This is a genomic window from Pseudomonas parasichuanensis (genome assembly GCF_021601385.1).
Classification (GTDB): domain Bacteria; phylum Pseudomonadota; class Gammaproteobacteria; order Pseudomonadales; family Pseudomonadaceae; genus Aquipseudomonas; species Aquipseudomonas parasichuanensis.
The window spans coordinates 57,261-114,931 of record NZ_BQHO01000013.1; the positions used below are offsets into that span (position 1 = coordinate 57,261).

Annotated in this window: 48 protein-coding genes, 1 tRNA gene and 1 pseudogene (1 of these 50 only partly in view); 29 read left to right on the plus strand and 21 right to left on the minus strand. The window is 65.2% G+C overall.

Features of this window, described 5'->3' with window-relative positions; translation table 11 throughout:
* The 14 genes and pseudogenes from L6D77_RS12670 to L6D77_RS12735 all read left to right on the plus strand — a co-directional run.
* On the plus strand, nucleotides 1-407 hold the end of the coding sequence (locus tag L6D77_RS12670) for a bifunctional diguanylate cyclase/phosphodiesterase (RefSeq protein ID WP_232883807.1). 3,337 nt of this gene lie to the left of the window's left edge; the window shows 407 of its 3,744 coding nt (coding positions 3,338-3,744); its start codon lies beyond the left edge, outside the window; it ends in the stop codon at nucleotides 405-407.
* Nucleotides 408-424: 17 nt separating this feature from the next.
* A tRNA-Ile gene (locus L6D77_RS12675) sits at nucleotides 425-501 on the plus strand.
* A gap of 132 nt (nucleotides 502-633) precedes the next feature.
* Nucleotides 634-1,095, plus strand: coding sequence for an Lrp/AsnC family transcriptional regulator (locus L6D77_RS12680; RefSeq protein ID WP_232883806.1), 462 nt, complete (start codon nucleotides 634-636; stop codon nucleotides 1,093-1,095).
* Between the two features lie 228 nt (nucleotides 1,096-1,323).
* A pseudogene (locus L6D77_RS12685) lies at nucleotides 1,324-1,685 on the plus strand (toxin).
* Complete coding sequence (locus L6D77_RS12690; RefSeq protein WP_232883805.1) at nucleotides 1,663-1,977, plus strand: helix-turn-helix domain-containing protein; 315 nt, start codon at nucleotides 1,663-1,665, stop codon at nucleotides 1,975-1,977. The pseudogene L6D77_RS12685 and the gene L6D77_RS12690 overlap by 23 nt, the downstream one beginning before the upstream one ends.
* Before the next feature lie 162 nt (nucleotides 1,978-2,139).
* Nucleotides 2,140-3,822 (plus strand): flavin monoamine oxidase family protein, encoded by a 1,683-nt coding sequence (locus tag L6D77_RS12695; protein ID WP_232883804.1) that lies wholly within the window; start codon nucleotides 2,140-2,142, stop codon nucleotides 3,820-3,822.
* A 16-nt stretch (nucleotides 3,823-3,838) separates the two neighbouring features.
* Nucleotides 3,839-4,621, plus strand: coding sequence for a carbon-nitrogen hydrolase family protein (locus tag L6D77_RS12700; RefSeq protein WP_232883803.1), 783 nt, complete (start codon nucleotides 3,839-3,841; stop codon nucleotides 4,619-4,621).
* A gap of 258 nt (nucleotides 4,622-4,879) precedes the next feature.
* Nucleotides 4,880-7,195: a pyrroloquinoline quinone biosynthesis protein PqqF gene (gene pqqF, locus L6D77_RS12705; RefSeq protein WP_232883802.1), complete on the plus strand. Its 2,316-nt coding sequence runs from the start codon at nucleotides 4,880-4,882 to the stop codon at nucleotides 7,193-7,195.
* Between the two features lie 167 nt (nucleotides 7,196-7,362).
* Nucleotides 7,363-7,434 carry a pyrroloquinoline quinone precursor peptide PqqA gene (pqqA, locus tag L6D77_RS12710; protein WP_008365141.1) on the plus strand — a complete coding sequence of 24 codons (72 nt, stop codon included), beginning with the start codon at nucleotides 7,363-7,365 and terminating at the stop codon, nucleotides 7,432-7,434.
* Nucleotides 7,435-7,511: 77 nt separating this feature from the next.
* A complete protein-coding gene (gene pqqB / locus L6D77_RS12715; RefSeq protein WP_232883801.1) occupies nucleotides 7,512-8,423 on the plus strand; it encodes a pyrroloquinoline quinone biosynthesis protein PqqB in 912 nt (303 codons plus the stop codon).
* 123 nt (nucleotides 8,424-8,546) lie between these two features.
* A complete protein-coding gene (gene pqqC / locus L6D77_RS12720; protein ID WP_232883800.1) occupies nucleotides 8,547-9,302 on the plus strand; it encodes a pyrroloquinoline-quinone synthase PqqC in 756 nt (251 codons plus the stop codon).
* Nucleotides 9,299-9,574: a pyrroloquinoline quinone biosynthesis peptide chaperone PqqD gene (gene pqqD, locus L6D77_RS12725; RefSeq protein WP_232883799.1), complete on the plus strand. Its 276-nt coding sequence runs from the start codon at nucleotides 9,299-9,301 to the stop codon at nucleotides 9,572-9,574. Before pqqC ends, pqqD begins: the two co-directional genes overlap by 4 nt.
* A complete protein-coding gene (pqqE, locus tag L6D77_RS12730; protein WP_236170060.1) occupies nucleotides 9,546-10,694 on the plus strand; it encodes a pyrroloquinoline quinone biosynthesis protein PqqE in 1,149 nt (382 codons plus the stop codon). Before pqqD ends, pqqE begins: the two co-directional genes overlap by 29 nt.
* Nucleotides 10,660-12,483 carry an alpha/beta hydrolase family protein gene (locus tag L6D77_RS12735; protein ID WP_232883797.1) on the plus strand — a complete coding sequence of 608 codons (1,824 nt, stop codon included), beginning with the start codon at nucleotides 10,660-10,662 and terminating at the stop codon, nucleotides 12,481-12,483. The genes pqqE and L6D77_RS12735 overlap by 35 nt, the downstream gene beginning before the upstream one ends.
* Nucleotides 12,484-12,523: 40 nt before the next feature.
* On the opposite strand, the gene L6D77_RS12740 is transcribed toward L6D77_RS12735, so the two are convergent.
* Together L6D77_RS12740 and L6D77_RS12745 are read right to left on the minus strand one after the other, a co-directional pair.
* Nucleotides 12,524-12,682, minus strand: coding sequence for a YqaE/Pmp3 family membrane protein (locus tag L6D77_RS12740; protein WP_009681539.1), 159 nt, complete (start codon nucleotides 12,680-12,682; stop codon nucleotides 12,524-12,526).
* A gap of 164 nt (nucleotides 12,683-12,846) precedes the next feature.
* Nucleotides 12,847-14,124: an aspartate aminotransferase family protein gene (locus L6D77_RS12745; RefSeq protein WP_232883796.1), complete on the minus strand. Its 1,278-nt coding sequence runs from the start codon at nucleotides 14,122-14,124 to the stop codon at nucleotides 12,847-12,849.
* Between the two features lie 210 nt (nucleotides 14,125-14,334).
* Between L6D77_RS12745 and L6D77_RS12750 the strand changes: the two genes are divergently transcribed.
* Nucleotides 14,335-15,258 carry a LysR family transcriptional regulator gene (locus L6D77_RS12750; RefSeq protein ID WP_232883795.1) on the plus strand — a complete coding sequence of 308 codons (924 nt, stop codon included), beginning with the start codon at nucleotides 14,335-14,337 and terminating at the stop codon, nucleotides 15,256-15,258.
* A 379-nt stretch (nucleotides 15,259-15,637) separates the two neighbouring features.
* Here the strand turns inward: L6D77_RS12750 and L6D77_RS12755 are convergent, their stop codons facing one another.
* The 9 genes from L6D77_RS12755 to bioB form a co-directional block, all read right to left on the minus strand.
* Nucleotides 15,638-17,416 (minus strand): acyl-CoA dehydrogenase C-terminal domain-containing protein, encoded by a 1,779-nt coding sequence (locus L6D77_RS12755; RefSeq protein ID WP_232883794.1) that lies wholly within the window; start codon nucleotides 17,414-17,416, stop codon nucleotides 15,638-15,640.
* A gap of 123 nt (nucleotides 17,417-17,539) precedes the next feature.
* Nucleotides 17,540-18,823, minus strand: coding sequence for a GGDEF domain-containing protein (locus L6D77_RS12760; RefSeq protein WP_232883793.1), 1,284 nt, complete (start codon nucleotides 18,821-18,823; stop codon nucleotides 17,540-17,542).
* A gap of 279 nt (nucleotides 18,824-19,102) precedes the next feature.
* On the minus strand, nucleotides 19,103-20,908 hold the full coding sequence (locus tag L6D77_RS12765; protein WP_232883792.1) for a phenylacyl-CoA dehydrogenase: 1,806 nt from the start codon (nucleotides 20,906-20,908) through the stop codon (nucleotides 19,103-19,105).
* Nucleotides 20,909-21,173: 265 nt separating this feature from the next.
* Nucleotides 21,174-21,470, minus strand: a complete 297-nt coding sequence (locus tag L6D77_RS12770) for a pyrroloquinoline quinone biosynthesis protein PqqE (RefSeq protein WP_232883791.1) — start codon at nucleotides 21,468-21,470, stop codon at nucleotides 21,174-21,176.
* Nucleotides 21,471-21,602: 132 nt separating this feature from the next.
* Entirely contained in the window at nucleotides 21,603-22,283 is a 681-nt protein-coding gene (gene bioD, locus L6D77_RS12775; protein WP_232883790.1) for a dethiobiotin synthase, read from the minus strand.
* A gap of 1 nt (nucleotide 22,284) precedes the next feature.
* Nucleotides 22,285-23,109: a malonyl-ACP O-methyltransferase BioC gene (gene bioC / locus L6D77_RS12780; RefSeq protein ID WP_232883789.1), complete on the minus strand. Its 825-nt coding sequence runs from the start codon at nucleotides 23,107-23,109 to the stop codon at nucleotides 22,285-22,287.
* On the minus strand, nucleotides 23,102-23,833 hold the full coding sequence (locus L6D77_RS12785; RefSeq protein ID WP_232883788.1) for an alpha/beta fold hydrolase: 732 nt from the start codon (nucleotides 23,831-23,833) through the stop codon (nucleotides 23,102-23,104). The genes bioC and L6D77_RS12785 overlap by 8 nt, the downstream gene beginning before the upstream one ends.
* Nucleotides 23,826-24,998: an 8-amino-7-oxononanoate synthase gene (gene bioF, locus L6D77_RS12790; RefSeq protein WP_232883787.1), complete on the minus strand. Its 1,173-nt coding sequence runs from the start codon at nucleotides 24,996-24,998 to the stop codon at nucleotides 23,826-23,828. The genes L6D77_RS12785 and bioF overlap by 8 nt, the downstream gene beginning before the upstream one ends.
* Nucleotides 24,999-25,000: 2 nt before the next feature.
* On the minus strand, nucleotides 25,001-26,059 hold the full coding sequence (gene bioB / locus L6D77_RS12795) for a biotin synthase BioB (RefSeq protein ID WP_232883786.1): 1,059 nt from the start codon (nucleotides 26,057-26,059) through the stop codon (nucleotides 25,001-25,003).
* A gap of 89 nt (nucleotides 26,060-26,148) precedes the next feature.
* Here bioB and L6D77_RS12800 point away from each other — a divergent pair, with 89 nt between their 5' ends.
* The 4 genes from L6D77_RS12800 to rarD all read left to right on the plus strand — a co-directional run bounded on the left by L6D77_RS12800 (nucleotide 26,149) and on the right by rarD (nucleotide 29,851).
* Complete coding sequence (locus L6D77_RS12800; protein WP_232883785.1) at nucleotides 26,149-26,886, plus strand: ComF family protein; 738 nt, start codon at nucleotides 26,149-26,151, stop codon at nucleotides 26,884-26,886.
* Between the two features lie 57 nt (nucleotides 26,887-26,943).
* A complete protein-coding gene (locus L6D77_RS12805; RefSeq protein ID WP_232883784.1) occupies nucleotides 26,944-27,708 on the plus strand; it encodes a TOBE domain-containing protein in 765 nt (254 codons plus the stop codon).
* Between the two features lie 216 nt (nucleotides 27,709-27,924).
* Nucleotides 27,925-28,899 (plus strand): serine/threonine protein kinase, encoded by a 975-nt coding sequence (locus L6D77_RS12810; protein ID WP_232883783.1) that lies wholly within the window; start codon nucleotides 27,925-27,927, stop codon nucleotides 28,897-28,899.
* A 64-nt stretch (nucleotides 28,900-28,963) separates the two neighbouring features.
* Nucleotides 28,964-29,851, plus strand: a complete 888-nt coding sequence (gene rarD, locus L6D77_RS12815; RefSeq protein ID WP_232883782.1) for an EamA family transporter RarD — start codon at nucleotides 28,964-28,966, stop codon at nucleotides 29,849-29,851.
* Between the two features lie 262 nt (nucleotides 29,852-30,113).
* On the opposite strand, the gene L6D77_RS12820 is transcribed toward rarD, so the two are convergent.
* The gene (locus tag L6D77_RS12820; RefSeq protein ID WP_232883781.1) at nucleotides 30,114-30,632 is read right to left on the minus strand and encodes a glycine cleavage system transcriptional repressor; all 519 of its coding nucleotides are present in this window, start codon (nucleotides 30,630-30,632) and stop codon (nucleotides 30,114-30,116) included.
* 459 nt (nucleotides 30,633-31,091) lie between these two features.
* Between L6D77_RS12820 and L6D77_RS12825 the strand changes: the two genes are divergently transcribed.
* Entirely contained in the window at nucleotides 31,092-33,269 is a 2,178-nt protein-coding gene (locus L6D77_RS12825; protein ID WP_232883780.1) for a malate synthase G, read from the plus strand.
* A 112-nt stretch (nucleotides 33,270-33,381) separates the two neighbouring features.
* Here the strand turns inward: L6D77_RS12825 and L6D77_RS12830 are convergent, their stop codons facing one another.
* On the minus strand, nucleotides 33,382-33,825 hold the full coding sequence (locus L6D77_RS12830; RefSeq protein WP_232883779.1) for a response regulator: 444 nt from the start codon (nucleotides 33,823-33,825) through the stop codon (nucleotides 33,382-33,384).
* Between the two features lie 211 nt (nucleotides 33,826-34,036).
* Between L6D77_RS12830 and L6D77_RS12835 the strand changes: the two genes are divergently transcribed.
* The 7 genes from L6D77_RS12835 (at nucleotide 34,037) to L6D77_RS12865 (ending at nucleotide 42,392) form a co-directional block, all read left to right on the plus strand.
* A complete protein-coding gene (locus L6D77_RS12835) occupies nucleotides 34,037-35,974 on the plus strand; it encodes a DUF294 nucleotidyltransferase-like domain-containing protein (RefSeq protein WP_232883778.1) in 1,938 nt (645 codons plus the stop codon).
* Nucleotides 35,971-36,681, plus strand: coding sequence for a 3'-5' exonuclease (locus L6D77_RS12840; protein WP_232883777.1), 711 nt, complete (start codon nucleotides 35,971-35,973; stop codon nucleotides 36,679-36,681). Before L6D77_RS12835 ends, L6D77_RS12840 begins: the two co-directional genes overlap by 4 nt.
* A gap of 225 nt (nucleotides 36,682-36,906) precedes the next feature.
* Nucleotides 36,907-37,425, plus strand: coding sequence for an RNA polymerase sigma factor (locus L6D77_RS12845; RefSeq protein ID WP_232883776.1), 519 nt, complete (start codon nucleotides 36,907-36,909; stop codon nucleotides 37,423-37,425).
* Nucleotides 37,422-38,366, plus strand: coding sequence for a FecR domain-containing protein (locus L6D77_RS12850; RefSeq protein ID WP_232883775.1), 945 nt, complete (start codon nucleotides 37,422-37,424; stop codon nucleotides 38,364-38,366). The genes L6D77_RS12845 and L6D77_RS12850 overlap by 4 nt, the downstream gene beginning before the upstream one ends.
* Nucleotides 38,367-38,530: 164 nt before the next feature.
* Entirely contained in the window at nucleotides 38,531-40,963 is a 2,433-nt protein-coding gene (locus tag L6D77_RS12855; RefSeq protein ID WP_232883774.1) for a TonB-dependent siderophore receptor, read from the plus strand.
* Nucleotides 40,964-41,100: 137 nt separating this feature from the next.
* Nucleotides 41,101-42,213: a PepSY-associated TM helix domain-containing protein gene (locus L6D77_RS12860; protein ID WP_232883773.1), complete on the plus strand. Its 1,113-nt coding sequence runs from the start codon at nucleotides 41,101-41,103 to the stop codon at nucleotides 42,211-42,213.
* Nucleotides 42,210-42,392, plus strand: coding sequence for a DUF4175 domain-containing protein (locus L6D77_RS12865; RefSeq protein WP_151030231.1), 183 nt, complete (start codon nucleotides 42,210-42,212; stop codon nucleotides 42,390-42,392). Before L6D77_RS12860 ends, L6D77_RS12865 begins: the two co-directional genes overlap by 4 nt.
* Nucleotides 42,393-42,531: 139 nt before the next feature.
* Here the strand turns inward: L6D77_RS12865 and L6D77_RS12870 are convergent, their stop codons facing one another.
* From L6D77_RS12870 to glnE, 8 genes are all read right to left on the minus strand, one after another.
* Nucleotides 42,532-43,974, minus strand: coding sequence for a lipopolysaccharide kinase InaA family protein (locus tag L6D77_RS12870; RefSeq protein ID WP_232883772.1), 1,443 nt, complete (start codon nucleotides 43,972-43,974; stop codon nucleotides 42,532-42,534).
* Entirely contained in the window at nucleotides 43,974-44,726 is a 753-nt protein-coding gene (locus tag L6D77_RS12875) for a lipopolysaccharide kinase InaA family protein (protein WP_232883771.1), read from the minus strand. Before L6D77_RS12875 ends, L6D77_RS12870 begins: the two co-directional genes overlap by 1 nt.
* Nucleotides 44,723-45,457 (minus strand): lipopolysaccharide kinase InaA family protein, encoded by a 735-nt coding sequence (locus L6D77_RS12880; protein WP_232883770.1) that lies wholly within the window; start codon nucleotides 45,455-45,457, stop codon nucleotides 44,723-44,725. Before L6D77_RS12880 ends, L6D77_RS12875 begins: the two co-directional genes overlap by 4 nt.
* Nucleotides 45,457-46,263: a lipopolysaccharide core heptose(I) kinase RfaP gene (gene rfaP / locus L6D77_RS12885; RefSeq protein ID WP_153786043.1), complete on the minus strand. Its 807-nt coding sequence runs from the start codon at nucleotides 46,261-46,263 to the stop codon at nucleotides 45,457-45,459. The genes L6D77_RS12880 and rfaP overlap by 1 nt, the downstream gene beginning before the upstream one ends.
* Entirely contained in the window at nucleotides 46,260-47,384 is a 1,125-nt protein-coding gene (locus tag L6D77_RS12890) for a glycosyltransferase family 4 protein (RefSeq protein WP_232883769.1), read from the minus strand. Before L6D77_RS12890 ends, rfaP begins: the two co-directional genes overlap by 4 nt.
* On the minus strand, nucleotides 47,384-48,442 hold the full coding sequence (waaC, locus tag L6D77_RS12895; RefSeq protein WP_232883768.1) for a lipopolysaccharide heptosyltransferase I: 1,059 nt from the start codon (nucleotides 48,440-48,442) through the stop codon (nucleotides 47,384-47,386). Before waaC ends, L6D77_RS12890 begins: the two co-directional genes overlap by 1 nt.
* On the minus strand, nucleotides 48,443-49,492 hold the full coding sequence (waaF, locus tag L6D77_RS12900) for a lipopolysaccharide heptosyltransferase II (RefSeq protein ID WP_232883767.1): 1,050 nt from the start codon (nucleotides 49,490-49,492) through the stop codon (nucleotides 48,443-48,445).
* A gap of 202 nt (nucleotides 49,493-49,694) precedes the next feature.
* Complete coding sequence (gene glnE / locus L6D77_RS12905; RefSeq protein WP_232883766.1) at nucleotides 49,695-52,628, minus strand: bifunctional [glutamate--ammonia ligase]-adenylyl-L-tyrosine phosphorylase/[glutamate--ammonia-ligase] adenylyltransferase; 2,934 nt, start codon at nucleotides 52,626-52,628, stop codon at nucleotides 49,695-49,697.
* Nucleotides 52,629-53,011: 383 nt separating this feature from the next.
* On the opposite strand from glnE, the gene aceE reads away from it, so the two are divergent.
* Together aceE and aceF are read left to right on the plus strand one after the other, a co-directional pair.
* Nucleotides 53,012-55,657: a pyruvate dehydrogenase (acetyl-transferring), homodimeric type gene (gene aceE / locus L6D77_RS12910; RefSeq protein ID WP_236170061.1), complete on the plus strand. Its 2,646-nt coding sequence runs from the start codon at nucleotides 53,012-53,014 to the stop codon at nucleotides 55,655-55,657.
* A 13-nt stretch (nucleotides 55,658-55,670) separates the two neighbouring features.
* The gene (aceF, locus tag L6D77_RS12915) at nucleotides 55,671-57,305 is read left to right on the plus strand and encodes a dihydrolipoyllysine-residue acetyltransferase (RefSeq protein ID WP_232883764.1); all 1,635 of its coding nucleotides are present in this window, start codon (nucleotides 55,671-55,673) and stop codon (nucleotides 57,303-57,305) included.
* The last annotated feature ends 366 nt before the right edge of the window (nucleotides 57,306-57,671 follow it).

Genomic DNA, 57,671 nt, shown 5'->3' on the forward strand with positions numbered 1-57,671 from the left:
GCCAGGCCGAAGAGGCCCTGGCCGTGCTCTACCAGCTCAAGCAGCTTGGCGTGCAGTTGGCCATCGACGACTTCGGCACCGGTTACTCGTCGCTCAGCTACCTCAAACGCCTGCCGCTGGACATCCTCAAGATCGACCAGTCGTTCATTCGCGGCCTGCCGGATGACCCCCACGACGCCGCCATTGCCCGTGCGATCATTGCGCTCGGGCGCAGCATGCAACTGACCATCATTGCCGAAGGTGTGGAAAACCATGCCCAACAGCGCTTCCTCGCCGCCGAGGGCTGCGAACAGATTCAGGGCTACATCGTCAGCCTGCCCCTGCCACCCGCAGAGTTCGCCGCTACGTTTCTTCGCATAGCACTATCGGATCTTTCGGATGGCACGGTATCGAAACCCTCGTTATAATCCGCCGTTCCTGCTGAGGGCCTATAGCTCAGTCGGTTAGAGCAGAGGACTCATAATCCTTTGGTCCACGGTTCGAGTCCGTGTGGGCCCACCAGACACACAAAAGCCGCGCTGATGCGCGGCTTTTTCGTATCTGCCTTCTCACAGTGACCGGGCCCCCGCCTCGCCCCCCTTCCGGCTGGTGCGTATCTGAGGCAGGCTAGCGAACCTACTGCCGAGACCCACCATGTCAGATCCCCGCGCCATCGCCCTCGACGAAATCGACCGCCAGCTGATCGCCCTGTTGCAGATCAATGCCCGCGAAAGCGTCGCCACCCTCGCCCGCCTGCTCGGCATCGCCCGCACCACGGTGAACTCGCGCCTGGCGCGGCTGGAGAAGAGCAAGGTGATCACCGGCTACGGCGTACGGCTCGGCCAGCGCCTGATCGGTGGCGGGCTGCAAGCCTACGTGGGCATCAAGGTGCAGCCACGCGCGGGCAAGGAGGTGGTGCGCCGGCTGTCGGCCATGGGCCAGGTGCAGCAGCTGTGTGCAGTGAGTGGCGAGTTCGACTATGTAGCCTGGCTGCACAGCGACTCGCCGGAGCAACTGGACCAGTTGCTCGACCAGATCGGCAGCCTCGACGGGGTCGAGAAGACCACTACGTCGATCATTCTCAGCAGCAAGGTGGACCGCGGGCAGCCAGGCTGACTGCCCCACGGCAGGCCTCCATCGCGTCGAGCAGGGCGTAGTCGTCGGCGATTTTTCCTGGATCGAGCGCGCCAGCATGCTGACGTGGACCAGGGCATCGGCGGACGCCGACATATCCAGCAATTCTCTCCCTCTCCTTCTCTCCTCCCCATTTAGGCTGACAGCAGTCCGCCCTATTGACGCTTTGGCGACCACACCACAAACTATACGCAGGATGCGTACAAAAGCATGGATGCGCTATTTGTCGAACTACCCGCCTTCGAGCGCTATCGCCCTCAACTTCTGGACGATGAGGATTTCCGCTTGCTGCAGCGACTGCTGCTGATTCACCCGCATGCCGGCGATGTGATCAAGGGCACCGGAGGCCTGAGAAGGTGCGCTTCGCGGACACTCAACGGCACAAAGGCAAACGCGGTGGAACGCGGATCATCTACTACTGGTGGTCTGCCGGGCAGCAGTTCTGGCTTTTCACGCTCTACGGCAAGGACGTACAGGACGACCTGACAGCCCAGCAACGCCAAGCGCTCAAGCACCTGCTGGAGCGCGAATACCTGATGAGGACAACCAATGCCACGCAACATCTTCACTGAACTCACAGAAGGCTTCGACGCCCTCGCCAGTGAACGTGCCGGCAAGCTGACCCTGCGCTCGCACAAGGTCGAATTCGAACAGCTGGCACCACTGGTACCCAACGAGCTGATCGAGCTGCGCCAGCACCTGAACATGTCACGCGCGGTGTTCGCCGCCTACCTGCGCACTAACGCGCGAACATTGGAGAACTGGGAACAAGGCCGCTCCCAGCCAAACGCCCAGGCCATCGCCCTGATCCGCCTGGTGCAGAAGTACCCCGAGACAGTCGAGCATCTGGCCTCCCTGAGCTGATTCGTCGATATGCCATCAAATAGCAACATAACGACGAAACAAACGACATAACGACGCCACTCTGCATCTTATTTACGAACGCCGCACTTCATAAAATGGCCGCCAGTCATTCTCTATACTCAGGCTCCGCCCCCTGCGCAGCCTCCCTGGCAAGGTCATTACATGAACAAGAACAACCGCCACCCCGCCGACGGCAAGAAACCCATCACCATCTTCGGCCCGGACTTCCCCTTCGGTTTCGATGACTGGCTCGAACACCCGGCCGGCCTGGGCAGCATCCCCGCAGCACGGCAGGGTGAGGAAGTGGCGATTGTCGGGGCGGGCATTGCCGGGCTGGTGGCGGCCTACGAGCTGATGAAACTGGGCCTCAAGCCGGTGGTGTACGAAGCCTCGAAGCTGGGTGGGCGCCTGCGTTCGCAGGCCTTCAATGGCACCGATGGCATCGTCGCCGAGCTGGGCGGCATGCGCTTCCCGGTGTCGTCCACTGCGTTCTATCACTACGTCGACAAGCTGGGCCTTGAAACCAAGCCGTTCCCCAACCCGCTCACCCCAGCCTCGGGCAGCACGGTCATCGACCTGGAAGGCCAGACCTACTACGCCGAGAACAAGGCCGACCTGCCGCAGCTGTTCCACGAAGTGGCCGATGCCTGGGCCGACGCCCTGGAAAGCGGCGCGCAGTTCAGCGATATCCAGCAGGCCATCCGCGACCGCGACGTGCCGCGCCTGAAAGACCTGTGGAACAAGCTGGTACCGCTGTGGGACGACCGCACCTTCTATGACTTCGTCGCCACCTCGCGCTCGTTCGCCAAGCTCAGCTTCCAGCACCGCGAAGTGTTCGGCCAGGTGGGCTTCGGCACCGGCGGCTGGGACTCCGACTTCCCCAACTCGATGCTGGAAATCTTCCGCGTGGTGATGACCAACTGCGACGATCACCAGCACCTGGTAGTCGGCGGCGTCGAACAGGTACCGCAAGGTATCTGGCGCCATGTGCCGGAACGTTGCGCCCATTGGCCGGCCGGCACCAGCCTGAGTTCGCTGCACGGCGGCGCACCGCGCACCGGGGTCAAGCGCATCGCCCGCGCCTCCGATGGCCTGCTGGCGGTTACCGACAACTATGGCGACGTGCGCCACTATGCGGCGGTGCTCACCACCTGCCAAAGCTGGCTGCTGACCACCCAGATCGACTGCGAAGAGTCGCTGTTCTCGCAAAAGATGTGGATGGCCCTGGACCGCACACGCTACATGCAGTCGTCGAAGACCTTCGTGATGGTCGACCGGCCGTTCTGGAAAGACAAAGACCCAGAGACCGGCCGCGACCTGATGAGCATGACCCTGACCGACCGCCTGACCCGCGGCACCTACCTGTTCGACAACGGTGACGACAAGCCGGGGGTGATCTGCCTGTCCTACGCCTGGATGAGCGATGCTCTGAAGATGCTGCCGCACCCGACCGAAAAGCGCGTGCAGCTGGCCCTGGATGCACTGAAGAAGATCTACCCGAAGACCGACATCGCCGGGCACATCATCGGCGACCCGATCACCATTTCCTGGGAAGCCGACCCGCACTTCCTCGGTGCCTTCAAGGGCGCGCTGCCAGGCCACTACCGCTACAACCAGCGCATGTACGCGCATTTCATGCAACAGGACATGCCCGCCGAGCAGCGTGGCATGTTCATCGCCGGTGACGACGTGTCGTGGACACCGGCCTGGGTGGAAGGCGCGGTGCAGACTTCGCTGAATGCGGTGTGGGGTATCATGAACCACTTCGGTGGCCAGACCCACCCGGACAACCCAGGCCCAGGCGATGTGTTCCATGAAATCGGCCCCATCGCCCTGGCCGACTGAACCAAGGAGTAGCGTGATGCGCATCGCCCTGTTCCAGGGCACACCAGGCCCCCTGGACGTGCCCGGCAACCTCGAACGCCTGCAGCACCAGGCCCAGCTGGCTGCCAGCCAAGGCGCCCAGCTGCTGGTGTGCCCGGAGATGTTCCTGAGTGGCTACAACATCGGCCTGGACCAGGTGGAGCGCCTGGCCGAGGCCGACGACGGCCCATCGGCGATGAGCGTGGTGGAAATCGCCCAGGCTCACCGTATCGCCATCGTCTACGGCTACCCCGAGCGAGCCGACGATGGCGCGATCTACAACAGCGTGCAATTGATTGACGCCCATGGCCGCAGCCTGTGCAACTACCGCAAGACCCACCTGTTCGGCGAGCTCGACCGTTCCATGTTCAGCCCAGGCGCCAATCACTTCCCGGTGGTCGAGCTGGACGGCTGGAAGGTCGGCCTGCTGATCTGCTATGACATCGAGTTCCCGGAAAACGCCCGACGCCTGGCACTGGCCGGCGCCGAGCTGATCCTGGTGCCAACGGCGAACATGGCGCCTTATGACTTCGTCTGCCAGGTGACCGTGCGCTCGCGGGCGCAGGAGAACCAGTGCTACCTGGTCTACGCCAACTACTGCGGGGCCGAGGGCGAAATCCAGTATTGCGGGCAGAGCAGCATCGTCGGGCCGGATGGCAGCCTGCTGGCAATGGCCGGGCACGAGGAGTGCCAGTTGCTGGCCGAGCTTGCCCATGAACAGGTGCTCAAGGGCCGGGAGGCATTCCCGTACCTGGCGGATCTGCGCCAGGACTTGCATTGATTGCGACTGCCATGCGGCCCTATCGCCGGCTCCCATGTAATGGGCTTGCTCGTCCGCTGCAGGAACGGCCTTGTGTCGCGAAAGGGCTGCGCAGCAGCCCCCCGATATTGGCGGCGTCACATAGCTCGTGGGGCCGCTGCGCGGCCCTTTCGCGACACAAGGCCGCTCCTACAGGGGCCGTCAGAAGCATGTGGGAGCCGGCTTGCCGGCGATAGGGCCAGCACAGACAACATCACCTCGGCGCGCTAGCATGACGCCATGCCTGACACCACCCGCCACCTGACCCTCGCCAACGGCCTGCAGCTCACGCTGCGCCATGCCCCGCGCCTCAAGCGCGCCGCTGCAGCCTTGCGGGTGCATGCCGGCAGCCATGACGCGCCAGCAAAGTGGCCGGGCCTGGCCCACTTCCTCGAACACCTGTTCTTCCTCGGCAGCGCGCGCTATCCGTTGCAAGACGGCCTGATGCGCTACGTCCAGGCCCTGGGCGGCCAGGTGAATGCGAGCACCCGCGAGCGCACCACCGATTTCTTCTTCGAGGTGCCACCGCAGGCCCTGGCCGGGGGCCTGGAGCGCCTGTGCCAGATGCTCGCCGAGCCGGACCTCAGCCTGCAACGCCAGTGCTCTGAGCGCGAGGTGATCCACGCCGAGTTCATCGCCTGGTCGCGCAGCCCGCAGTCACAGCACGCGTTCGCCCTGCTGCAGGCCGTGTCGCCGCGCCATCCGCTCAGTGGCTTCCACGCGGGCAACCGGCACAGCCTGCCGCTGCACAACCCGGCCTTCCAGCAAGCCCTGCGGCAGTTCCACCAGTGCTTCTATCAGGGCGGCCAGATCACCTTGAGCCTGGCCGGGCCGCAGCCGCTGGACGTGCTGGAGCGACTGGGCAAGCAGGTCGGTGCGCTGTTCCGTGCGGGCTCACGAGCACTGCAGCAACCCCCGCCTGCGCTGCTCGACGGGCCGCTACGGCCACCCGCAGCCGGCGGCACCCGCCACGACTTGCTGTTTGCCCATGAGGGCCTGCCGCCTGCCGCGGAGCAGGCACTGGACATGCTCCTGACCTTGCTGACCGACAGCCGACCGGGCGGCTGGCTGGCCGATGCGCGTCAGCGCGGCTGGCTGCTGGGGTGCAAGGCGCAGTTGCTGCATGCCCATGCGGGCCAACTGCTTTGGCACATCGAGCTGAACCTGCCACCCGCGGCATCCTTGCGCACATCACAGGCGTTGCTGTACCGCTGGCTGGGGTTCATTCGCCGCCAGCCACTGCGATGCCTGAACGATGGCTTCGCCCAACTGCAGCAATGCCGGGAACAGACTGCCAGCGCCCTCGAGCTCGCCCGTCGCGACAGCAGCGGCCAGCCGTTCCATGGGCTCGACGAACAAGGCCTGAGCGCATTCGCCCGGCTGCTGGACGACTTGCCGCACACCCCCGGCGGCCGCTGGCAGCTGCCCCCGGCAGAGCCGCTGCTGGACACCTCGGTGCCCGGCAACCGTGCAGCGCTCCCCACAGGCTTGAGCGTCGACAACAACCTGCCGCCTGCGCGTCAATTCGCCAGCCTGTACCTGCGCTGGCATATCCGCTCGCCGTTGCGCCAGCGCTTTCAAGCCATCCTCGAACGCGCCCTGCAACCCTTGCGCGAGCGCGCCGAACGGGTCGCCTTGCAACTGGCCTTCAACGCCAGTGGCGAGTATTGGCAGCTGCACGCGGCCGGCCAGCCGAGCGCCGTGATCAGGTGTATCGATGAGGCGCTCGCGCTCATGCGCACGCCGGCCGCGCAACACTGGCGTGCCGCAGCCCCCGCGCAATCCGCGCTGATCCCGATACGCGCCCTGCTCAAGGCGCTCCCTGAGACGCTGCTGCCCGCGCAAGCGCAGCCGCAGCCATCCTGCATCCTGGAGCAGCCGCTGCTCGACACGCTCTGGCAACAGGCCGATTGGCAAGGCCTGGCGGTGGGCTTCGACCCCGCGCAGCAGGGTGCCTTGGGCGCCGCGTTGCAGGGCGTCATGGGCCGCCCCGCGGCACGCCAGCCACTGCCGGCGATCATCGGCCGGCAGTGGCGCCAGGTCCCCACCCAGGGCAACGAACCCGCCCTGCTGCTGTTCTGCCCGCTGCCTGCCGCGCTGCAAGCCTGCGGCCGCCTGCTCGCGCAGTTGCTGCAGGGCCCGGTCTACCAGCGCCTGCGGGTTGAACTGCAACTAGGTTACGCCGTGTTCAGCGCCTTTCGTCAGGTCGAAGGCGTGGGCGGGCTGCTGTTCGGGGTGCAATCGCCTCACACCAGTCACACCCAGATCCTTGGGCATCTGCTGGCCCTGTTGAAGCAAGGCGTACCTGCAGACAACCGTGTTCGCCAACAACTTGCCGAGCAGTTCGACGAAGCCGCCATGGGCAATGCTGAAGTCGCGGAATGGGCCTGGCAGGCACATATGGCGACACAAAATCCGGATCTGTCCTACATGAGCAGGGCTATCCTCACTGTCGAGCAAGACCAACTGAACACGCTGCTCCAGCAATTGATCGACGCCGAACATGGCTGGTTGTGCCTGGCCAATGCCGCCGCCCCGGACGCTCAATGGCAGTGATTTCAATGGATTGTTACCCGGAATGTAACGGCGCTTTTCGAAGAATTAACCTTTCGGTACAAATTTTTCTTGTAAGATAGCGCAATCTCAGCCAATGGAACCTGCTGCCTCCAGCGGCACCCAAGGTATAGACCACTCACCCAAACCCATCCGAAAGGAGACATCCCATGTGGACCAAACCCGCTTACACCGACCTGCGTATCGGCTTCGAAGTCACCATGTACTTCGCCAGCCGCTAAGCATCAGCGCGGTTCGACGCCTCGGCCAGCCGGGGCGTTGTTGTTTTTCGGATACGCTTTTCGGCTAGAGGGCAGCCATGTACATCCAGATTCTCGGTTCCGCCGCCGGTGGTGGGTTCCCCCAATGGAACTGCAACTGCGCCAACTGCAAGGGCTACCGTGACGGCAGCTTGCGCGCGACGGCGCGTACCCAGTCGTCGATCGCCCTGTCCGACGACGGCGAGCACTGGATCCTGTGCAACGCCTCGCCGGACATCCGTGCCCAACTACAGGCCTTTGCGCCAATGCAGCCGGCCCGTGCCCTGCGCGACACCGGCATCGACGCGATCGTTTTGCTGGACAGCCAGATCGACCACACCACCGGCCTGCTCAGCCTGCGCGAAGGCTGCCCGCACAAGGTGTGGTGCACCGACATGGTCCACCAGGACCTGACCACCGGCTTCCCGCTGTTCACCATGCTCAGCCACTGGAACGGTGGCCTTCAGTGGAACCGCATCGAGCTCGAAGGCAGCTTCGTCATCGACGCCTGCCCGAACCTGCGCTTCACCCCCTTCCCCCTGCGCAGCGCCGCGCCACCCTACTCGCCGCACCGTTTCGACCCGCACCCGGGCGACAACCTGGGGCTGCTGGTGGAGGACACCCGCACCGGCGGCAAGCTGTTCTATGCCCCAGGCCTGGGCCAGGTCGACGACAAGCTGTTGCAGATGATGCACGGCGCCGATTGCCTGCTGGTGGACGGCACCCTGTGGGAGGATGATGAAATGCAGCGCCGCGGTGTCGGCACCCGCACCGGCCGTGAGATGGGCCACCTGGCGCAGAATGGCCCAGGCGGCATGCTCGAAGTGCTGGACGGCTTCCCGCGCCAGCGCAAGGTGCTTATCCACATCAACAACACCAACCCGATCCTCGACGAAGACTCGCCGGAACGGGCCGAGGTGCAGCGCCGGGGTGTGGAAGTGGCCTTCGACGGCATGAGTATCGAATTGTGAAGGCACCGCACGAGCCCTGTGGGAGTGGGTTCACCCGCGAATGCGGCAGTAATTGCACCGAAGCATTCGCGGGTAAACCCGCTCCCACAAGGGCCGATGGTTCATTCCAAGGGAGTGCGCTGAATGAATGACGCAACACCGATGTCCCCTGCCGAGTTCGAGCAGGCCCTGCGCGCCAAGGGCGCCTATTACCACATCCATCACCCCTATCACGTGGCGATGTACCAGGGCCGCGCCAGCCGCGAACAGATCCAGGGCTGGGTAGCCAACCGCTTCTACTACCAGGTCAACATCCCGATGAAGGATGCCGCGATCCTGGCCAACTGCCCGGACCGCGAAGTGCGCCGCGAGTGGATCCAGCGCCTGCTCGACCACGACGGCGCCCCTGGCGAGGACGGCGGCATCGAGGCCTGGCTACGCCTGGGCCAGGCCGTGGGCCTGGACCCGGACCAGCTGCGCAGCCAGGAACTGGTGCTGCCCGGCGTGCGCTTTGCCGTCGACGCCTACGTCAACTTCGCCCGCCGCGCCAGTTGGCAAGAGGCCGCCAGCAGCTCGCTGACCGAACTGTTCGCCCCGCAGATCCACCAGTCGCGGCTGGACAGCTGGCCGCAGCACTACCCGTGGATCGACCCGGCCGGCTATGAATACTTCCGCACCCGCCTGGGCCAGGCCCGCCGCGATGTGGAGCATGGCCTGGCGATCACCCTGCAGCACTACACCACCCGTGCCGGGCAGGAGCGCATGCTTCAGATCCTGCAGTTCAAGCTGGATATCCTCTGGAGCATGCTCGACGCCATGAGCATGGCCTATGAACTGAACCGCCCGCCCTATCACAGCGTCACGGCTGAACGGGTCTGGCACAAGGGGATCGCACTATGAGCTTCAATCGTGAACAGGTGCCCGCCTGGCGCCCCGGCTACCGTTTCCAGTACGAGCCGGCGCAGAAGGGCCATGTGCTGCTGTACCCCGAAGGCATGATCAAGCTCAACGACAGCGCCGGCCTGATCGGCGGGCTGGTCGATGGCCAACGCAGCGTTGCGGCGATCATCCGCGAGCTTGAACAGCAGTTCCCCGGTGTGCCCGAAGTCGCCGACGATATCGAGCAATTCATGGAGGTGGCCCGTGCCGAACACTGGATCACCCTCGCCTGAGGTACCGGTCGGCCTGCCCTTGTGGCTGCTGGCCGAGCTCACCTACCGCTGCCCGCTGCAGTGCCCGTACTGCTCCAACCCGCTGGACTTCGCCGAGCAGGGCAAGGAGCTGACCACCGAGCAGTGGTTCAAGGTGATGGCCGAAGCCCGCGAGCTGGGCGCTGCGCAGATCGGCTTTTCGGGTGGCGAGCCGCTGGTGCGCCAGGACCTTGCCGAACTGATCGGCGAAGCACGGCGCCTGGGTTACTACACCAACCTGATCACCTCCGGCATCGGCCTGACCGAACAGAAGATCGCTGCCTTCAAGCAGGCCGGGCTGGACCATATCCAGATCAGTTTCCAGGCCAGCGACGAGCAGGTGAACAACCTGCTGGCCGGCTCGAAGAAGGCCTTCGCGCAGAAGCTGGCGATGGCCCGGGCAGTGAAGGCCCACGGCTACCCGATGGTGCTCAACTTCGTCACCCATCGGCACAACATCGACAAGATCGACCGCATCATCGAGCTGTGCATCGCCCTGGAAGCCGACTTCGTCGAACTCGCCACCTGCCAGTTCTACGGCTGGGCGCAGCTCAACCGCCTGGGCCTGCTGCCCACCCGTGAGCAACTGGAGCGGGCCGAGCGCATCACCAACGAATACCGCGCCAAACTCAAGGCCGAAGGCCACCCCTGCAAGCTGATCTTCGTCACCCCGGACTACTACGAAGAGCGCCCCAAAGCCTGCATGAACGGCTGGGGCAGCCTGTTCCTGACCATCACCCCCGACGGTACCGCCCTGCCGTGCCATGGCGCGCGCCAGTTGCCGGTGCAGTTCCCCAATGTGCGCGAGCATGACCTGCGGCACATCTGGTACGACTCGTTCGGCTTCAACCGCTTCCGCGGTTATGACTGGATGCCCGAACCCTGCCGCTCGTGCGACGAGAAGGAAAAGGACTTCGGCGGCTGCCGCTGCCAGGCGTTCATGCTCACCGGCGATGCCAGCAAGGCCGACCCTGTGTGCGGCAAATCGCCGGACCACGGCATCATCCTCAAGGCCCGCGAGGAGGCCGAGCACGCCACCCTTGCCATCGAAGAGCTGACCTTCCGCAATGAGCGCAACTCCCATGTCATCGCCCGCGGCTGAGTTCAGCGCTGCGCAGGCGGTGGCCGCCGGTACCGATTTCGCCGAGCTCAAGGCCGGTGAGCAGGGGGTGTTCTGGAATGAGTACCGCCCGGCCGATGGCGCTTGCCGTATCTGGCACTGGCGCGATCAACAGGCGCACTGCCTCACCCCCGATGGATTCAGTGTGCGCAGCCGGGTGTACGAGTACGGTGGCGGCAGCTTCTGCCTCGCAGGGGATGGCCTGGCGTTCGTCAACGAGAACGATCAGCAGGTCTATCTCCAGGCGCTCGATGGCACGCCACCGCACAGGCTGACCCAGCACACCGATTGCCGTTATGGCGACCTGTTGTGGCACGAGGGCGAGGTGCTGGCGGTCGAGGAGCGCCAAGGCGCCCACGTCGAACACCGCTTGGTTGCCCTTGCCGAAGGCCGGCGCGATGTGCTCGCCGAAGGGGCCGACTTCTATGCCACACCGGCCATCAGCGCCGATGGCGGCCGCCTGGCCTGGATTGAATGGGACCGCCCGCATCAGCCCTGGACCGTCACCCGCTTGATGTGCCGCGAACGCGACGCAAACGGTGCGTGGGGGGTGCCACGCTGCATCGCCGGGGGAGGAGAGTCGCTGCAACAACCGCGCTTCGATGCCCAGGGCCGCTTGTATTGCCTGTCTGACCTCGACGGCTATTGGCAGCCCTGGGGCGAGGTCGATGGACGCTGGCAGCGCCTGCCCTCGGCAAGCGCCGACCACGCCGCGGCCCCCTGGCAACTGGGGCCCTGCACCTGGCTGGCGCTTGGCCCGCAAAGCTACCTGGCGAGCTGGTTCGAGGACGGTTTCGGCCAGCTCGGTCTACTTAGCGAAACGGGCGAGATGGCGCGTTACGCCAGCGCCTATACGCGCTTTCGCAGCCTGGCCATGGATGCCGGGCATGTCTACGCCATCGCCGCGTCGCCGATCAGCCCGCCGGCGGTGATTGCCATCGACCGCAGCAGCCATGAGGTCCGGGTACTGGCTGGCGGTGCCGAAGTACTGCCCGCCGTGCATATCAGCACCCCGCAGCCGATCCGCTATGCCAGCGGCGATGGCGTGGCCCACGGCTTCTTCTACCCCGCCATGGCCGGTGGCACACCGTCACCGCTGCTGGTGTTCATCCACGGCGGCCCGACCTCGGCCTGCTACCCGGTGCTCGACCCGCGCATCCAGTACTGGACCCAGCGCGGTTTCGCCGTCGCCGACCTCAACTACCGCGGCAGCAGCGGCTATGGCCGTGCCTACCGCCAGGCCTTGCACCTGCGCTGGGGCGAGAGCGACGTGGAGGATGCCTGCGCGGTGGTCGCCCACCTTGCATCGCGGGGCCTGATCGACCCGAGCCAGGCCTTTATCCGGGGCGGCAGCGCCGGTGGCTATACCACCTTGTGCGCCTTGGCGTTCCACGAGGTGTTCCGTGCAGGTGCCAGCCTGTATGGCGTCAGCGACCCCGAGGCCCTGGGCCGTGCGACCCACAAGTTCGAGGGCGACTACCTCGACTGGTTGATCGGCGACCCGCTGCGCGATGCCGAACGTTATCGCCAGCGCACACCGCTGCTGCACGCCGAGCGGATCAAAGTGCCGGTGATCTTCTTCCAGGGCGAGCTGGACGCGGTGGTGGTGCCGGAGCAGACCCGCAGCATGCTCGACGCCCTCAGGGCCAATGGCATCGAGGCCAAGGGGCATTTCTATCCCGGCGAGCGCCATGGGTTCCGCCAGGCGGCGAACCTGGCGCATGCGCTGGAGGAGGAGTGGAAGTTCTATTGCAGGGTTCTGGCGCAGTAGGGCACTGGAGCCGCTCGGTGCAGGAGCGGCCCCAAACGGCTCACCGCTTGGCGATGATGTACACCGCATGCACGATGCCCGGAATGTACCCCAGCAAGGTCAGCAGGATGTTCAGCCAGAACGCCCCACCGAAACCCACCTGGAGGAACACCCCCAGTGGCGGCAGGATGATGGCGATGATGATGCGGATGAAGTCCATGCGAAACGCTCCTTGATGGGTTTCAACAAAGACTAGCTACGCCGCGCAGTGGTTCCATCACTGAACGCCAGGCAAAAAAAACGCCCCGAGCCAAACACTACAGGCCAAGGGCGATGCGCAGAAACGCGAGACGGTTCGTTGAATTCGTTACGCCGGGTGGCCGGTCAGGCCGGCACCTCGCGGCGGTTGCTTTGCTGGGCGTGCAAACGGGCGAAGGCGCGGGCCAGGCGCAGGAGCATTTCGTCGATGTTGCCCTTGCTCACGGTCAATGCCGGGGACAGGCGCACCACATCGGCCTGCGGCGCGTTGAGCAGCAGCCCTTCATGCAGCGCGGCCTCCACCAGTGCTGCGGCGGTGTCTTCACGCAACTGCAGGCCCCACAGCAGGCCCTGGCCGCGCACTTCACCCTGGCCATAACGCCCTGCCAGCCGGCTGAGGCCGTCGCGCAGGTGCCGGCCGCTGTCCTGCACCTGCTCGAAGAAGCCCGGCTCCAGCACGGTCTGCAACACGGCAAGCCCGGCGGCAGTCATCAGCGCATTGCCGTGGTGGCTGCCTTCCAACTCGCCGGGTTCGGCGCAGCAGGCCGAGCCTCGGGCCAGCAGCGCCGCCAGTGGCACACCGCCGCCCAGGCCCTTGCCCAGGGTGACGATGTCGGCCCGCACGCCGTAGGTGTGTTCCGCCAGCAGCGCACCGCAACGCCCTACGCCGGTTTGTACCTCGTCGAGGATCAGCAGGATGCCCAGCTCTCGGCACAGCTGCTCGACGCCCTTGAGGTACTCACGAGTGGCGGGGATCACGCCGGCCTCGCCCTGGATCGGCTCGAGCATGATCGCCACGGTGCGCGAGTCCACCGCCGCATGCAGCGCGGCCAGGTCGTTGAACGGCACCTTGCTGAAGCCCGGCAGGCCCGGCTCGCAGCGGTTGCACGGCAGCGGGTCGGAGGCCGCCAGCGCCCCCAGGCTTCGCCCGTGGCAGCCTTGGCTGGCGGTAATGATGTGGTAGGCGCCGTTGCGGTGCAGTTGGCCCCACTTGCGTGCCAGCTTGATCGCGCCTTCGCAGGCCTCGGCACCGCTGTTGAGCAGGTAGGCCTGATCACTGCCGGTGCTCTGGCACAGGAGCTCGACCAGCTTGAGCAGGCTACGGCTATGGAAGCCCGCGCCCGGGTTGATCAATGCCTGGGCCTGGTTGCCCAACGCCTTGACCAGCACACTCGGGCTGTGGCCGAGGCTGTTGACCGCACTGCCTTGGGTGAAATCCAGGTAGGCGTGCCCTTCGCTGTCCCACAGCCAGGAGCCCTGGCCGCGCACGAAAACCTGCGGCGCACGCTCGCTGCCGGGCATCAGCCGTCCGCGGGAAAGCTGTGCCGTAGCAGGCTCGGGCGCCGGGGCACGCTTGGGCGCGGCCACGGCAGGGGCCGGGCGGCGCAGGTTGAACAGGTTCATCAGGGCTCCAGCCATTCGCGGTCGGCGGCGGTCAAGGCCTCCGGACGAGTGCCGGACTTGATATTTTGCCTTGCCTATCAAAAGTGTTTTTCATCCGGGGTAACAATCGCGTCGACGATCGCTGTAACCCACCGGAATACGGCGATAGACTAGGCGCCGGGGCGCTTCGGGGCCATTTGGTTTTTTCAGCTTTTTCGATAAGTATTGCTTATGGATTTTCGCCAACTGCGTTATTTCGTCGCGGTGTATGAGGAAGGCCATGTGGGCCGCGCCGCCGAACGCCTGTCACTCTCCCAGCCGGCCCTGTCGCAACAGATCCGCCAGCTGGAGCACAGCCTCGACCTGAGCCTGTTCGAACGCAGCAACAAACGCCTGCTGCCAACCCTGGCCGCCCACACGCTGTACAACCACGCCCTGCCCCTGCTCGATGGCCTGCAGCGGGCCCACGAGGCCATGCGCAACTTCAAGGGCCAGTCGCTGCGTACCCTGGCCATCGGCGTGCTGCAGACCGTGCGGCCAAGCCTGGTGCCGCAGCTGCTGGAGCGCGTGCGCAAGGCTCAGCCGCACCTTGTCGTGCAGATCTATGAATTGTCGGGGCTGGAAATCGAGCGGCGTTTGCTCAACGGCAATCTGGATATCGGTATCAGCTACCTGCCACCGCGCCAACCGGGGCTGCATGGCCAGTTGCTGTACGAAGACGAGTTGCAGCTCGTCATCCCCAACACCCACCCCTTGAAGGACTTCAAGAAGGTCTCGCTGCGCCAGGCAGCCGAACTGCCGATGCTGATGCTCGGTGAAGAATTCCAGATCCGCCAGATCTGGAAGGCGCAACTGGCTAACCTGGGCCGCAGGCCACAGGTTCAGGCAGAGATGAACAACATGGCGGGGATTCTCGACAGCCTGGCACACACGGCGCTGGCCACCATCCTGCCGGGCCGGGCCAAAGAGGCTGCCGAAGATGATCAGGCGCTGCTGTGGAAGCCCTTGAGCGAGCCGCGGGTGCCGCTGAAGGTCGGCCTGGTATTCCGCGATGCCCAGCGCCAGCAGGCGTCCGTGGAGCTGCTGCGCACCCTGCTGGAAGCAGAGACCGATGCGCGCCAGCTGGGCGTATCAGCGCTGGATGTGCTTGGCTGAAAAACCCAGGCACAAAGAAAACCCCGCCGAAGCGAGGTTTTCTAGACTGTTTCCCTGTGACATCCCTATCTCCCCACCGTCCTGGCAGGATCCTTTCGTGTCCCTGTTCTGTCCATTGCGCTTCCTGCGCTACGTCCATGGAAGAAAGATTAACCGTGGATCCAATCTTAGGAAAGAGGCGAAAAGTCACCACGTCGTGTAAGACAAAGCTTACAAAATGGATCCATTCGGTAATGGCTAGGCTCGCAGGGGCGATGCTTACATTTTTTTCCGAACTATCCCGCGCCACTACCTCAGCGGTCCTACAAGCAGGGCCACGAATTACGTAGCCCTGCACAAGCGCTGCCTGATCGAGGCGAGTAACAGAATGACGGGGTTATCAGAACTGTTCAGCGTCCAGCAGATAGAGCGATTCGCTCCCCGCCTTCACCGAAGCCACCAGCGAATGCACCCGTGGCAACAGGCGCGCAAAGTAGAAGCGCGCGGTGCCCAACTTGGCCCCGTAGAACTCGGCATCGCCCTCACCCGCCTTGGCCGCACGGGCCATCAGCGCCCACATGTAGGCATAGGCGACGTAACCGAACGCGTGCAGGTATTCCACCGACGCCGCACCGATCTCGTTGGGGTTGCCCTTGGCCTTGTCCAGCACCCAGGCGGTCAGTTCGTCGAGCTGATCGAGGGCGGTGGCCAGCGGCTTGGTGAATTCACCCAGCTCGCCGCCGGCGGCGGCGACAAACTGGCGGATCTCATCGGCGAACAGCTGGTAGTAAGCGCCGCCACTGGCGACGACCTTGCGGCCCACCAGGTCCAGGGCCTGGATGCCGTTGGTGCCTTCGTAGATCTGGGTGATGCGCACATCACGCACCAATTGCTCCTGGCCCCACTCACGGATATAGCCGTGGCCGCCGAACACCTGCTGGCCATGCACGGTGCACTCCAGGCCCAGGTCGGTGAGGAAAGCCTTGGCTACCGGCGTCAGCAGGGCCACCAGCTCTTCGCTGCGTTTGCGGGTTACGGCGTCTTCACTGTACTTGGCGCTGTCGAGCTGCATCGCCACGTAGGTCGAGAAGGCCCGGCCACCCTCGATCAGCGCTTTCATGGTCAGCAGCATGCGGCGCACGTCCGGGTGCACGATGATTGGGTCGGCAACCTTGTCCTTGGCCTGCGGGCCGGTCGGCGCCCGGCTTTGCAAGCGGTCACGGGCGTACTCGACGGCGTTCTGGTAAGAGCGCTCGGCCGAAGCCAGGCCCTGGATACCGACACCCAGGCGCTCGTAGTTCATCATGGTGAACATGGCGGCCAGGCCCTTGTTCGGTTCGCCCACGATGTAACCGACCGCCTCGTCGAAGTTCATCACGCAGGTGGCCGAGGCCTGGATGCCCATCTTGTGCTCGATCGAGCCGCAGTTGGCCGGGTTGCGCGCGCCGAGGCTGCCGTCTTCGTTGACCAGGAACTTGGGCACCAGGAACAGCGAAATACCTTTGGGACCGGCCGGGGCGTCCGGCAGCTTGGCCAGCACCAGGTGGATGATGTTCTCGGTGAGGTCGTGTTCGCCACCGGTGATGAAGATCTTGGTGCCGCTGACCTTGTAGCTGCCATCGGCCTGCGGTTCGGCTTTGGTGCGGATGATGCCCAGGTCGGTACCGGCGTGGGGCTCGGTCAGGCACATGGAGCCGGCCCAGACGCCGGCGTACATGTTCGGCAGGTACTTTTCCTTCAGCGCCTCACTGGCGTGGGCGTTGATCGACAGGCAGGCACCGGCGGTGAGCATTGGGTACAGGCCAAACGCCAGGCTCGAGGCGTTGACCATCTCTTCAACCTGGGCAGAAATCGCCTTGGGCATGCCCATGCCGCCGAACTGCGGGTCGCCACCGACGCCCACCCAGCCACCCTCGGCGAAGGTCTGGTAGGCCTCGATGAAGCCTGCCGGGGTGCGCACCGCGCCGTTGTCCCAGTGGCAGCCTTCTTCATCGGCAGCACGGCTCAGTGGGGCGATGGTCTTGCCGGTAACCTTGCCGGCCTCTTCCAGCACGGCCATGGCGGTGTCGGCATCGACCGTCTCGGCCAGGGCAGGCAACTGCGACCAGAGTGCGGCCACATCGAAGACTTCATTGAGGACGAAGCGCATATCGCGCAGGGGCGCTTTATATTCAGCCATGACAACCTCTCGCTATAAGGGTCGGGGCGGTCCGACGGGACCGCGGCACTGGGTTGTAGCCAGTGTAACCGAACAACTTTTTCGAGACATAGGGTCATCATGCGACTGAATGGCCAATTATGGTCACGCCATTCGTATGGCACCGCGCTGCGATTGCTGGCCGAAGGTCATCACGCAGTTACGCCCCGCGCCCTTGGCGCTGTACAGGGCCTGGTCAGCGGACTTGAGCACTTGCTCGGGGTTGCGATGTTCAACCTGGCGCTCGGCGACACCGATGCTGATGGTGACCGAAACCGTACTGCTGGCGCTTGCACCCCGGCGCTGTCGCCCGGCGCCATCGTCCTGCGGGCGGTTGCTCTGGTCGCGCAGCTGAATGGCGTAGTTGGCGATCATCTCGCGCACCGCCTCCAGGTGCGGCAGGCACTCCTCGGCGGTCTTGCCGGCGAACACCAGGGCAAACTCCTCGCCGCCATAGCGGTAGGCTCGGCCACCACCCGTGACTTTGGACAGGCGGCTGGCAACCAGGCGCAGCACCTGGTCACCGACGTCATGGCCATGGGTATCGTTGAATTTCTTGAAATGATCGACGTCGCTCATGGCGATCACGTAGTTGCGCCCCAGCCGCTGCATGCGCTCGTTCAACGCACGGCGCCCCGGCAGGCCGGTCAGTTCGTCGCGGAAGGCCATCTGATAGGCCTCGTGGGCGACCGCAGCAGCGATCATCAGCATCACCTGGCTGCACAAGATGTTCAGGGTAAACGGCAGGATGAAGGTCTTGGGCAGCATCCAGAAGATACCGATCAGCCCGATCACCTGCGCTGCGTGCAAGGGCCGGGGCTCGCGCAGGTACTGCACCACCAGCAGGATGAACACGGCGATGAACAGCGGGTAGGCCAACTGGATCAGGCTCATCCACTGGCCATGCAGCGACGGCCAGCGGATCTCAGCCAGCCAGCCCAACAGGGCCTCGGGGAAGCTCTGCTCCAGCGCCAACGCCACGCTGCCGACCGCGAACAGCACGGCAAAGCGGGCGAGCATGTCCTGGGCCAGGTGGGTACGTTCCTGCCAGGCCGCGTACAAACCGAACAACGCCGGGAGCAGCAGGCAGACCAGGTGGAAGATCACCGCGGCGTCCTCGCGTACCCGGCCATTGTCGCGGTAGAAGTCGGTCTGGGTGTCGAGCAGGAAATAGGCGATGTACACCGTGACCATCAGGAACAGCTCGCGCTGGCGGCGATACACCGCGCAATAGGCGCCGCCCAGCAGCAGGACCAAGGTGGGCAGCACATTGAACAGCGATGTGAAGAAGACGCTGAGGTCCCTCACATAGGCAGCGGCGAGCCCCGACAGCAAGAGGATCAGCGAGGGCAGGAAGTGGCTCGCGCGTACAGCGGATAGACGAAACAAGGGTAATCTCCGACCCGGCAGATCAATAATGGCATTGTGCCCCTACTTCATCGAGTGTGCACCTCAATAGATGAAATATTGACGTCGGGTTAACGGCAGGTAGGCGTGCCGGCTTGAGCCATAGTCGTTACTGGATGCGACATCCTCACAGCTTTTTCCATTCTTTTTGTAGGAACAGGCGCATCAACAGGCCTGAGCTAGCACCTGGCCACCCAAATCCACGAGACGAAAAAAAACCGCCTGCCGGTGAGGGCAGGCGGTTTTGTTCAGCCGGTTGGCTTAGTAGGACAGACCGAAGTCGTCTTCCTTCATCGCCATCAGGTTGTCGGCACCGGACAGGATCGCCGCGACATGCGTGCGGGTGCGCGGCAGGATGCGCTGGAAGTAGAAGCGCGCAGTCTGCAGCTTGGCGGTGTAGAACGCCTGTTCGCTGGTGCCGGCAGCCAGCTTCTCGGCGGCCAGGCGGGCGATGTCGGCCCAGAAGTAGGCCAGGCAGGCATAGCCGGAGTACATCAGGTAGTCCACCGACGCCGCACCGACTTCTTCGCGGTCCTTCATCGCCGCCATGCCGATCTTCATGGTCAGCTCGCCCCACTCCTTGTTGATCGCCGCCAGTGGCTCGACGAACTCTTTGGTGGCAGCGTTGCCTTCCTGGCCCTGGCAGAACTTGTGGACGATCTTGGTGAAGCCTTTGAGCGCCTCGCCCTGGGTCATCAGCACCTTGCGGCCGAGCAGGTCGAGGGCCTGGATGCCAGTGGTGCCTTCGTACAGCATGGAAATGCGGCTGTCGCGCACGTTCTGCTCCATGCCCCACTCGGCGATGAAGCCGTGGCCACCGTAGATCTGCACACCGTGGTTGGCCGCTTCGAAGCCGACTTCGGTCATGAAGGCCTTGGCGATCGGGGTGAGGAAGGCCAGCAGGGCGTCGGCCTTTTTCTTGGCCTCTTCATCCTGGCTGTACTTGACGATATCCACCTGCTGGGCGGTGAAGTAGACCATCGCACGGTTACCTTCGGCGAAGGCCTTCATGGTCAGCAGCATGCGGCGCACATCGGGGTGAACGATGATCGGGTCGGCCGCCTTTTCAGGAGCTTTCGGGCCGGTCAGGGAGCGCATCTGCAGGCGATCGCGGGCGTACTTCAGGCCGCCCTGGAAGGCCACTTCAGCGTGGGCCAGGCCTTGCAGCGCGGTGCCCAGGCGAGCGGTGTTCATGAAGGTGAACATGCAGTTCAGGCCCTTGTTGGCTGGGCCGATCAGGTAGCCGGTGGCGCTGTCGAAGTTCATCACGCAGGTGGCGTTGCCGTGGATGCCCATCTTGTGCTCGAGCGAGCCACAGCTCACGCCGTTGCGCTCACCGACGCCGCCTTCGGCGTTCGGCAGGAACTTGGGCACGATGAACAGCGAAATGCCTTTGGTACCGGCCGGCGCATCGGGCAGGCGGGCCAGGACGATATGGACGATGTTGTCGGCCATGTCGTGTTCACCGGCCGAAATGAAGATCTTGGTGCCGGACACCTTGTAGCTGCCGTCGGCCTGAGGCTCGGCCTTGGTGCGCAGCATCCCCAGGTCGGTACCGCAGTGCGGCTCGGTCAGGCACATGGTGCCGGTCCACTCACCGGATACCAGCTTGGTCAGGTAGGTGTGCTGCTGCTCGGGGGTGCCGTGCTCGGAGATGGTGTTCATCGCGCCGTGGGACAGGCCTGGGTACATGCCCCACGACCAGTTCGACTCACCGACCATTTCGCTCAGGGCCAGGCCCAGCGACTCAGGCAGGCCCTGGCCACCGTGCTCGACGTCATGGGCCAGGCTCGGCCAGCCGCCTTCGACGAATTGCTCGTAGGCTTGCTTGAAGCCGGTCGGCGTTTTCACGCCCGACTCGCTCCAGGTGCAGCCTTCCAGGTCACCGACACGGTTCAGCGGGGCCAATACCTGCTCACAGAATTTCGCGCCTTCTTCAAGAATCGCGTCCACCATGTCTGGCGTGGCGTCCTGGCAAGCCGGCAGGCTCGCGTAGTGCGCCTCGTAGCCAAGCAGTTCGTCGCGGACGAAGCGGATATCACGCAAGGGGGCTTTGTAATCAGGCATTGCGATGAACCTCTGTGATGAGTTCTCTGGGGAGACCGCTGACACCGACCAACGCTTGGCGGCTATCGATCAAACAGTTGTTTGAAACTTACGTTTAGGTGGCTGTGATGTCAAGGAAGGCTCAGTGGCATTTGTGCCGCCCAACATGACATTTACGCCACCACCCTCTAAACGCATCGCGGGGCAAGCCCGCTCCCACGCAATACCGCAGGGCGGGGCGTGGGAGCGGGCTTGCCCCGCGATGTTGCCGAATGTGAGGTGATGATCAGGCGTAGGTGTCGATGAACCGACCGAGCATTTCGTCCGATGCCTTGGCGACTTTGACGCCCAGTTCGACTTCCTGCTTGCCCAGCGCCAGTTGCACGGTGCCGGTGGGCAGGTCCATCTGCTGGCTGCGGTCGACGCCACGCAGGCGCTCGGCCTGGTAGTCGGTGGACTGGCTGGTGTTGCCACGCTCGACGGCGCCACTGGCGATCTGCTGGGCGGCCTGGTCGACGCGGCTCTGCCCGTTCTGGATGGCCCCCAGGCCTGCGTAGAAGGCGGAGCTTGCGTTGATTTCCATGTCAGGACTCCGTGACGCTGGGTGGTGAACTGCGCTTATTAAAGCAGGCCGCCAGGAAAAAGGCCCGTTTAAATCCCTAATAGCCTAGTGCCAGCCAATAGACCCGGGTCATGCCGCCATCCGGCAGGCCGTCTAGTCCAGCAGATCCAGCTGCAGATGCGCGGCCACCGCGTCCGCACTCGCCTGTTTGAGCCACGGCACCCGCCCCAGGCAAGGCGCGGGCAGGCGCTCGGCCAGGCTGGAAAGGTTATCTTCCAGCCGCGATGTCCGCGGGTCGACGATGTTCGCCACCCAACCGGCCAGTTGCAGGCCATCCCGGGCAATCGCCTCGGCACTGAGCAGGGCGTGGTTGATACAACCAAGGCGCACGCCAACCACCAGGATCACCGGCAGTTTCAGGGCAATCGCCAGGTCCGACAGGTTGGCATGGTTCGACAGCGGCACGCGCCAGCCACCGGCCCCCTCCACCAGGGTGAAATCGGCGCCTTGATCAAGCACATGCCTCATGGCATCGCGCAACGTCTGCACCTCAAGGGCCACCCCCGCTTCCCGCGCGGCGACATGGGGCGCGATGGCAGGCTCGAAGGCGAACGGATTCACCTGCTCATAGGGCAACTTGATAGAGCTTTCATCGATCAGCGCCAGGGCATCGCTGTTACGCAGCCCCTTGGGGGTGACCCCGCATCCGGACGCCACCGGCTTGGCCGCCAGAGTACTCAAGCCCAGCTGCCGCGCCGCATGCAGCAGGCCGGCGGCGATCGTGGTCTTGCCAACGTCGGTGTCGGTGCCGGCAATGAAATAGGCCTGGCTCATGTTACTGCCCCTCTGCCACTGATTGACGCAGCACACCATAGACCACCTGGTAGGTGGCCGGCAGCCCCTGGGGCTCACGGAACTGCTCATAGGCCTGCAACAGCCCCTGCATCCGCGCCCGCCCGGTGAGCCCGGAAGGCCGCCCAGGGTTGAGGTTGTGCGCGCCAAGGGCCTTGAGTTCATGGGTCAGGCTGCGCACGTCGGGGTAGTGCAGCACATGGGCGCGGCGCTCCAGGCCGAGCAGTTCCAGGCCACTGCCCGCGCACAGGCGCTGGTAATCCTCGAAGTGGCGGAAGCGATTGACGTGAACCATGCCGTCCACCGCCTGCCAACTGGCCCGCAGCTCATCGAGGGTACCGACACACAAGCTGCTGAACGCCATCACACCGCCCAGGCGCAACACCCGCCGGGCCTCGCTCAGGACGCTGCCGAACTGGCCGCACCACTGCACCGCCAGGCTGCTGAACAGCAGGTCGACACTGCCATCGGCCAGCGGCAGGCGCTCGGCATCGCCCGCCACGTGATACTGCGCACCGCCTTGCTCGCGGGCATGGCGCAGCATGCCCTCGGCGATATCCATGGCCACGCCGCTGGCACTGGCGAAACGCGCTGCCAGCACCCGGCTGAAGTGCCCCGTGCCGCTGCCCAGGTCAAGCCAGCGCGCGGGTGCCAGGTCGCCCGGCAGCTCGTCCAGCAGGGCCACGCCCACTGCGCGCTGCAGGGCCGCAACGCTGTCGTAGCTGGCGGCGGCGCGGGAGAACGAAGCCGCCACCTGGCGTTTGTCCGGCAGGCTGCCGGGCAGGCTTGGCTGGGAAAGGTCAGTCATCGCCACTCTCATGCAAAAAACTCTTGATGCCCGCCGCCAGCTCCTGCGGGTATTCCAGCAGGAAGGCGTGGGAACTGTCTTCGACCAGACCGACTTCCACGTCCGGCAACAACTCGCTCAGCGCCTTGGCCGCCTCCGCCGGAACCAGCGCGTCACTGCCGGCAAACAGGTGCAGTTGTGGGCCGCCGTACTGCTCCAGTGCCTCACGGGTATCCAGTTTGGCCAGCACCTCCAGGCCGGTGGCCAGGTACAACGGGTCGGTATCGGGCACGCCCACCCCCAACTGGCGCAGCAAGGTACGCGGCTGCAGCGCGCCGTCGCTGCACAAGGTGCGAAAGCGCTTGAGGGTGACTTGCGTGTGGCTACGGCAACCATCGAGGAAGGTGCCAAAGGTGTCCGGCGCCATGCCGTGGGGCCAGTCGGGGCGGGCGACGAAACTGGGATTGCTGGCCAGGGTGAGCAGCCCGCAGCAGTGGTCGCCACGCTTGTGTGCCAGGGCGCTGGCAAGCATGCCGCCCAGCGACCAACCGCCCAGCCAGGCATCGGTCGGCAAGTGCCGGTCGAGGTGTTCGACCCAGGCCTGCACGTCGCTGTGGGGCAGCTCCGGCAGCGGCATCAGCTCTACCTGCAGGCGCAGGTCCTGGGCACGCAGGCTGGCGGCCAGCGGCTCCAGTGACGCGGTACCCAGGCCCCAACCGGGCAAAAGGATCAATCGGTTACGCATCGGCGGCCTCCAGCTGTGGATAACACTCGGCCAATGCATTCAACAATAGCTGGACCTGCGCTTCACTGTGGGCGGCGCTCAGCGTCACCCGCAGGCGCGCGCTGCCGGCAGGTACGGTGGGTGGACGAATAGCCGTTACCAGCAGGCCACGCTCGCGCAGCCGACGCGACAGCTCCATCGCCCGGGCGGCATCGCCAATCAGGATCGGCTGGATCGCCGTGTGGCTGTCCATGAGTTTGAGGCCGATCTGCTCGGCGCCCTTGCGGAACTGGCGGATCAACGCTGCCAGGTGCTCGCGCCGCCAGGTTTCCCTGCGCAGCAGCTCCAGCGCCTGGAGCGTGGCGCAGGCCAACGCCGGTGGCTGGCTGGTTGTGTAGATGTAGGGCCGGGCGAATTGCACCAACGCCTCGATCAGGTCCTGGCTACCGGCGACGAAAGCGCCGGCAGTACCACAGGCCTTGCCAAGCGTGCCGATCAACACCGGCACCTCCTCCACACCCAGCCCGAAGTGCTCGACGATACCGCCACCGTTGGCACCCAAGGTACCCAGGCCATGGGCATCGTCGACCATCAGCCAGGCGCCACGGGCACGGGCCACCTCGGCCAAGGCCGGCAGGTCGGCGCAGTCGCCGTCCATGCTGAACACACCATCGGTGACCACCAGCGTATTGCCGGTGGCCTTGCCCAGGCGGCCGGCCAGGCTGGCCGGATCGTTGTGCAGGTAACGGCTGAACCGCGCCCCGCTGAGCAACCCGCCATCCAGCAGCGAGGCATGGTTGAGGCGGTCCTGCAACACGGTATCGCCCTGCCCCACCAGCGCGGTGATAGCGCCAAGGTTGGCCATGTAACCGGTGGAGAACAACAGCGCCCGCGGGCGTCCGGTCAGTTCGGCCAATGCTTCCTCGACCTGGTGGTGCGGTGTGCTGTGGCCGATCACCAGATGCGAGGCACCGCCGCCGACACCCCAGCGCTCGGCGCCATCGCGCCAGGCCTTGATCACCTCGGGGTGGTTGGCCAGGCCCAGGTAGTCGTTGCTGCAGAAGGCCAGCAGCGGCTGGCCGTCGACCACCACCTGCGGGCCCTGCGGGCTCTGCAGCAGTGGCCGCTGGCGATAGAGGTCCGCGGCACGCCGTTCGGCCAGCCGCGCGGCGAGATCGAAGGCCATGCTCAGGCCGAAGCTGCGTCGTAGAACAGCTCGCTGTTGCGCTGCTCGACCAGGGCCTGCTCGATGGCGGCCTGATGCACCTCATCGGCGTGCTCCTCACGGGCTTCGGGCTTGATGCCGAGGCGGGCGAACAGCTGCATGTCCTTGTCGGCCTGCGGGTTGGCGGTGGTCAGCAGTTTCTCGCCGTAGAAGATCGAGTTGGCACCGGCCATGAAGGCCAGGGCCTGCATCTGTTCGTTCATCTGCTCGCGGCCTGCGGACAGCCGCACGTGGGACTTTGGCATGAGGATCCGGGCCACCGCCAGCATGCGGATGAAGTCGAACGGGTCGACGTCCTCCTCTTCAGCCAACGGTGTGCCGGCGACCTTGACCAGCATGTTGATCGGCACCGATTCCGGGTGCTCAGGCAGGTTGGCCAGCTGGATCAGCAGGCCTGCGCGGTCGTCCAGCGACTCGCCCATGCCAAGGATGCCGCCGGAGCAGATCTTCATGCCGGCATCACGCACGTAGGCGAGGGTTTGCAGGCGCTCGCTGTAGGTGCGGGTGGTGATGATGCTGCCGTAGAACTCCGGCGAGGTGTCGAGGTTGTGGTTGTAGTAGTCCAGGCCGGCCTGGGCCAGGGCCACGGTCTGCTCCTGGTCGAGCTTGCCGAGGGTCATGCAGGTTTCCAGGCCCATGGCCTTGACCCCTTTGACCATCTCCAGCACGTAGGGCATGTCCTTGGCCGACGGGTGTTTCCACGCAGCCCCCATGCAGAAGCGCGTAGAGCCGATGGCCTTGGCCCGGGCGGCCTCTTCCAGCACCTTCTGCACTTCCATCAGCTTTTGTTTTTCCAGCCCGGTGTTGTAGTGGCCGGACTGTGGGCAGTACTTGCAGTCTTCCGGGCAGGCACCGGTCTTGATCGACAGCAAGGTCGATACTTGTACGCGGTTGGGGTCGAAGTGCGCGCGATGCATGGTCTGCGCCTGGAACAGCAGGTCGTTGAAAGGCTGCTGGAACAGCGCCTTGACCTCGGCCAGGGACCAGTCGTGACGTGTGGTTGCAATTGTGCTGGCGCTCATCGGCGTTTCCTTATCTATGGTCTGACTGACGCCGGGACAGGAAAGCCCGCCAGCGCATCACGGATAGCCCGCATAGTCACGGAAGGCCTATGAACTGTCAACCAAACATAAAAGCATCGGTTTACAAGTGTACAAATATTGACCATACCTGTTTGCTCTGTGACGAACCCGCGCAACAGCCCTGGCCGCTGTGCATGGCCTGCGAACATGAACTGCCCTGGCTCGACGGGCAGTGCCGCCGCTGCGCACTGCCACTGCCGATGGACGGCTTCACCTGCGCCAGCTGTCGACGCCGCTCGCCAAGGTTTCACCAGGTCATTGCGTTGTGGCAGTACGGCTTTCCGGTCGACAGCCTGATCAGCCGCTTCAAGCACAACAGCCAGTGGCCGTTGGGGCGATTGATGGCGCAATTGCTCGGCCAGGCCCTGGAACATCGCTTCAACGAACAGTTGCCACGGCCCGATCGATTGCTGCCCGTGCCACTGGCCAGCCGCCGTCTGCGCCAGCGCGGCTTCAATCAGGCAGCGATGCTGGCCCGCTGGCTGGCCACGCAACTGCAACTGCCCTGCGACGAACGCCTGCTCGAACGCACTCGCGACACCCAAGCCCAGCAGGCCCTGGGGGCCAGGGCCCGGCAGCGCAACCTGCGCCAGGCCTTCGCCCTCGCCCCGGGCGCACAAATCGAAGGCCTGCACCTGGCGGTGATCGATGACGTGCTGACCACCGGCGCCACCGCCCAGGCCATCGCCAGTCTGCTGCGCAAACACGGCGCCCGGCGCGTCGACATCTATTGCCTGGCGCGTACGCCCCGGCCCGATCAGGCTTGACTTGACCGGGTGCGGGCGGCAACGTCGGGCAATCTTCCGCACAACCGATACCCGCCCATGTCCCTGCCCGCCCTGCTCACCCAGCACATCGCCCGCCGCCCCCAACGCATCGCCCTGCTGCAGCATGTCGCCGAACAAGGCTCGATCACCCGCGCCGCCAAGGCCGCCGGCATCAGTTACAAGGCCGCCTGGGACGCCATCGACGAGCTCAACAACCTCGCCGACCAGCCACTGGTGGAACGCAGCACGGGCGGGCGCGGTGGTGGCGGCGCGCGGCTGTCCGCCGAGGGCGAGCGGGTGCTGCGTCTGTACCAGCGCCTGCAAGCCTTGCAGACACAGATGCTCGAAGCCGCAGAGCACACCAGCGACCTCGACTTGCTCGGGCGCCTGATGCTGCGCACCAGTGCCCGCAACCAGTTGCAGGGGCGGATCAGCGGCCTGCGCCGCGAAGGCCGGCATGACCGTATCAGCCTGGCCCTCGGCGCCGGGCTGGAGATTGAAGCCTTGATCACCCGTGGCAGTACCGAACGGCTCGAACTGACCCTGGGTGCCACGGTACTGGCGCTGCTCAAGGCGGGTTGGGTGCAGTTGCTGGGCGCCGACGAGCAGGCCGAGCACGGCAGCAATTGCCTCAAGGCCACGGTCGAGGAAGTGCTGGCCGATGACGGCGAGCAGCGCGAAGTGCGCCTGGTATTGGGCAACGGCCAGACCTTGTGCGCGATCGCCGAGCAGCCATGGCTGGAGCAGCATCAGGTACGGGCAGGGTGCGAGATCCGGGTGCAGTTCCATCCCTCCTATGTACTGCTGGGCGTGCCGGTATAGCCAGCCTGGGTGCTGCGCCAGGATCACCGGCACAGGGGCGGACTGAGCGGGAAACCTGTGGGAGCGGCGGTTCGCCCGCGAATACCGGCAACGCCGGTGCCAAGCAGCGCGTTGGCTGCTTCGTGGGTAAACCCGCTCCCACAAGTACCGGCGAACGAGCGCGCGCACGGAATGCGCTACCATGCGCCCACGCTGTCCCCGCGCCTGGAGCCCTGTATGTCTCACCCCTTCGATACCCTCACCCCCGACCTCGTCCTGGACGCGGTGGAAAGCCTGGGCTTTCTCAGCGATGCCCGAGTACTGGCTCTCAACAGCTACGAAAACCGGGTTTACCAGGTGGGTATCGAAGCGGCCCAGCCGCTGATCGCCAAGTTTTACCGCCCCGGCCGCTGGAGCGATGCAGCAATCCTCGAAGAGCACGCCTTCAGCGCCGAACTGGCCGACTGCGAAGTGCCGGTGGTGGCGCCCCTGCTGCATGAAGGCCGCTCGCTGTTCGAGCACGGCGGCTTTCGCTTTGCCCTGTTCCCGCGCCGTGGCGGCCATGCGCCGGAACCCGGCAACCTCGACCAGCTCTACCGCCTTGGCCAGTTGCTCGGCCGCCTGCACGCCGTCGCCGCCACCCGACCATTCGAGCACCGCGAGCACCTGGCAGTGGATAACTTCGGCCATGCCTCGCTGAACACCCTGCTGGACGGCGGCTTCGTCCCTCGTGAATTGCTACCGGCCTTCGAGTCCGTAGCCCGTGACCTGCTCAAGCGGGTCGAAGATATCTATGCCCGCACCCCACACCAGCTGACCCGACTGCATGGCGACCTGCACCCAGGCAACCTGATGCACCGTGACGAGGCCTATCACGTCGTCGACCTCGACGACTGCCGCATGGGCCCGGCGGTGCAGGACCTGTGGATGATGCTCGCCGGCAGCCGCGAGGAGCGCCTCGGCCAACTGGCCGAGCTGATCGACGGCTACAACGAGTTTCACGATTTCGACCCGCGCGAACTGGCCCTGATCGAGCCACTGCGCGCCCTGCGCCAGCTGCACTACAGCGCCTGGCTGGCGCGGCGCTGGGACGACCCGGCGTTCCCGCCGAGCTTCCCCTGGTTCGGCCAGCCGCGCTACTGGGGCGACCAGATCCTCGCCCTGCGCGAACAGATGGCCGCACTGGATGAACAACCGTTGAAATTGTTCTAGAAGCGCCGCGTGCTCTGTCTACAATAGGCGTCGCTTTATTTAGCTACCTAAGCAAGGATTTTGCATGCACGCCGCCAACCCGCGCCGCGGGTACATCCTGGGCCTCGGCGCCTACATCATCTGGGGCCTGTTCCCCCTGTACTTCAAAGCCATCCAGAGCGTCCCGGCGGTGGAGATCATCGTCCACCGGGTGCTCTGGTCGGCGCTGTTCGGCTCGTTGTTGCTGCTGGTGTGGAAACACCCCGGCTGGTGGCGCGAACTGCGCGACAACCCACGCCGCCTGGCCATCCTGGCCCTGAGCGGCACGCTGATCGCCGGCAACTGGCTGACCTACGTGTGGGCGGTGAACAACGGTCGCATGCTTGAGGCCAGCCTGGGCTACTACATCAACCCGCTGATCAATGTACTGCTGGGCATGCTGCTGCTCGGCGAGCGCTTGCGCCGCCTGCAATGGCTGGCGGTAGGGCTGGCGGCACTGGGCGTGGCGCAGCAGGTTTGGCAGGTCGGCAGCCTGCCGTGGGTGTCGCTGGCCCTCGCGCTGTCGTTCGGCTTCTATGGCTTGATTCGTAAACAGGCGCCAGTGGCGGCGCTGCCTGGGCTGGTGGTGGAAACCTGGATGCTGGTGCCCCTGGCCATCGGCTGGCTGCTGCTGCACCCCACCGCCAACAGCGCCAGCCTGGACTTCTTCAGCAGCAGCGAAGCGCTGTGGCTGATCGCCGCCGGCCCCGTAACCCTGGTACCGCTGGTGTGCTTCAACGCCGCCGCCCGTCACCTGCCTTACACCACCCTGGGCTTCCTGCAGTACCTGGCGCCGACCCTGGTGCTCCTGCAAGCGGTGTTGCTGTTCGGCGAGCACCTGTCGCCCAGCACCCTGATGGCCTTCGCCTGTATCTGGGCGGGCCTGGCCATTTACAGCGTCGATGCCTGGCTCAGTTTGCGCAAGCGCACTTGATCAAATAATGATCAAAACCCTGCAGGCCATGCGCTGCGTGGCCTGCAGCAAGCTCTCCAGAGGTTATCCACACCCTCGTCCCCGTGGTTTGTGCACAAGCTACTGATAAGTGGACGTTTTTTGCTCAAATCTCGCCAGCCTACGTGGCTACTGGGCTGTAGCGGTACGCCCCCAGGTTATCCACAGGGGCGTCCCCGTTAAATCGGGATAACCGTGGGAGCGGCGGTTCGCCGTTGCGACTTGCCCCGCGATTGCCCGCAAATCAATCCTCCGGCCGCAACTTCAATTCCACCATCAGATCATCCGCCAGACTCTCCAGCCGCTGCTGCAAGTCCTCCAGCGACAAGGTCAACGGCAGCGCCAGCAGGGCGTCGGCATGGAACAACGGCTCGCTGCTCATCGGCGCCGGCCGCACCTCGGTGCTCAAGCGCTCGACGTTGACCCCTTGCTCCGCCAGCAAACGGGTGATATCACGGACAATGCCCGGCCGGTCGTTGCCCACCAGCTCCATGGCGATCGGCTTCCAGGTGCAGGACGGCTCGATGCCGCTTTCGGCAATCAGCACGCGAATATCGTATTTCGACAGCTTATTGAGTGACACGACCAGTTCGTCGTAGTGCTCTGCAGGCACCGCCACCCGCAAGATCCCGGCGAACTGCCCGGCCATACGCGACATACGGCTCTCCAGCCAGTTGCCACTGTGATCGGCGATGCACTGGGCAATACGTTCGACCTGCCCGGCCTTGTCGGGGGCGATCACGGTGAGTACGAGATGGTCCACAGGCCACTCCTTCAGGTTCGGTCAGGGCCGCGTGAAACGGCCGAACAACAGGGACCGAATCAGTATAGGCAAGGCGCGGCATCCTGCCGCAGGACAGTCCGTCCGACCAATCGTGTACTGTTTCAAGATTTATCTGGAACAATCCACCTGTTTTTTGCGAACATACCCTCTCCCGGCGTGACCCCAAGCGACTTACCGGTCACGCAGCGACGCTTTTAGTCTGATGTTTACCTGCCTGCTGCTTCATGTAGTATGCGTCGACGCGGACTACAAAGCGTCGTTTGGATGTCTGCCAAGGCGCCTGTGAAAATACGCGAACCGCCCGCCAGCCCGTCTGGCGAGCCGCACCCAGCCGCGCTCGCCCAACGAGTGCATGCACTGGTGCCGTGTTTAGAGAAGCGCTACAGGCTTAATACAGAAGAGCGAAAGCGAAATAGCTGAGCAAAGGTGAGGCAAGCAATGACTGGATACGTTCACGTCGGTGGCCTTCAGGTCGCCAAGGTCCTGTTCGACTTCGTCAACAACGAAGCCATTCCGGGAACCGGCATCAACGCCGAGCAGTTCTGGGCGGGTGCCGAGAAGATCATCAATGACCTCGCCCCCAAGAACAAAGCCCTGCTCGCCAAGCGCGACGAGCTGCAAGCCAAGATCGATGCCTGGCACCAGGCACGCAAAGGCCAGGCCCACGACGCCGTAGCCTACAAAGCATTCCTCCAGGAAATCGGCTACCTGCTGCCACAAGCAGGCGATTTCCAGGCCACCACGCAAAACGTCGACGAAGAAATCGCCCACATGGCCGGCCCGCAGCTGGTGGTGCCGGTGATGAACGCCCGTTTCGCCCTGAACGCCGCCAACGCCCGCTGGGGCTCGCTGTACGACGCGCTGTACGGCACCGACGTGATCAGTGACGAAGGCGGCGCCGAGAAAGGCCAGGGCTACAACAAGCTGCGTGGCAACAAAGTCATCGCCTTCGCCCGCGCCTTCCTCGACGAGGCCGCGCCACTGGCAGCCGGTTCCCACGTCGACTCCACTGCCTACCGCATCGAAGGCGGCAAACTGGTCGTGGCCCTCAAGGGCGGCAGCAACAGCGGCCTGCGTGACGACGCCCAGCTGATCGGTTTCCACGGCGATGCCGCCGCACCGACCGCCGTGCTGCTCAAGCACAACGGCCTGCACTTCGAGATCCAGGTCGACGCCAGCACCCCGGTCGGCAGCACCGACGCCGCCGGCGTGAAGGACATCCTGATGGAGTCGGCGCTGACCACCATCATGGACTGCGAAGACTCGGTCGCCGCCGTCGACGCCGACGACAAGGTGATCGTCTACCGCAACTGGCTGGGCCTGATGAAAGGCGACCTGGCCGAAAGCGTGAGCAAAGGCGGCAAGACCTTTACCCGCACCATGAACCCGGACCGTGAATACGCCGCCCCCAACGGTGGCAGCGTCACCCTGCACGGCCGTTCGCTGCTGTTCGTGCGCAACGTCGGTCACCTGATGACCAACCCGGCGATCCTCGACGCCCAGGGCAACGAAATCCCCGAAGGCATCCAGGATGGCCTGTTCACCAACCTGATCGCCCTGCACAACCTCAACGGCAACACCAGCCGCAAGAACACCCGCAGCGGCAGCGTGTACATCGTCAAGCCGAAGATGCACGGCCCGGAAGAAGTGGCGTTCGCCGCCGAGATCTTCAGCCGCGTCGAAGACCTGCTGGGCATGAAGCGCAACACCGTCAAGGTCGGCATCATGGACGAGGAACGCCGCACCACGGTCAACCTCAAGTCCTGCATCAAGGCCGCCGCCGAGCGCGTGGTGTTCATCAACACCGGCTTCCTCGACCGCACCGGTGACGAAATCCACACCTCCATGGAAGCCGGCGCCGTAGTGCGCAAGGGCGCCATGAAGAACGAGAAGTGGATCGGCGCCTACGAGAACAACAACGTCGACGTTGGCCTGGCCACCGGCCTGCAAGGCCGCGCGCAGATCGGCAAAGGCATGTGGGCCATGCCCGACCTGATGGCCGCGATGCTCGAGCAGAAGATCGCCCACCCGCTGGCTGGCGCCAATACCGCCTGGGTACCGTCGCCGACCGCTGCCACCCTGCACGCCCTGCACTACCACAAGGTCGACGTGCAGGCCCGCCAGCGCGAGCTGGCGTCGCGCACCCCGGCCTCGGTGGACGACATCCTGACCATCCCGCTGGCCGCCGACACCAACTGGTCGGCCGACGAGATCCGCAACGAGCTGGACAACAACGCCCAGGGCATCCTCGGCTACGTGGTGCGCTGGATCGACCACGGCGTGGGTTGCTCGAAGGTGCCTGACATCAACGACGTCGGCCTGATGGAAGACCGCGCCACCCTGCGCATTTCGGCCCAGCTTCTGGCCAACTGGCTGCGCCATGGCGTGGTGACCGAGGCCCAGGTGCTGGAAAGCCTCAAGCGCATGGCCGCGGTGGTGGACAAGCAGAACGCCGGTGACGCCCAGTACCGCCCGATGGCGCCGAACTTCGATGACAACATCGCGTTCCAGGCGGCGATCGAGCTGGTGGTGGAAGGCGCCAAGCAGCCGAACGGCTACACCGAGCCAGTGCTGCACCGCCGTCGTCGCGAGTTCAAGGCACGTAACGGGCTGTAATCAGCAAGGGGCCGCTTTGCGGCCCAATCGCCGGCAAGCCGGCTCCCACAGGTATCGCGATCAACTGTGGGAGCCGGCTTGCCGGCGATTGGGCTGCGAAGCAGCCCCTGCCCTAATCGATTCGCAACTCCCTGCGCACCAGCTCCAGTAACTTGCCCAGATCCACCGGCTTAAGCAGAAAATCCACCACCCCCAGGTGCATCACGTCCACCGCCTCCTTCACATCGGTGTCGCCCGACACCACGATGATCGACAACGCCGCCCGCTCCGTTTCGCGAATTCGCCGTATCAGCGCCAGACCATCCTCGGGCTCCATACGCAAATCAGTGATCATCAAGGCAATCCGGCGCTCGTAATGCAGCTTCAACATCGCCTCTTCGGCGCCGTCGGCGGTCATGCACTCGATGCCCCGGCTTTTGAGGTACAAACTCAGCGCCTCGCGGTTCACCGGGTTGTCATCCACCACCAATACCACCGGTTTGGGCGCCACCGGCGCGCTTACCACGGCCAACGCCTCACGTTCGGCGTCACTCAGAATGTCGTCATGCTCAGCCATGGTCGTCTCGTCAAAAAATCGCGCTCAAGCCTTAAGACCTTAAAACCCGCACCACCCGGTGCGCCTTTCGTCGGGGCCATGCCAGCGGTGGCTCTAGACTTACGTCCAATGGGCACCACAAGGCGGCCAGCCGACCATGGAGGCCGAGAACAACAAAGCCGAGCCCTATAGATAGATATATATAGTTCGGCGTAGCGAAACGGTCAGCTTCATGAGCAAAAAGGACGCCTACACCCAGGCCGGCAGAACAGCGGTGCAGCAGAACATCCAGGGCACCCTGCAGTTCCTGCAGCGCTTTCCACCGTTCAATCAGATGGAACACGGCCACCTGGCCTTCCTGGTGGAGCAATGCCAGCTGCGCTTCTACGCCGCTGGCGAAAGCATCATCAAACCCAGCGACGGCCCGGTCGAGCACTTCTACATCGTCAAGCAGGGCCGTGTGCTCGGCGAACGCCAACACGTCACCCGGCCCGGCACCGAGACCACCTTCGAGATCACCGGCGGCGAGTGCTTCCCGCTGGCCGCCTTGCTCGGCGAGCGCGCCACCCGCACCGAGCACCTGGCCGGCGAAGATACCTTCTGCCTGCAGTTGAACAAGGCCGCGTTCATCCGCCTGTTCTCCATGTCCGGCGTCTTCCGCGACTTCGCCCTGCGCGGGGTCAGCAGCCTGCTCGACCAGGTCAACCAGCAGGTCCGCCAGAAAGCGGTGGAGACCTTGGGCACCCAGTATTCGCTGAACACCCCGCTGGGCGAACTGGCCCTGCGTCACCCGGTGGTGTGCAGCCCCGACACGCCGCTACGTGAAGCGGTGCGGCTGATGCACGAGCAACAGGTTGGCAGCATCGTCATCGTCGACGATCAGCGCTACCCCACCGGCATCTTCACCCTGCGCGACCTGCGCCAGGTGGTCGCCGATGCCAGCGCCGAGCTGACCGCACCGATCGACCGCTACATGACCGCCAAACCGTTCCACCTGAGCCCCCAGGCCAGCGCCTTCGACGCCGCCATGGCCATGACCGAACGGCACATCGCCCACGTTTGCCTGGTGGACAACCAGCGCCTGTGCGGGGTGATCTCCGAGCGCGACCTGTTTTCCCTGCAGCGGGTCGACCTGGTGCACCTGGCGCGCACCATCCGCCACGCCCCACGGCTGGACAGCCTGGTGTCGCTGCGCGGCGAGATCGGCCAACTGGTCGAACGCATGCTCGCCCACGGTGCCTCTTCGACCCAGATCACCCAGATCATCACCCTGCTCAACGACCACACCGTGTGCCGGGTGATCGAACTGGCCATCGCCGAGCGCGGCGACCCGGGCGTGCCGTTCAGCTGGCTGTGCTTCGGCAGCGAAGGCCGCCGCGAGCAGACCCTGCACACCGACCAGGACAACGGCATCCTCTTCGAGGCCCGTGACCGCGCCGAGGCCGACGCCATCCGCGCCAGGCTGCTGCCGCTGGCCCAGCACATCAATCACAACCTCGCCCAGTGCGGCTTCACCCTGTGCAAGGGCAACGTGATGGCCGGCAACCCCGAGCTGTGCCTGTCGCGCAGCGAATGGGCGCGGCGCTTCGCCGGCTTCGTGCGCGAGGCCAGCCCGGAGAACCTGCTGGGCTCGAGCATCTATTTCGACCTGCGCGTGGTCTGGGGCGATGAACAGGGCTGCGAGCAACTGCGCCAGGGCATGCTTGAGCAGGTGGCCGACAACCGCATTTTCCAGCGTTTGATGGCCGATAACGCCCTGCGCCAGCGCCCACCGGTGGGGCGCCTGCGCGAGTTCGTGCTGACCCGCCAGGGTGACGACAAGGCCGCCACCCTCGACCTCAAGGTGCAGGGCCTGACGCCCTTCGTCGACGGTGCCCGATTGCTGGCCCTGGCCCATGGCATCAAGGCCTGCAATACCCTCGAGCGCCTGCGCCAGCTGGTCGAAAAAGGCGTTATCGAAGCACTCGACGGCGCCGCCTATGAAGAGGCTTATCACTTCATCCAGCAGACCCGCATGCAGCAGCACCAGCGCCAGACCCGCGACAACCTGGCCTACTCCAACCGCCTCGACCCGGACAGCCTCAACCACCTGGACCGGCGCATCCTGCGCGAATCCCTGCGCCAGGCCCAGCGCCTGCAAAGCAGCCTGGCCCTGCGGTACCAGTTATGAACCTGCTCGCCTGGCTGCGCCCGCCGGCGCCCACGCTGGACGAGCACCTGCGCCAGCGCCTGGCCAGCCTGCCTGGGCCTGCGCCACTGGCCGTGTGCTCCCTGCGTGAGCAGCGCTGGGTGGTGCTCGACCTGGAAACCAGCGGCCTGAACCTCAACCGCGACCAGGTGCTGTCGATCGGCGCGGTGGCCATCGAGGATGGTGCCATCGACCTCGGCCAGCAGTTCGAACGCACCCTGCACCGCCCCGAGCAGAAAACCAACGCCAGCGTGCTGATCCACGGCTTGGGCCCCAGCGCCCTGGCCGCCGGCAGCGACCCCTCCGAAGCCTTGCTCGACCTCATGGCGTTCATCGGCGACAGCCCGGTGCTGGCCTTCCATGCCCCTTTCGACCAGCACATGCTGGCCCGGTCGTTGAAGGACAGCCTCGGCTTGCGCCTGCAACACCCGTTCTTCGATGTGGCGGAACTGGCCCCCATGCTCAACCCCGACACGGTGCTGCGCGAGGCCGGGCTGGATGACTGGATCGCCCGTTTCGGCCTCGAGGTGCAAGCCCGCCACCATGCCTGTGCCGACGCCCAGGTCACCGCCGAGCTGGCCCTGATCCTGTTCAGCCAGGCCCGCCGTCAGCAGTTGGACAGCCCATTGCAGCTGGATCAGCGCTTGAAACAGTGGCGTCGGCGCAAGGTACAGAGCCACGGTCTATAGCCTGTGCCGGCCCCTTCGCGGGTGAACCCGCTCCCACAGATGCGATGAGGGTTTCCTTGTCAGCGCTGAACCTGTGGGAGCGGGTTGACCCGCGAAGAGGTAGCCACAGTTACCAAACATCCATACTGGCAATCCGATAAGCGTCAATTGCGTGCCCACCCCCGCCTCTGCCACAATCGCGAATAATTATCGTTAGTTAACGCATTCTTTATCGGGGGACGTTCCTTGACGTCTGTTCACAGCCCACACGCCGACCTGGTCACCGCGTTGTACCGCGACCATCGCGGCTGGCTGCTGGCCTGGCTGCAACGCAGCACCGCCTGCCGCCAGCGCGCCGAAGACCTGAGCCAGGACACCTTCGTGCGCCTGCTCGGCCGCGAACGGCTGGACGCCCCCCGCGAACCCCGCGCATTCCTGGTCGCCGTGGCCAAAGGCCTGCTGTTCGACCACTTCCGCCGCGCCGCGCTTGAGCAGGCCTACCTCACCGAACTGGCGCTATTGCCCGAAGCCGAACAGCCTTCACCCGAGCTGCAATACCTGATCCTGGAAGACCTCAAGGCCATCGACCGCCTGCTCGGCAAGCTGTCGAGCAAGGCGCGCGCCGCGTTCCTGCACAACCGCCTGGACGGCCTGGGCCATGCCGAAATCGCTGAACGCCTGGGTGTTTCGGTTTCCCGCGTGCGCCAGTACATCGCCCAGGGCATGCGCCAGTGCTATATCGCCCTGTACGGGCAACCGACATGAACAACACCCCCGTGTCCAGCGCGGTGCTGGATGCAGCCATCGCCTGGAAGCTGTGCCTGGACGAAGGCAGCGGCAGCCCTGACGAGCGCAACGAGTTCATGCGCTGGCATGCCGCCCACGAGGAACATGCCCGCGCCTGGCTGCAACTGGGCTTGCTCGACCAGCGCTTCAACACCGCCGCCGGCCCTGCCCGCCATGCCCTGTTGCAGTCGCGCGCCGGCATGCGCAGGCGGCTTACCGGGCTGGCCGGCATGCTGCTGCTCGGCGGCGTGCTGGCCTGGGCCGGCATGCCCTCGCTGTCGCCGGACTACTGGCTGGCCGACCAACGGACCGCCACCGGCGAGTTGCGCACCCTGCGCCTGGAAGACGGCACGCTGCTGAGCCTGAACAGCCATACGGCGGTGGACATCGACTTCCGGGGCGAACAACGGCTGATCGTCCTGCACGAAGGCGAGATATCCGTGGAAACCGGCCATGAAGACAGCCGTCCGCTGCAAGTGCGTACCGCCGATGGGCGCCTGCGCCCGCTGGGCACACGCTTCCTGGTGAAGCGCGAAGCCGACGGCACCCGCCTGGAAGTGCTGCAGTCGTCGGTGGCCGCCAAGCCCCGCGACAGCGGCGACGAGCAGGTGCTGCGCGAAGGCCAGCAGGTGCTGATGAGCAGCGAAGGCCTGGGCGCGGTCAGCCCGGTACCGGTCGGCGCCGACGCCTGGACCCGCGGCATGCTGGTGGTCGACAACGTGCGCCTGGCTGACCTTGTGGCCACCCTCGGCCAGTACCGCAGCGGCCACCTGGGCGTGGCCGACGAGGTCGCCGACCTGCGCGTGAGCGGCAGCTTCCCGCTGACCAACACCGACCTGGCGCTGGCCTCGCTGCAACCGGTACTGCCGGTGAAGATCGAGCGGCATACGCCGTGGTGGGTAACCGTCAGCCCACGATAAAGCAGCTGCAAGTTTCAAGCTGCAAGCCGCAAGAAGGAGCCGCTCGGCCCTTTCTTGCCGCTTGGGACTTGGAGCTTGCAACTTTTTTTTAAAAAGCCCCTGTCACTTTTCAATTCTCACTCGGCAAGGAAGCAGATAGCACTTATCCGTCGAGGAGCCGCCGCATGTCCCGCGCTGTTGATACCTTGCTTCGCCCCAGCCTGATGGCCCTGGCCATCGGCCTGGCCGCCCCGCTGGCCAGCCCTGCCCTGTTCGCTGCCGAACAGTCTGCCCTGCGCACCTATGCGCTGCCCGGCGCACCGCTGGCCAGCACCCTGAACCAGATCGCCAGCCAGGCCGGTATCACCCTGGCCCTGGACCCGGCGCTGGTCAGTGGTCGCACCTCGGCACCGGTCAGCGGCCAGTACGACGCCCTCGGCGCCCTGCAGGCCGCCCTGCGCGGCACCGGCCTGCAACTGCAACAGAGCAGCGCCGGCAGCTACAGCCTGGTGGCCATCCCCGAAGGTGCGCTGGCATTGCCGGAAACCACCGTGAACGCCGCCAGCGACAGCGAAAGCGCCTGGGGCCCGGTGGACGGCTACCTCGCCAAGCGCACCGCCGCCGGCACCAAGACCGACACCGCCCTGGTGGAAGCACCGCGTTCGATTTCCGTTGCCACCCGCCAGCAAATGAACGACCGCGGCGTGCACAGCCTCGATGACGCGGTGAAGTACATGCCCGGCATCGTCTCCGCCAGCTACGGCAGCGACTCACGTTACGACTGGATGCGCGTACGCGGCTTCGAGCCCACCCAATTCCTCGACGGCCTGCCGCTGCCCCGTGGCGTGTATGTCAACCCGAAAGCCGAAACCTGGAACCTCGACCGCCTGGCACTGCTGCGCGGCCCGGCCTCGTCGATCTACGGCCAGACCCCACCCGGCGGCCTGCTGGACATGGTCAGCCGCCGCCCGCAGGCCGAAAGCGCCCATGAGATCAAGGTGGAATACGGCAGCGACAACCATCGCCAGATCAACTTCGCCAGCACTGGCAAGATCGATGACGCCGGCCAGTTCCTGTACGGCCTGAGCGGTGTAATCCGCGACGGCGGCACGCAGATCGACCACATCGACGACAAGCGCTACAACATCGCCCCGAGCCTGACCTGGAACATCAGCGAAGACACCAAGCTGACCCTGCTCAGCCAGTTCACCCACGACGATACCGGGGCCACCAGCCAGTTCCGCCCGATCCAGGGCACCAAGATCGACATGCCGTTCGGTGATATCTCCCACCACAAGAACCTGGGCGACCCGAACTACGAGTTCTACGACCGTGTCTACTACGCCCTGGGCTATGCGTTCGAGCACCGTTTCAACGATGTCTGGCAGTTCCGCCAGAACCTGCGCTATACCAAGTCGGAGCTGTCGTTCCAGAACATCACCCCCGGTGCCTACTACACGCCCGGTGGCCCGGTGCAGGCCGATGGCACGGTCAACCGCATGTCCACCAACGTCGACGAGAACATGGGCCAGTTCGCGGTCGACAACAACTTCCAGGCCGACTTCGCTACGGGTACGGTCAGCCATACCGTGCTGATCGGCCTGGACCACGAACGCATCGATCACGACTACCTGTCGATCTTTGGCTTCGACGTACCGCCTACCAATGCCGTCAACCCTGTGTACGGCGTGCCGATCACCCGCCCGGCCCGCTCCACCGCGTTCTACGACTACAACCAGAAAACCGTCCAGACCGGCCTCTACCTCCAGGACCAGATGGCCCTGGACAACTGGCGCCTGACCCTGGGCGGGCGTCAGGACTGGGTACACACCGGCACCAAGTTCTACAACAAGGGCGATGCCACCAACACCCAGCGCGACACCAAGTTCAGCGGCAACGCGGCAATCAGCTACGTGTTCGACTCCGGTTTGGTGCCCTACCTGTCCTACGCCGAGTCCTTCCAGCCGGCCAACGGTGCGGACGCCGACCCACTGAAGAGCTTCAAGCCGACAGAGGGCGAGCAATGGGAACTGGGCATCAAGTACCAGCCGCCGGGCTCCAACACGCTGCTGACTGCCGCCGTGTATGACCTGACCCAGAAAAACGTCTCGGTCACCAGCAATGTCGGCGGCACCCCAATCACCAGCCAGACCGGCGAAGTGAAGGTGCGCGGCCTTGAGCTTGAAGCCGTTTCCGACGTGACCGAGAACCTGAAGGTGATCGCCGCCTATACCCTGGCCAAGTCCGAAGTGCAGGATGGCCAGTACAAAGGCAACCGCCTGCAGCTGATGCCCAACCAGCAAGCCTCGCTGTGGGCCGACTACACCTGGCACAGCGGCGTGCTCGACGGCTTCGGCATCGGTGCCGGCGCGCGCTACACCGGCAACACCTACGGCGACCAGGGCAACACCTGGCTGGGCAAGGCCGACGCCTACACCGTGTTCGATGCCTCGGTGCACTACGACCTCGGCCGCCTGGACAACAGCCTGAAGGGCGCATCGGTGGCCCTCAACGCCACCAACCTGCTGAACAAGGACTACATCTCCACCTGCGATGGTTACTACTGCTACTACGGCGACCAGCGCAGCGTCGTCGCCAGCGCCACCTACAAGTTCTGAGTGACCGGGGCCGCTGCGCGCCCCATCGCGGGACAAGCCCGCTCCTACAGGTGTTGCGCTTTACCTGTAGGAGCGGGCTTGTCCCGCGATGGGCTGCGTAGCGGCCCCGCAGTCCAACAGACGCAAACGGTACCGTGATGAAAAGCTCAACCATCCGCCGCTGGTCCTTCGTCCACACCTGGTCCAGCCTCATCTGCACCCTCTTCATGCTCCTGCTCGCCCTCACCGGCCTGCCGCTGATCTTCCACCACGAAATCGAGCACCTGCTGGGTGAAGCGCCCGAATTGCGCGAGATGCCGGCAGGCACCCCGCACCTGGACCTGCAGCAACTGGTGCTCAAGGCCGAGCAGCACCGCCCCGGCGAGGTGATGCAGTACTTCGGCTACGAGAAGGACGAACCCAACGGCGTGGTGGCGATCACCGCCGCCACTGCCGGCACCGACCCGAACGACTCGCACACCTTCATGCTCGACGCCCGCACCGGCGAGGCAGTGGCCATGCCGGCGGCCAACGGCGGCTTCATGATGCTCATGCTGCGCCTGCACGTGGACATGCTCGCCGGGCTGCCGGGCAAGCTGCTGCTGGCGTTCATGGGCGTGCTGTTCGTGGTGGCGATCGTCTCCGGCACCGTGCTCTACGCGCCGTTCATGCGCCGCCTGAAGTTCGCCACCGTACGCCACGAAAAATCGTCACGGCTGCGCTGGCTCGACCTGCACAACCTGATCGGCGTGGTCACCCTGAGCTGGGCACTGGTGGTCGGCGTCACCGGAGTGGTCAGCGCACTGTCCGACCTGGTGATCGCCGCCTGGCGCAACGACAGCCTGGCGGCCATGGTCGCGCCCTACCGCGATGCCCCGCCGCTCACCGAGCGCGCACCGGCCACGCAACTGCTGCACATCGCGGAGCAAGCCGCGCCCGGCATGCGCCCAGACTTCATCGCCTTCCCCGGCACACGCTTCTCCAGCGAGCACCACTACGCGGTGTTCATGAATGGCGCCACGCCGCTGACGTCGCACCTGTTCACCCCAGTACTGATCGACGCACGCACGCTCGAGGTGACCGCCGTCGGCGAGCGCCCGTGGTACATGGACGCCATGGGCCTGTCGCAGCCGTTGCACTTCGGCGACTACGGCGGGCGGCCGATGCAGATCCTCTGGGCGGTGCTCGATGTGCTGACCATCATCGTGCTCGGCAGCGGCCTGTACCTGTGGTGGGGCAAGCAGCGTAAACCCAAGGAGGCGCGGGCATGAGCCACAACTCGCAAAGCACCCGCCGGATCTTTGCCTGGCCGGCATTGATCGCGTTGCTCAGCGTCACCGGGCTGTTCGCCGCGCTGCTGGGTGATGGGGTCTGGGATAGCCTGGCCTGGATCGGCCTGGGGGTTTCGGCTGCGCTGGGCCTGAGCGGGTTCTGGCGCCGAGCCCTGTAGGAGCGGCCTTGTGTCGCGAAAGGGCCGCAAGGCGGCCCCAGGGCATCAGCGTAGATACAGAAATCGCCGGGGCCGCTCTGCGGCCCTTTCGCGACACGAGGCCGCTCCTACAACGATCGCGTAAGCCTGAGCTCGAGCATCACTCCGTCAAGCGCGGCAACACCTTATCCAGCCGCTGATACAGCGCACTGCTACGCGGCCAGTTGCGCAGCAGCCGCGCGCGGTCACGGCCGAACGCCGGGGCGAAGCTGAGCTGGGTGGCATGCTGGCACATGGCATCGAGGTCGATCAGCGACCAGCGGCCGTTGTCCCAAAACAGGTTGTGGCCCTTGAAGTCGCCGTGGCTGATGCGTTCGCGGATCAGCTGCTGCATCAGTTGCACCAGCGCCTCCACCTGCTCGTCCGGCGCTTCGCCGCTGTCCACGAACGGCGCAAAGCACGCGGTCAGGTCCGGCCCATCGACGTACTCGGTCAACAGGTAGGCGCGGTTGCGCAGGCCCAGGGTGCGGGTTTCCAGCACTGCCAGCGGGCGGGGCGTGGCGATGTCGAGGAATTCCAGGCGGTGGCCCTCGATCCACGAATGCCAGGCCCGGCTCGGGCGCCAGAAGCGCTTGAACCAGTGCGCGGTGTTCTTGATGTTGTAGCGCTTGAGCACCAGCGTGCGCCCGCCAACCTCGACCCGCGCGACGCTGGCCGCACCGCCGGTCTTGTACAGGTGGCCCTGGTCGATCAACGCATCGGCATGCTCCAGCACCGGCAGCAGTGCCTCGGCCTCTGGGCGACGCACCGCGCGCAAGCCCGACAGGGTGCGCTGCACGCTGAACAGCGTGCATTCGCGCCCGGCCTTCTCCAGGTAATCCTTCAGGCGCCAGTTGCGCACCTTGTCTATCTGCTTCTGCAGGGCTTCGAGCGGCAGGGCGTGTTCGGCGTTGGCCATCACGTAATGCACCAGCGCTTCTTCGATGAACGGCTCCAGGCGCTTGGGCAACTGGGCGAACAGCACCCCGAGGTTTTCCAGCACGCGCTGACGCGACAGTTGCTGGCCCGGCGTCTCGGCCTTGATGCCAGCGCCGTCGATCAGGTACACCCGGCCCGCCTGGCGCAGCAGGTTGTCCAGGTGCAGGTCCTCCTGCCACAGGCCCTTGGCGTGCATCTGCGCCACCGCCGTCAACGCCTCGCCCAGCACCGCATGTTGCTCGTCGGCGAGCATCGGCAGGTGCTCCACGGCGGCCCAGGCATCGGCCAGGCTTTCGGCGTTGTCGAGGAACTCGAACAGCAGCCAGCCGCCCTCGCCGTCCTTCAGGCCATCGGCCAACAGTTGCGGCGTGGTCAGGCCTTGCTCGGCCAGCAGGCGCACGCCATCGAGCTCACGCTGGAAATGGCGGGCGGCGTTACCGCCCACCAGCAGCTTGGCCAGCACCGGGGTGCCGCGCCAGATACCAGCGCCGACATAACGCTGGCCAGGCAGCACCCGCAGCAGGCTGAGCAGTTGCAGGTCGGCCTTGCCCGCGGCATCGGCAAGGGTGACGGTCAGCGGCAACGACGGGCTGCGCCCGAGGTCTTTGAGTTCGGACAAACGCATCAGCGGGCCTCTTTATGGCGACGGCGTTGCGTCAGGCGTTGCAGCCAGGCATTCACCTGCGCGCTGTCCACCGGTTGTTGCAGGTAGGCGCCGAGCAGTTCGCGCACATCCGCCTCGCCCCAGGCACGGGCGCGGCGCAACAGCGGCTCCAGGTCCTTGACCCGGTCGCGCTGGCCGAACAGCAGCGGGCGGGTCTTCTCCAGGTCGATCAGCTGCGCCTGCCAGCCTTCGCGGCGCTCGCGCAGGAAGATGTGCTTGGGGTAGAAACACCCATGCATCTGCCCGGCACCGTGCAGGGTGCGAGCCAGCTGGCCGCAGGCCTGCAGGATGCCCCGTCGCTGCGCCTCGGGCAGCTGCGGCCATTGCTCGAGCAAACGCTCCAGGTCGCTCCAGTCGTCCAGCGCCCGGGTCATGAGGATCGCGCGGTGCTGGCCGGCCTGCTTGCGCTCGCCGAAGAACACCGCCTGCAACGCCGGGATTTCCAGCTTCTGGTAGCGGCTGATGTTGCGAAATTCGCGGGCGAACGTCGGCTCGCCAAACGGCCGTTGCAGGCTGCGGGTCAGGTAGTCGCACTGGCGCTTGAGGTAGTAGCCCTTGCCCTCCAGCTCCAGGCGGAACACGCTGCTCCAGCCGCCACGGCCGGTGTTGGGCTCGTCCACGGCGTCCAGTTGCAGCGCCCACAGCGCTTCGAAATCGCTCAGGCCATGGCGCTTGAGCAGCGCCTGGTCGGCGCTGGCCAGGTAGTCGGTCATTCCCTTCCCTCGAAAAAGCTCAGCACCTGGCGAATGCGCCGCTTGTCGCGGGCAGTCAGGCGCGCGTGACGGCGGTACTGCAAGTAAAAGCGCAGGCGCTGGGTCGCCGACAGGTGGTATTTGGCGACCTTGTCCAGGCACGCCAGGTCCTTGATCAGCCGGTGACGCAGCATGAAGCCACGCCAGAAATCGCCGGTCGGGCAGTCGATGAAGAACAGCGTGCCCTGATCGTCCACCAGCAGATTGCGCCACTTCAGGTCGTTATGGGCGAAGTGGTGGTCGTGCATCTCGCGGGTATGCCGGGCGAGCTGGCGGCTGACATGGTCGACCCAGGCGCGGTCTTTCAACCGTGGGTCGTCGCGTTCGGCCAGCGCCGACAGGTCTTCGGTGTTGGGCAGTTCGCGGGTGATCATCGCCCCGCGGCCAAAGGCCAGGCCGTTACGCTCCAGGCCCCAGGCGACCACCTCGGCGGTGGGGATGCCCCACTTGGCGAACTGCTTGAGGTTCTGCCACTCGGCCTTGATCCGTGGGCGCCCCAGGAAGCGGCGCATATGCTTGCCAGCGCCGGTGTAGCGCTTGACGTAATACCAGACCCCCTCGCGCTGCACGCGGATGACCTCGCTGAGCGGGTCGCGGGTCAGGTGCTCGCCCTGCAGGGCGAAGACCGCGTTCAGGCTACCAAAGTCCGCCGCCAGCCATTCGTAGCCTGGCGCCAGTGTCCAACCCGCCATCAGAGCGCATCCCCATAGCGTTGCTTGCGTTCGTAGAGTTTCTGCGCCTTGCTTTGCAGCCAGGCCAGCAGTGCGGCTTCCTCCTTGAGCACTTCGCGCAACGGGCGCTGGAAGTAGCCGCGCAGGAAGCGCAGCTTGTCTCGGCGGGTCAGGCCGATGTCCAGTGCCGAGAAGTACAGCGCGGCCAGGTCCTTGTCGCGCCAGCGCCGGGTGATTGTCGCCCGGGTCTGCGCCCGGTGCAGGTCGATCACCGACAGTTTGAAGTCATCCGCCGTCACCGGTCGGTCGGTGTGCAGCAAAAAGTGGCAGATGTAGCAGTCGCGGTGGTTGACGCCGGCGCGGTGCATGCCACCGGTCATCTTCGCCACCTCGGCGATCAGCGCACGCTTGAGCCGTGGCTCGGGCGGCTGACGAACCCAGTCGAGGCTGAAGTCTTCCAGGCTGACGGTCGGCGCCAGCTCTTCGGTGACGATGAACGAATGCTGGGTGGCCGGGTTGCTGCCGCGCTCGCCGTAGGCCACGGCGGTCATGGTCGGCACGCCGACCTCGTGCAGGCGCTGGATGGCCCGCCATTCCTGGCCGGCGCCGAGCACCGGGAGCTTGGCGCTGAACAGGTTCTTGAAGATCTCGCCCCAGCCGATGCCACGGTGGATCTTGACGAAAAAGCCCTCGCCATCGACCTCGGTGCGCAGGGTGCGGCGGCCTTCCAGCTCACGGTACACCTCGCCCTGCAACTGCTCGACGGCCTCGAACGGGTCACGCCCGGCCCACAGGCGCTTGAACGGTTCGGCCAGTATCAGCTTCATGCGGTCTCCTGGCCGAGAATCACGTCGGCGGCATGCTGCGGCATGCTGTACAGGTCGGCGCTGTCGGCAAAGGCCACGCCATTGCGCGACCAGGCCGCGCGGGCCCCGGCGTCTTCGAGCATGCGTTGCAGGTAGCTGTTGAGCTGCTCCTGCTCGAACGGGTCGTCCAGCACCAGGCCGCTGTCGGCCTCGGCGATGTAGTGGGCGTAGCCGCACACCTTCGAGACCAGCACCGGCAGGCCGGCGACCAGTGCTTCGAGCAGCACGGTACCGGTGTTTTCGTTGTACGCCGGGTGGATCAGCAGGTCGGCCCCCAGCAGGAAGCGCGGGATATCGCTGCGGCCCTTGAGGAACTGCACCTGCTCGCCCAGGCCCAGGGTGGCGCTCTGCAACTGGAACACCTTGGGGTCGTCCTGGCCAATGACCATCAGCCGGGTGCGCTTGCGCAGGGCCGAAGGCAATGCGGCCAGGGCCTTGAGGCTGCGGTCCACACCCTTGGTCTTGAAACCGGAGCCGATCTGCACCAGCAGCAGCTCGTCGTCAGCCAGGCCGAACTCCTTGCGAAACTCCGCACGGATGGCGTCGGCATCGGCCGGGCGGCGGCGGTCCTGGGAGATCCCCGGTGGCAGCAGGTGGAAGCGCGCCTCGGGGGTGTCGTAGTGCTTGATGAACAGCGGCTGCTGCACTTCGGAGATCATCAGGATCTCGGTGTGGGCATCCTTGGCGAACACCGCCCGCTCGTACTCGGCGAAATGGCGGTAGCGGCCCCAGCGGCGGTACAGGCCACCGCGCAGGGTCTGGGCCTTGTCCTCGAAGCAGCCGTCGGCGGCGTAGTACACGTCCAGCCCGGGCATCTTGTTGAAGCCGATCAGGCGATCGACCGGGCGCTTGGCCAGGTCCGCCGCCATCCAGGCGCTGAGCTTCTCGTTACGGCGGTGGTTGAACAGCGCTTTTACCGGCGCCACCAGCACCTCGAAGCCCGGCGGAATATCACCTTCCCAGATCAGCGTGTACACGCGGATCTGGTGGCCACGTTTCTGGCACTCCAGGGCAATGCGCATGAAATCGCGCTGCAGCCCGCCGAAAGGGAAATATTTGTAGAGCACGAAAGCCAGTTGCATCAACGAACATCCTCAGCCAGCAGCAGCGCGCTCAAGCGGCCCGCTACATGCTCGGGATTCAGGCGAGTGAAGCACAGCGGCCACTCGCGTTTGAGATCGAACCGGCGCAGGTCCTCGGCGCTCGGTTTGTAGGTGCACTTCTTCTGCAGGCACGGGGCGCAGGGGAAGTTGCTCGCCTGGTGGATCTGGGCGCGTCCGTAGGCACCGGTCAAACCAGGGTTGGTGGGGCCGAACAGCGAAATGGTCGGCACGTCCAGCGCTGCGGCCAGGTGGCCCAGGCCAGTGTCGACCGCCACGCAGGCCTTGGCGGCCGCCAGTACGCGGGCAACGCCGACCAGGTTCAACTTGGGCAGTACCTGGCAGTTGCTCAAGCCCTGGGCGATGCGCTCGGCGCGGGCCTTTTCCGCCGGGTTGCCCCACGGCAGCATCACCTGCAGCTTGCGCCGGCCCATGCGTTCGGCCAGCTCGCGCCAGTAGGCTTCGGGCCAGTGCTTGGTGGCCCAGGTGGTGCCATGCAGGAACACCACGTAGGGCGCTGCCGGCGGCAGTTGCAGGCGGTTGAGGTCCAGGCCGTAGTTGCCCAGGCCCTCGGGCAGGTCATAGGCCAGGGCCAGGGCGAACAGCTGGCGCACGCGCTCGACGGCATGCTGGCCGACAGCGACCGACAGGCGCCGATCATAGAAGCGGCTGGCCAGGCCTTCACGGGCCGAATAGCGGTCGAGCCCAGCCACCGGCGCTTTCACGTAGCGGGTCAGCCAGGCCGACTTGACCAGGCCCTGGGCGTCGATCACCAGGTCGTATTGGCGCGCGCGCAGGCGTTGCTTGAACGCCTTGAACTCGCCGCTCTTGAGGGTCTGCCAGAGGTTCTTGCGCCAGCGGCGGATGGCTACCGGGATCACCTGGTCGACCGCCGGGTGCCAGCTGGGGATCTCGGCAAAGCCCTCTTCCACCACCCAGTCGAAACGGATGCCGGGGATGGCGTGGGCGGCGTCGGTAAGCGCCGGGAGGGTGTGGATGACATCGCCCAGGGACGACGTCTTGATGATCAGGACCCGCACTCAGTCGACCTCTGCCACGCTATCGATCAGGTTCGGCCCGCCCAGATTATGCAGGGCGGCGATCACCTTGGCCGGCTCGAGCAGACGCAGGCAGTTGTAGTGGCCAAAGCGGCAGGTGCGGTCGAAGCAGGGGCTGCACTCGATGCCGGTGCGCACCACCTCGACCTGCTCGGCCAGCGGCGGGGTGAAGCCCGGCGAGGTCGAGCCGTACACCGCCACCAGCGGGCGGTTCAACGCGGCGGCCACGTGCATCAGGCCGGAGTCGTTGGACACCACGGCGTCGGCGCAGGACATCAGGTCGATGGCCTCGGCCAGCGAGGTTTCGCCGGCCAGGTTGTACGACTCTTCACGCAAACCGGGGATCAGCCGGTCGCGGATCTGCTCGCCCACCGGGTGGTCGTTCTTCGAGCCGAACAACCACACCTGCCAACCCTGGCGGATCATCGCTTCAGCCACTTCGGCGTAATGCTCGGCCGGCCAGCGCTTGGCCTCGCCGAACTCGGCGCCGGGGCACAGGGCCAGTACCGGGCGGTCCAGTTCGAGGTTGAACTTGGCCACGGCCGCATCGCGGCTCTGGGCCTCGATCTGCAGGCTGGGGCGTGGGTAAGGTTGCGGCAGTTCGGTGCCCGGCGCATAGGCCAGGGCCATGAAGCGCTCGATCATCAACGGGTAGCGTGCCTTGTCCAGCTTGCGCACGTCGTTGAGCAGCAGGTAGCGCATTTCGCCGCGCCAGCCGGTGCGCTTGGGGATGCCGGCGAAGTAGGGCACCAGCGCCGACTTGAGCGAGTTGGGCAGCAGGATCGCCTGGTCGTACTGGCCGGCCAGCGACTTGCCGATGCGCCGACGGGTAGCCAGTTCCAGCGCGCCGTGGCCGAGCGGGAAGCTCAAGGCCTGGCGCACCTCGGGCATGCGCTCGAGGATCGGCCGGCTCCACTCGGGGGCCAGCACATCGATCACGCAGTCGGGGTGCTGCTGTTTCAGGCACTGGAACAAGGTCTGCGCCATCACCATGTCGCCGACCCAGCTGGGGCCAATGATCAGTATTTTCATGCGTTATCCAGAAACATTCGGGGAGGCTGCAGGCTGCGTTACAGCCTGGCCTCCCCTCTTTATATTCAGGCTATGTGGCGTGCAGTGTACCACCGAGGGCGCGTTGCGCCCTTTTCGCCGGCAAGCCGGCTCCCACATGGACCGAATTCGCCTGTGGGAGCTGGCTTGCCAGCGAAAGGGCCGCACAGCGGCCCCAACAATTTCAGCTCAAACCCAACTGCCCCCAGATCCGCCGCACCTCGCGACGCTCATCGACGAACTGCGCCGCATCGATCACCCCGGCCTGCTTCTGCAGGGCCTGGCGGTGCGAGGCCGCGCGGAAGGCCTTGTACACCTCACGCAGCAGCACGGCGTCGGCGGCGGGCATCAGCCCGGCCTGCTCCAGCTCTTCGAGGATGCGGATATTGTCGGTCCAGCGCAGTATCGCCGCATGGTCGTGGGACCAGGCCAAAGCGGCGTATTGCACCATAAATTCGATATCGACGATACCGCCGGCATCCTGCTTGATATCAAAGGGTTGCCCGGCATCGAAGGCATTGCCCGCAGTACCTGCAGCGGTGCCCTTGGTACCCAGGTTGCCGCGCATCTTGGCGCGCATCTCGCTCACTTCGGCGCGCAGTTTGTCCAGGTCACGGGCCTTGCCCAGCACCCCCGCGCGCACGCCTTCGAAGGCCGCCGCCACCTGCTTGCAACCCACCAGCACGCGGGCGCGCACCAGGGCTTGATGCTCCCAGGTCCAGGCTTCGTTCTGCTGGTAGCGCTCGAAGGCGCCGAGCGAGCTGACCAGCAGGCCCGAGGCGCCGGATGGGCGCAGGCGCATGTCGACGTCGTAGAGCTGCCCGGAGTTGGTCTGGGTGGTCAGCAGGTGAATGATGCGCTGGCCCAGGCGTGTAAAGAACTGCGCGCTGTCGATGGGCTTGGCGCCATCGGTTTCGGCCTGCGGGTCGCCATCGTGGATGAACACCAGGTCCAGGTCCGAGCCATGGCCCAGCTCGATACCACCGACCTTGCCGTAGCCGACGATGATGAAGCCCGGGTCGCACAGGCTGCCGTCGCTGCGCTTGGGCTGGCCATGGCGGCTCACGGTCTGGCGCCAGGCCAGGGCCAGCACCTGGTCGAGGATGGCTTCGGCCAGCCAGGTGAGGTAGTCGCTGACCTTCATCAACGGCAGGTTGCCGGTGATCTCGGACGCCGCCACGCGCAGGCTGTGGGCCAGCTTGAAGTGGCGCAGCGCTTCCATTTGCTGTTCAAGGTCATCCTCAGGGATGCGGGTCAGGCGCTCGCGCAGCTCGGCGGCCAGCTCCGGCGCCAGGGGCGGGCTGAACAGGCGGCCTTCGTTGAGCAGTTCGTCGAGCAGCAACGGGTAACGGGCAATCTGCTCGGCGATCCACGGGCTGGCCGCGCACAGCGTCAACAGGCGGCGCAAGGCACCGGGGTTTTCGGTGAGCAGCACCAGGTAGGCCGAGCGACGGGCCACGGCTTCGACCAGCGGCAGCACGCGCTCCAGCACCAGGTCGGGGTTGTCGTGCTCCACGGCCTGGGCCAGCAGACGTGGGATGAAGGCGTCCAGGCGCTCACGACCGATGCGCTGCATCGAGCGCAGCGACGGGCTGACACGCAAGGCAGTCAGGCGGCGCAGGGCATCGGCGGGTTGTTTGAAACCGGCCTCTTCCAACTGACGGCAGGCGGCCTCTTCATCCTGGGCCTGCTCCCACAGCGGCGACCATTCGCCGCCCACCACCAGTTCGCCTTCAGCTTCGTCTTCATCGGGGTCGGCGATCACCTGGCGGAAGTGCCAGTCGATCCGCCCGCGCCAGTGCATCAGCTGTTCATGGAAGCTGGCCCAGTCGGCAAAGCCGAGCATGTAGGCAATGCGCTCACGGTCGGTTGCATCGTCCGGCAGCATCTGGGTCTGGCGATCGGCAATGGCCTGGATGGCGTGCTCGGTGTAGCGCAGGAACTCATAGCCCTCGCGCAGCTCGGCGACCACCGCCGGCGGCAGGTAGCCCTGCCCCTCCAGGGTGGCCAGCACCTTCAGCAAGGGCCGCTGTTGCAGGCTGAGGTCGCGCCCGCCGTGGATCAGCTGGAAGGCCTGGGCGATGAACTCCACCTCGCGGATGCCACCGGCCCCCAGCTTGATGTTGTCGGCCATGCCTTTGCGCCGCACTTCCTGCTGGATCAGCTGCTTCATGGTGCGCAGCGCTTCGATGGCGGAGAAATCCAGGTAACGGCGGTACACGAACGGGCGCAGCATTTCCTGCAACTGCGCGCCGGCCGCCTGATCGCCCGCCACCACCCGCGCCTTGATCATCGCGTAGCGTTCCCAGTCGCGGCCCTGGTCCTGGTAGTACTGCTCCAGCGCATTGAAGCTGAGCACCAGCGAGCCGGCCGAGCCATAGGGGCGCAGGCGCATGTCGACGCGGAACACGAAACCATCGACGGTGACCGGGTCGAGCGCCTTGATCAGGCGCTGGCCCAGGCGGGTGAAGAACTCCTGGTTGTCCAGCGAACGCTTCACGCCCTCGGTTTCGCCGCCTTCGGGGAAGGCGAAGATCAGGTCGATGTCGGAAGACAGGTTGAGCTCCACCGCGCCCAGCTTGCCCATGCCCAGCACCACCATGTGCTGCGCCTCGCCGCTGCGGTTGCCGATGGGCGTGCCGAACTGCTGGCAATGGCGCGGGTACAGCCACAGGTACGCTTCATCTATACAGGCATCGGCCAGGTCGGACAGGTCGCGGCAGGTTTCGCCCAGGGCCGCCCGGCGGGTGATGTCGCGCCAGATGATGCGCAGCTGCTGGCGGTTGCGCTCGCGGCGCAGGTTGCGCGCCAGTTCGTCCTCGCTCTGGGCGGCCTGGGCCACGGCGTTGATCTGCCCACGCAGCTCGCCGGGGGCATAGGGCCGATCGAGCTCGCCGCCTTGCACCAGGCCGAACAGCATGGCCGGGTCGCGCTGGGCCTGGGCCAACACGAAATCGCTCGCCGCGCACACCTGGTCGAACTGCCGTCGCTGCTCGGCGCTCCAGCTGTCCGGGTTCAGCCCTGGGTGCCCAACCAGCGCATCGCGCAGGAACTGTTGATTACGGGCAACCAGCGGTTGCAGGGCGGCAGGCAGATCGAGCGGCAAAGGCAGGCGCATGGTCTATCCTTGATCGGCGTGAAAGAGAGGGGTTGGAGCGGTCGAACGGGGGCCGGACCACGGTTGGACTGTCATACAAAAGTTAGAAATAGCTGAAAACTCTGAATTTCTGGCAAGAAACATCAACAAGCACCTAACTCGAACACAGATTCAACCGACGGGAACGTTTTTCCCCACAACCCGGGATGCGACAAACCGTCGCATTTGTGTAGTTTTACTACTACCCATGCCGTGCAAAAGCATGAAATCCGAAAGCATTTGTAGTAAAACTACACCGCGCCGGATGACTGTCCGGTAATCCAAGAATTCACGACGTCTGCCCATAAGGCCAGTCGCAAACTCAGGCCCCCGATTCTGGTGGCCTTTCCGCCCTGGAGCAAGCCATGCAAGACCTCGATCCAATCGAAACCCAGGAATGGCTGGATGCCCTGGAGTCGGTCCTCGACAAAGAAGGCGAAGACCGCGCTCATTACCTGATGACCCGTATGGGCGAGCTGGCCACCCGCAGTGGCTCGCAGCTGCCGTATGCCATCACCACGCCGTACCGCAACACCATCCCTGTCACCCACGAAGCACGCATGCCTGGCGACCTGTTCATGGAACGCCGCATTCGCTCGATGGTGCGTTGGAACGCCCTGGCCATGGTCATGCGCACCAACCTGAAAGACTCGGACCTGGGTGGCCACATCTCGAGCTTCGCCTCCAGCGCCACGCTGTACGACATCGGCTTCAACTACTTCTTCCAGGCCCCGACCGAAGAACACGGCGGCGACCTGATCTTCTTCCAGGGCCACGCATCGCCAGGCGTCTACGCCCGCGCCTTCATGGAAGGCCGCATCAACGAAGACCAGATGAACAACTTCCGTCAGGAAGTGGACGGCAACGGCCTGTCTTCGTACCCGCACCCGTGGCTGATGCCTGACTTCTGGCAGTTCCCGACCGTTTCGATGGGCCTGGGCCCGATCCAGGCGATCTACCAGGCACGCTTCATGAAGTACCTGGAAGCCCGTGGCTTCATCCCGGCCGGCAAGCAGAAAGTCTGGTGCTTCATGGGCGACGGCGAGTGCGACGAGCCGGAATCCCTGGGCGCGATCGCCCTGGCCGGCCGCGAGAAGCTGGACAACCTGATCTTCGTCATCAACTGCAACCTGCAGCGCCTCGACGGCCCGGTTCGCGGCAACGGCAAGATCATCCAGGAACTCGAAGGCGTGTTCCGCGGCGGTGGCTGGAACGTCAACAAAGTCGTCTGGGGCCGCTTCTGGGACCCACTGCTGGCCAAGGACACCAACGGTGCCCTGCAGCGCCGCATGGACGAAGTCATCGACGGCGAGTACCAGAACTACAAAGCCAAAGACGGCGCGTACGTTCGTGAGAACTTCTTCAACACCCCAGAACTCAAGGCCATGGTCGAAGACCTGTCCGACGACGAGATCTGGAAGCTCAACCGTGGCGGCCACGACCCGTACAAGGTCTACGCGGCTTACCACCAGGCTGTGAACCACAAAGAACAGCCGACCGTCATCCTGGCCAAGACCATCAAGGGTTATGGCACCGGTGCCGGCGAAGCCAAGAACACCGCGCACAACACCAAGAAGGTCGACGTCGACAGCCTGCGTCACTTCCGTGACCGCTTCGACATCCCGGTCAAGGATGCCGACCTCGAGAACCTGCCGTTCTTCAAGCCAGAAGAAGGTTCCGCCGAAGCCAAGTACCTGGCCGAGCGTCGCGCCGCCCTGGGTGGTTTCGTGCCGCAGCGCCGTGCCAAGAGCTTCAGCGTGCCGACCCCATCGCTGGAAACCCTCAAAGCGATCCTCGACGGCTCGGGCGACCGTGAAATCTCCACCACCATGGCCTTCGTGCGTATCCTCGCGCAGCTGGTCAAGGACAAGGAAATCGGCCAGCGCATCGTCCCGATCATCCCGGACGAAGCCCGTACCTTCGGCATGGAAGGCATGTTCCGCCAGCTGGGCATCTACTCGTCGGTCGGCCAGCTCTACGAGCCAGTCGATAAAGACCAGGTGATGTTCTACCGCGAGGACAAGAAGGGCCAGATCCTCGAAGAAGGCATCAACGAAGCCGGCGCCATGTCGTCGTTCATCGCTGCCGGTACTTCGTACAGCTGCCACAACCAGCCGATGCTGCCGTTCTACATCTTCTACTCGATGTTCGGCTTCCAGCGTATCGGCGACCTGGCCTGGGCCGCTGGCGACAGCCGCACCCGTGGCTTCCTGATCGGCGGTACCGCCGGCCGTACCACCCTCAACGGTGAAGGCCTGCAGCACGAAGACGGTCACAGCCACATGATGGCGGGCACCATCCCGAACTGCCGCACCTACGATCCGACCTACGGCTACGAGCTGGCGGTGATCATCCAGGACGGCATGAAGAAGATGACCGAAGAGCAACAGGACATCTTCTACTACATCACCGTGATGAACGAATCCTACCAGCAGCCAGCCATGCCGGCCGGTGTCGAGGAAGGCATCATCAAGGGCATGTACCTGCTCGAGGAAGACAACCGCGAAGCCGCGCACCACGTACAGCTGATGGGCTCCGGCACCATCCTGCGCGAAGTCCGCGAAGCGGCGAAGATCCTGCGTGAAGAGTTCAACGTCGGTGCCGACGTGTGGAGCGTCACCAGCTTCAACGAACTGCGTCGCGACGGCCTGGCCGTGGAACGCGCCAACCGCCTCAAGCCTGGCCAGAAGCCTCAGACCACCTACGTGGAAGAGTGCCTGGCCGGCCGCAAGGGCCCGGTCATCGCCTCCACCGACTACATGAAGCTGTTCGCCGAGCAGATTCGCCAGTGGGTACCGAGCAAAGAATTCAAAGTCCTGGGTACCGACGGTTACGGTCGCAGCGACAGCCGCAAGAAGCTGCGTCACTTCTTCGAAGTCGACCGCCACTTCGTGGTGCTGGCTGCCCTGGAAGCCCTTGCTGACCGTGGCGAGATCGAACCCAAGGTTGTGGCTGACGCCATCGTCAAGTTCGGCATCGACCCGGACAAGCGCAACCCACTGGACTGCTGAGGAGTATTTTTAAGTGAGCGAACTCATTCGCGTACCTGACATCGGCAGCGGTGAAGGTGAAATCATCGAGCTGTTCGTCAAGGTCGGTGACCGTATCGAGGCCGACCAGAGCCTGCTGACCCTGGAGTCCGACAAGGCCTCCATGGAGATCCCGGCGCCCAAGGCCGGTATCGTCAAGGAACTGAAGGTCAAGCTGGGCGACCGCCTGAAAGAAGGCGACGAGCTGCTGGTGCTGGAAGTCGAGGGCGCCGCTTCGGCGCCCGAGGCTCCGGCCGCCGCTGCCCCGGCCCAAGCTGCAGCGCCAGCGCCGGCCGCTGAAGCCGCACCGGCCCCTGCTCCGGCAGCAGCCCCGGTTGCCGCCAGCGTGCAGGACATCCACGTGCCGGACATCGGCTCGTCGGGCAAGGCCAAGATCATCGAAGTGCTGGTCAAGGTCGGCGACACCGTCGAAGCCGACCAGTCGCTGATCACCCTGGAGTCCGACAAGGCCTCCATGGAGATCCCGTCGCCTAGCGCCGGCGTGATCGAAGCCGTGCTGTGCAAGCTGGAAGACGAAGTCGGCACCGGCGACCTGATCTTCAAGATCAAGGCCGCAGGCGCCGCCCCTGCTGCTGCACCGGCTCCGGCCGCTGCCGCAGCGGCTGCCGCTCCTGCCCCAGCTGCTGCACCTGCCGCCGCCGCGCCAGCTGCTGCGCCTGCTCCAGTCGCCACCGCACCGGCCGCCGGCAGCAACGCCAAGGTCCACGCCGGCCCTGCCGTTCGCCAGCTGGCCCGTGAATTCGGTGTCGACCTGGGTGCGGTCGCCGCCACCGGCCCGCACGGCCGTATCCTGAAAGAAGACGTTCAGGTTTACGTCAAAGCGATGATGCAGAAGGCCAAGGAAGCCCCGGCCGCCGGTGCTACCGGTGGTGCAGGCATCCCGCCGATCCCGGCTGTCGACTTCAGCAAGTTCGGCGAAGTGGAAGAAGTGGCCCTGACCCGCCTGATGCAGGTCGGTGCCGCCAACCTGCACCGCAGCTGGCTGAACGTGCCGCACGTGACCCAGTTCGACTCGGCCGACATCACCGAGCTGGAAGCCTTCCGCGTCGCGCAGAAAGCCGTCGCCGAGAAAGCCGGCGTCAAGCTGACCGTGCTGCCCCTGCTGCTCAAGGCCTGCGCCTTCCTGCTCAAGGAACTGCCGGACTTCAACAGCTCGCTGGCGCCAAGCGGCAAGGCGATCATCCGCAAGAAGTACGTGCACATCGGCTTCGCCGTGGACACCCCGGATGGCCTGCTGGTCCCTGTGATCAAGAACGTCGACCAGAAGAGCCTGCTGCAGCTGGCTGCCGAAGCGGCCGCGCTGGCTGAAAAAGCCCGCACCAAGAAGCTCTCGGCCGACGACATGCAGGGCGCTTGCTTCACCATCTCCAGCCTCGGCCACATTGGCGGCACCGGCTTCACGCCGATCGTCAACGCGCCTGAAGTGGCTATCCTGGGCGTCTCCAAGGCGACCATGCAGCCGGTCTGGGATGGCAAGGCCTTCCAGCCCAAGCTGATGCTGCCGCTGTCGCTGTCCTACGATCACCGTGTGATCAACGGCGCCGCCGCCGCGCGCTTCACCAAGCGCCTGGGCGACGTGCTGGGCGACATCCGCACCATGCTGCTGTAAACCGCTGTTTGCCTGCCTTCCCCCGGGAAGGCAGGTACCCCTTTCGAGCTGCCACGCTCGTACCTCAACCCCGCCAATTGGCGGGGCTTTTTTTGCCTGTCAGCACCCATTTACTGCGTTTTGTCGCCTTGGCAAGCCAGCGCTCCCGCATGTTGCCTGCGCCGGCCCCATCGCTGGCAAGCCAGCTCCCACAAGGGCGGCACATGGCTTGAGGTTAACGCGGTCGGTGTGGGAGCCGGCTTGCCGGCGAAAGGGCCGCAAGGCGGCCCCCTGCCCTATAGATTCCCCCCCTCCAGCCGACAACCTGCTCACAGCATCCCGCATGGCCGCTTGCCAGCCCACGGGACATGATGCAACCTTGCCCGA

Coding starts and splice junctions, on each gene's coding strand:
- L6D77_RS12680 (WP_232883806.1), top strand. CDS start 634: ATGTCAGATCCCCGCGCCATCGCCCTCGACGAAATCGACCGCCAGCTG.
- L6D77_RS12690 (WP_232883805.1), top strand. CDS start 1,663: ATGCCACGCAACATCTTCACTGAACTCACAGAAGGCTTCGACGCCCTC.
- L6D77_RS12695 (WP_232883804.1), top strand. CDS start 2,140: ATGAACAAGAACAACCGCCACCCCGCCGACGGCAAGAAACCCATCACC.
- L6D77_RS12700 (WP_232883803.1), top strand. CDS start 3,839: ATGCGCATCGCCCTGTTCCAGGGCACACCAGGCCCCCTGGACGTGCCC.
- pqqF (WP_232883802.1), top strand. CDS start 4,880: ATGCCTGACACCACCCGCCACCTGACCCTCGCCAACGGCCTGCAGCTC.
- pqqB (WP_232883801.1), top strand. CDS start 7,512: ATGTACATCCAGATTCTCGGTTCCGCCGCCGGTGGTGGGTTCCCCCAA.
- pqqC (WP_232883800.1), top strand. CDS start 8,547: ATGAATGACGCAACACCGATGTCCCCTGCCGAGTTCGAGCAGGCCCTG.
- pqqD (WP_232883799.1), top strand. CDS start 9,299: ATGAGCTTCAATCGTGAACAGGTGCCCGCCTGGCGCCCCGGCTACCGT.
- L6D77_RS12735 (WP_232883797.1), top strand. CDS start 10,660: ATGAGCGCAACTCCCATGTCATCGCCCGCGGCTGAGTTCAGCGCTGCG.
- L6D77_RS12740 (WP_009681539.1), bottom strand. CDS start 12,682: ATGGACTTCATCCGCATCATCATCGCCATCATCCTGCCGCCACTGGGG.
- L6D77_RS12745 (WP_232883796.1), bottom strand. CDS start 14,124: ATGAACCTGTTCAACCTGCGCCGCCCGGCCCCTGCCGTGGCCGCGCCC.
- L6D77_RS12750 (WP_232883795.1), top strand. CDS start 14,335: ATGGATTTTCGCCAACTGCGTTATTTCGTCGCGGTGTATGAGGAAGGC.
- L6D77_RS12755 (WP_232883794.1), bottom strand. CDS start 17,416: ATGGCTGAATATAAAGCGCCCCTGCGCGATATGCGCTTCGTCCTCAAT.
- L6D77_RS12765 (WP_232883792.1), bottom strand. CDS start 20,908: ATGCCTGATTACAAAGCCCCCTTGCGTGATATCCGCTTCGTCCGCGAC.
- L6D77_RS12770 (WP_232883791.1), bottom strand. CDS start 21,470: ATGGAAATCAACGCAAGCTCCGCCTTCTACGCAGGCCTGGGGGCCATC.
- bioD (WP_232883790.1), bottom strand. CDS start 22,283: ATGAGCCAGGCCTATTTCATTGCCGGCACCGACACCGACGTTGGCAAG.
- bioC (WP_232883789.1), bottom strand. CDS start 23,109: ATGACTGACCTTTCCCAGCCAAGCCTGCCCGGCAGCCTGCCGGACAAA.
- L6D77_RS12785 (WP_232883788.1), bottom strand. CDS start 23,833: ATGCGTAACCGATTGATCCTTTTGCCCGGTTGGGGCCTGGGTACCGCG.
- bioF (WP_232883787.1), bottom strand. CDS start 24,998: ATGGCCTTCGATCTCGCCGCGCGGCTGGCCGAACGGCGTGCCGCGGAC.
- bioB (WP_232883786.1), bottom strand. CDS start 26,059: ATGAGCGCCAGCACAATTGCAACCACACGTCACGACTGGTCCCTGGCC.
- L6D77_RS12800 (WP_232883785.1), top strand. CDS start 26,149: ATGAACTGTCAACCAAACATAAAAGCATCGGTTTACAAGTGTACAAAT.
- L6D77_RS12805 (WP_232883784.1), top strand. CDS start 26,944: ATGTCCCTGCCCGCCCTGCTCACCCAGCACATCGCCCGCCGCCCCCAA.
- L6D77_RS12810 (WP_232883783.1), top strand. CDS start 27,925: ATGTCTCACCCCTTCGATACCCTCACCCCCGACCTCGTCCTGGACGCG.
- rarD (WP_232883782.1), top strand. CDS start 28,964: ATGCACGCCGCCAACCCGCGCCGCGGGTACATCCTGGGCCTCGGCGCC.
- L6D77_RS12825 (WP_232883780.1), top strand. CDS start 31,092: ATGACTGGATACGTTCACGTCGGTGGCCTTCAGGTCGCCAAGGTCCTG.
- L6D77_RS12830 (WP_232883779.1), bottom strand. CDS start 33,825: ATGGCTGAGCATGACGACATTCTGAGTGACGCCGAACGTGAGGCGTTG.
- L6D77_RS12835 (WP_232883778.1), top strand. CDS start 34,037: ATGAGCAAAAAGGACGCCTACACCCAGGCCGGCAGAACAGCGGTGCAG.
- L6D77_RS12840 (WP_232883777.1), top strand. CDS start 35,971: ATGAACCTGCTCGCCTGGCTGCGCCCGCCGGCGCCCACGCTGGACGAG.
- L6D77_RS12850 (WP_232883775.1), top strand. CDS start 37,422: ATGAACAACACCCCCGTGTCCAGCGCGGTGCTGGATGCAGCCATCGCC.
- L6D77_RS12855 (WP_232883774.1), top strand. CDS start 38,531: ATGTCCCGCGCTGTTGATACCTTGCTTCGCCCCAGCCTGATGGCCCTG.
- L6D77_RS12860 (WP_232883773.1), top strand. CDS start 41,101: ATGAAAAGCTCAACCATCCGCCGCTGGTCCTTCGTCCACACCTGGTCC.
- L6D77_RS12865 (WP_151030231.1), top strand. CDS start 42,210: ATGAGCCACAACTCGCAAAGCACCCGCCGGATCTTTGCCTGGCCGGCA.
- L6D77_RS12870 (WP_232883772.1), bottom strand. CDS start 43,974: ATGCGTTTGTCCGAACTCAAAGACCTCGGGCGCAGCCCGTCGTTGCCG.
- L6D77_RS12875 (WP_232883771.1), bottom strand. CDS start 44,726: ATGACCGACTACCTGGCCAGCGCCGACCAGGCGCTGCTCAAGCGCCAT.
- L6D77_RS12880 (WP_232883770.1), bottom strand. CDS start 45,457: ATGGCGGGTTGGACACTGGCGCCAGGCTACGAATGGCTGGCGGCGGAC.
- rfaP (WP_153786043.1), bottom strand. CDS start 46,263: ATGAAGCTGATACTGGCCGAACCGTTCAAGCGCCTGTGGGCCGGGCGT.
- L6D77_RS12890 (WP_232883769.1), bottom strand. CDS start 47,384: ATGCAACTGGCTTTCGTGCTCTACAAATATTTCCCTTTCGGCGGGCTG.
- waaF (WP_232883767.1), bottom strand. CDS start 49,492: ATGAAAATACTGATCATTGGCCCCAGCTGGGTCGGCGACATGGTGATG.
- glnE (WP_232883766.1), bottom strand. CDS start 52,628: ATGCGCCTGCCTTTGCCGCTCGATCTGCCTGCCGCCCTGCAACCGCTG.
- aceE (WP_236170061.1), top strand. CDS start 53,012: ATGCAAGACCTCGATCCAATCGAAACCCAGGAATGGCTGGATGCCCTG.